This window comes from Nocardia kruczakiae NBRC 101016 (assembly GCF_001612965.1).
Classification (GTDB): domain Bacteria; phylum Actinomycetota; class Actinomycetes; order Mycobacteriales; family Mycobacteriaceae; genus Nocardia; species Nocardia kruczakiae.
In genome coordinates this window covers 1-57,671 of sequence record NZ_BDBL01000046.1, presented here as the reverse complement: position 1 = coordinate 57,671, position 57,671 = coordinate 1, and the positions used below count along the sequence as shown (strand labels likewise).

Annotated in this window: 51 protein-coding genes and 1 riboswitch (1 of these 52 running past the window's edge); of the genes, 19 read left to right on the top strand and 32 right to left on the bottom strand. The window is 68.4% G+C overall.

The window, feature by feature from the left end; genetic code table 11:
- The 7 genes from NK1_RS27665 to ftsY form a co-directional block, all read right to left on the bottom strand.
- A protein-coding gene (locus tag NK1_RS27665) for an amidohydrolase family protein (protein ID WP_063013417.1) crosses the window boundary here: on the bottom strand, positions 1-235 show its start. Its footprint begins 860 nt before the window's first position; only the first 235 of its 1,095 coding nucleotides appear in the window; it begins with the start codon at positions 233-235; its stop codon lies beyond the left edge, outside the window.
- A 165-nt stretch (positions 236-400) separates the two neighbouring features.
- Positions 401-1,984 (bottom strand): signal recognition particle protein, encoded by a 1,584-nt coding sequence (gene ffh, locus NK1_RS27660; protein WP_063013376.1) that lies wholly within the window; start codon positions 1,982-1,984, stop codon positions 401-403.
- 132 nt (positions 1,985-2,116) lie between these two features.
- Positions 2,117-2,428 carry a hypothetical protein gene (locus NK1_RS27655; protein ID WP_063013374.1) on the bottom strand — a complete coding sequence of 104 codons (312 nt, stop codon included), beginning with the start codon at positions 2,426-2,428 and terminating at the stop codon, positions 2,117-2,119.
- Between the two features lie 204 nt (positions 2,429-2,632).
- Complete coding sequence (locus NK1_RS27650) at positions 2,633-5,149, bottom strand: [protein-PII] uridylyltransferase (protein WP_084461638.1); 2,517 nt, start codon at positions 5,147-5,149, stop codon at positions 2,633-2,635.
- A 3-nt stretch (positions 5,150-5,152) separates the two neighbouring features.
- Positions 5,153-5,491, bottom strand: coding sequence for a P-II family nitrogen regulator (locus NK1_RS27645; RefSeq protein WP_030513058.1), 339 nt, complete (start codon positions 5,489-5,491; stop codon positions 5,153-5,155).
- A 4-nt stretch (positions 5,492-5,495) separates the two neighbouring features.
- Positions 5,496-6,905 carry an ammonium transporter gene (locus NK1_RS27640; RefSeq protein ID WP_157104469.1) on the bottom strand — a complete coding sequence of 470 codons (1,410 nt, stop codon included), beginning with the start codon at positions 6,903-6,905 and terminating at the stop codon, positions 5,496-5,498.
- A gap of 206 nt (positions 6,906-7,111) precedes the next feature.
- The gene (gene ftsY / locus NK1_RS27635; RefSeq protein WP_063013412.1) at positions 7,112-8,683 is read right to left on the bottom strand and encodes a signal recognition particle-docking protein FtsY; all 1,572 of its coding nucleotides are present in this window, start codon (positions 8,681-8,683) and stop codon (positions 7,112-7,114) included.
- Between the two features lie 226 nt (positions 8,684-8,909).
- On the opposite strand from ftsY, the gene NK1_RS27630 reads away from it, so the two are divergent.
- Complete coding sequence (locus tag NK1_RS27630; protein WP_030513055.1) at positions 8,910-9,299, top strand: DUF2237 family protein; 390 nt, start codon at positions 8,910-8,912, stop codon at positions 9,297-9,299.
- Positions 9,300-9,383: 84 nt separating this feature from the next.
- On the opposite strand, the gene NK1_RS27625 is transcribed toward NK1_RS27630, so the two are convergent.
- Complete coding sequence (locus NK1_RS27625; RefSeq protein WP_063013370.1) at positions 9,384-9,644, bottom strand: Rossmann-fold NAD(P)-binding domain-containing protein; 261 nt, start codon at positions 9,642-9,644, stop codon at positions 9,384-9,386.
- Positions 9,645-9,845: 201 nt separating this feature from the next.
- Between NK1_RS27625 and NK1_RS36090 the strand changes: the two genes are divergently transcribed.
- Entirely contained in the window at positions 9,846-9,971 is a 126-nt protein-coding gene (locus NK1_RS36090) for a hypothetical protein (RefSeq protein WP_281189188.1), read from the top strand.
- 48 nt (positions 9,972-10,019) lie between these two features.
- Here the strand turns inward: NK1_RS36090 and NK1_RS27620 are convergent, their stop codons facing one another.
- Positions 10,020-10,856: a TetR/AcrR family transcriptional regulator gene (locus NK1_RS27620; protein ID WP_245660867.1), complete on the bottom strand. Its 837-nt coding sequence runs from the start codon at positions 10,854-10,856 to the stop codon at positions 10,020-10,022.
- 63 nt (positions 10,857-10,919) lie between these two features.
- On the opposite strand from NK1_RS27620, the gene NK1_RS27615 reads away from it, so the two are divergent.
- Positions 10,920-11,822: an NmrA family NAD(P)-binding protein gene (locus NK1_RS27615; RefSeq protein WP_084461636.1), complete on the top strand. Its 903-nt coding sequence runs from the start codon at positions 10,920-10,922 to the stop codon at positions 11,820-11,822.
- Here the strand turns inward: NK1_RS27615 and smc are convergent.
- Together smc and NK1_RS27605 are read right to left on the bottom strand one after the other, a co-directional pair.
- Positions 11,819-15,427, bottom strand: a complete 3,609-nt coding sequence (gene smc / locus NK1_RS27610) for a chromosome segregation protein SMC (RefSeq protein WP_063013366.1) — start codon at positions 15,425-15,427, stop codon at positions 11,819-11,821. The genes NK1_RS27615 and smc overlap by 4 nt on opposite strands.
- Before the next feature lie 88 nt (positions 15,428-15,515).
- Positions 15,516-15,938, bottom strand: a complete 423-nt coding sequence (locus tag NK1_RS27605) for a hypothetical protein (RefSeq protein ID WP_157104468.1) — start codon at positions 15,936-15,938, stop codon at positions 15,516-15,518.
- Positions 15,939-16,148: 210 nt separating this feature from the next.
- Between NK1_RS27605 and NK1_RS27600 the strand changes: the two genes are divergently transcribed.
- Positions 16,149-17,381 carry an acyl-CoA dehydrogenase family protein gene (locus tag NK1_RS27600; protein ID WP_063013363.1) on the top strand — a complete coding sequence of 411 codons (1,233 nt, stop codon included), beginning with the start codon at positions 16,149-16,151 and terminating at the stop codon, positions 17,379-17,381.
- Positions 17,382-17,384: 3 nt separating this feature from the next.
- Positions 17,385-18,509, top strand: a complete 1,125-nt coding sequence (locus NK1_RS27595) for an acyl-CoA dehydrogenase family protein (protein ID WP_063013361.1) — start codon at positions 17,385-17,387, stop codon at positions 18,507-18,509.
- 177 nt (positions 18,510-18,686) lie between these two features.
- Here the strand turns inward: NK1_RS27595 and thpD are convergent, their stop codons facing one another.
- The 6 genes from thpD to NK1_RS27565 all read right to left on the bottom strand — a co-directional run bounded on the left by thpD (position 18,687) and on the right by NK1_RS27565 (position 23,619).
- Entirely contained in the window at positions 18,687-19,568 is an 882-nt protein-coding gene (gene thpD, locus NK1_RS27590; RefSeq protein ID WP_063013359.1) for an ectoine hydroxylase, read from the bottom strand.
- Between the two features lie 27 nt (positions 19,569-19,595).
- A complete protein-coding gene (locus tag NK1_RS27585) occupies positions 19,596-19,988 on the bottom strand; it encodes an ectoine synthase (RefSeq protein ID WP_030513045.1) in 393 nt (130 codons plus the stop codon).
- 2 nt (positions 19,989-19,990) lie between these two features.
- Positions 19,991-21,253, bottom strand: a complete 1,263-nt coding sequence (gene ectB, locus NK1_RS27580) for a diaminobutyrate--2-oxoglutarate transaminase (RefSeq protein WP_063013357.1) — start codon at positions 21,251-21,253, stop codon at positions 19,991-19,993.
- 12 nt (positions 21,254-21,265) lie between these two features.
- Positions 21,266-21,688 (bottom strand): diaminobutyrate acetyltransferase, encoded by a 423-nt coding sequence (gene ectA / locus NK1_RS27575; RefSeq protein ID WP_231509009.1) that lies wholly within the window; start codon positions 21,686-21,688, stop codon positions 21,266-21,268.
- Between the two features lie 196 nt (positions 21,689-21,884).
- The gene (locus NK1_RS27570) at positions 21,885-22,868 is read right to left on the bottom strand and encodes a HAMP domain-containing sensor histidine kinase (protein ID WP_063013355.1); all 984 of its coding nucleotides are present in this window, start codon (positions 22,866-22,868) and stop codon (positions 21,885-21,887) included.
- Between the two features lie 40 nt (positions 22,869-22,908).
- Positions 22,909-23,619 (bottom strand): response regulator transcription factor, encoded by a 711-nt coding sequence (locus tag NK1_RS27565; protein WP_036503729.1) that lies wholly within the window; start codon positions 23,617-23,619, stop codon positions 22,909-22,911.
- Between the two features lie 353 nt (positions 23,620-23,972).
- Between NK1_RS27565 and NK1_RS27560 the strand changes: the two genes are divergently transcribed.
- Complete coding sequence (locus NK1_RS27560) at positions 23,973-25,205, top strand: L,D-transpeptidase (protein WP_063013353.1); 1,233 nt, start codon at positions 23,973-23,975, stop codon at positions 25,203-25,205.
- A gap of 50 nt (positions 25,206-25,255) precedes the next feature.
- Here NK1_RS27560 and NK1_RS27555 read toward each other — a convergent pair whose 3' ends face one another.
- Genes NK1_RS27555 through kdpF form a run of 4 tightly spaced genes read right to left on the bottom strand, consistent with a single transcriptional unit; the run spans position 25,256 to position 30,093 of the window.
- Complete coding sequence (locus NK1_RS27555) at positions 25,256-26,164, bottom strand: potassium-transporting ATPase subunit C (RefSeq protein WP_063013408.1); 909 nt, start codon at positions 26,162-26,164, stop codon at positions 25,256-25,258.
- A 16-nt stretch (positions 26,165-26,180) separates the two neighbouring features.
- A complete protein-coding gene (kdpB, locus tag NK1_RS27550) occupies positions 26,181-28,334 on the bottom strand; it encodes a potassium-transporting ATPase subunit KdpB (RefSeq protein WP_063013351.1) in 2,154 nt (717 codons plus the stop codon).
- A gap of 1 nt (position 28,335) precedes the next feature.
- Positions 28,336-30,006: a potassium-transporting ATPase subunit KdpA gene (gene kdpA / locus NK1_RS27545; RefSeq protein ID WP_063013349.1), complete on the bottom strand. Its 1,671-nt coding sequence runs from the start codon at positions 30,004-30,006 to the stop codon at positions 28,336-28,338.
- Positions 30,007-30,093, bottom strand: coding sequence for a K(+)-transporting ATPase subunit F (gene kdpF / locus NK1_RS35865; protein ID WP_223273250.1), 87 nt, complete (start codon positions 30,091-30,093; stop codon positions 30,007-30,009). It abuts the gene before it with no gap.
- A 368-nt stretch (positions 30,094-30,461) separates the two neighbouring features.
- Here kdpF and NK1_RS34770 point away from each other — a divergent pair, with 368 nt between their 5' ends.
- From NK1_RS34770 to NK1_RS27505, 8 genes are all read left to right on the top strand, one after another.
- On the top strand, positions 30,462-30,608 hold the full coding sequence (locus NK1_RS34770; protein ID WP_157104467.1) for a hypothetical protein: 147 nt from the start codon (positions 30,462-30,464) through the stop codon (positions 30,606-30,608).
- Complete coding sequence (locus NK1_RS27535; RefSeq protein WP_063013344.1) at positions 30,605-33,127, top strand: DUF4118 domain-containing protein; 2,523 nt, start codon at positions 30,605-30,607, stop codon at positions 33,125-33,127. The genes NK1_RS34770 and NK1_RS27535 overlap by 4 nt, the downstream gene beginning before the upstream one ends.
- Positions 33,124-33,831, top strand: a complete 708-nt coding sequence (locus NK1_RS27530) for a response regulator (protein ID WP_063013343.1) — start codon at positions 33,124-33,126, stop codon at positions 33,829-33,831. The genes NK1_RS27535 and NK1_RS27530 overlap by 4 nt, the downstream gene beginning before the upstream one ends.
- Positions 33,832-33,947: 116 nt before the next feature.
- Positions 33,948-34,460 (top strand): OsmC family protein, encoded by a 513-nt coding sequence (locus NK1_RS27525; protein WP_084461632.1) that lies wholly within the window; start codon positions 33,948-33,950, stop codon positions 34,458-34,460.
- Positions 34,457-34,738 (top strand): acylphosphatase, encoded by a 282-nt coding sequence (locus NK1_RS27520; RefSeq protein WP_036503737.1) that lies wholly within the window; start codon positions 34,457-34,459, stop codon positions 34,736-34,738. The genes NK1_RS27525 and NK1_RS27520 overlap by 4 nt, the downstream gene beginning before the upstream one ends.
- A 24-nt stretch (positions 34,739-34,762) precedes the next feature.
- Complete coding sequence (locus NK1_RS35860) at positions 34,763-35,749, top strand: hypothetical protein (RefSeq protein WP_245660865.1); 987 nt, start codon at positions 34,763-34,765, stop codon at positions 35,747-35,749.
- Positions 35,750-36,916 carry a glutathionylspermidine synthase family protein gene (locus tag NK1_RS27510; RefSeq protein ID WP_039779855.1) on the top strand — a complete coding sequence of 389 codons (1,167 nt, stop codon included), beginning with the start codon at positions 35,750-35,752 and terminating at the stop codon, positions 36,914-36,916.
- A 36-nt stretch (positions 36,917-36,952) separates the two neighbouring features.
- Positions 36,953-37,405, top strand: a complete 453-nt coding sequence (locus NK1_RS27505; RefSeq protein ID WP_063013341.1) for a DUF350 domain-containing protein — start codon at positions 36,953-36,955, stop codon at positions 37,403-37,405.
- 24 nt (positions 37,406-37,429) lie between these two features.
- Here the strand turns inward: NK1_RS27505 and NK1_RS27500 are convergent, their stop codons facing one another.
- From NK1_RS27500 to NK1_RS27470, 7 genes are all read right to left on the bottom strand, one after another.
- A complete protein-coding gene (locus NK1_RS27500; protein ID WP_281189187.1) occupies positions 37,430-38,455 on the bottom strand; it encodes a PHP domain-containing protein in 1,026 nt (341 codons plus the stop codon).
- On the bottom strand, positions 38,455-39,036 hold the full coding sequence (locus NK1_RS27495; RefSeq protein WP_063013399.1) for a dihydrofolate reductase family protein: 582 nt from the start codon (positions 39,034-39,036) through the stop codon (positions 38,455-38,457). The genes NK1_RS27500 and NK1_RS27495 overlap by 1 nt, the downstream gene beginning before the upstream one ends.
- 63 nt (positions 39,037-39,099) lie before the next feature.
- Positions 39,100-39,957 (bottom strand): bifunctional DNA-formamidopyrimidine glycosylase/DNA-(apurinic or apyrimidinic site) lyase, encoded by an 858-nt coding sequence (gene mutM, locus NK1_RS27490; protein ID WP_063013339.1) that lies wholly within the window; start codon positions 39,955-39,957, stop codon positions 39,100-39,102.
- Positions 39,957-40,712 (bottom strand): ribonuclease III, encoded by a 756-nt coding sequence (gene rnc / locus NK1_RS27485; RefSeq protein ID WP_063013337.1) that lies wholly within the window; start codon positions 40,710-40,712, stop codon positions 39,957-39,959. Before rnc ends, mutM begins: the two co-directional genes overlap by 1 nt.
- A gap of 23 nt (positions 40,713-40,735) precedes the next feature.
- Positions 40,736-40,918 carry a 50S ribosomal protein L32 gene (gene rpmF / locus NK1_RS27480; protein ID WP_030513024.1) on the bottom strand — a complete coding sequence of 61 codons (183 nt, stop codon included), beginning with the start codon at positions 40,916-40,918 and terminating at the stop codon, positions 40,736-40,738.
- Between the two features lie 2 nt (positions 40,919-40,920).
- Positions 40,921-41,580, bottom strand: coding sequence for a YceD family protein (locus NK1_RS27475; protein WP_063013335.1), 660 nt, complete (start codon positions 41,578-41,580; stop codon positions 40,921-40,923).
- A 96-nt stretch (positions 41,581-41,676) separates the two neighbouring features.
- Entirely contained in the window at positions 41,677-42,423 is a 747-nt protein-coding gene (locus NK1_RS27470) for a DivIVA domain-containing protein (protein ID WP_063013333.1), read from the bottom strand.
- Between the two features lie 257 nt (positions 42,424-42,680).
- Between NK1_RS27470 and NK1_RS27465 the strand changes: the two genes are divergently transcribed.
- The 3 genes from NK1_RS27465 to coaD all read left to right on the top strand — a co-directional run bounded on the left by NK1_RS27465 (position 42,681) and on the right by coaD (position 45,008).
- The gene (locus NK1_RS27465; RefSeq protein WP_245660863.1) at positions 42,681-43,190 is read left to right on the top strand and encodes a GtrA family protein; all 510 of its coding nucleotides are present in this window, start codon (positions 42,681-42,683) and stop codon (positions 43,188-43,190) included.
- Between the two features lie 276 nt (positions 43,191-43,466).
- Positions 43,467-44,477, top strand: coding sequence for a hypothetical protein (locus NK1_RS27460; protein WP_245660861.1), 1,011 nt, complete (start codon positions 43,467-43,469; stop codon positions 44,475-44,477).
- Between the two features lie 45 nt (positions 44,478-44,522).
- Positions 44,523-45,008: a pantetheine-phosphate adenylyltransferase gene (gene coaD, locus NK1_RS27455; protein ID WP_036503754.1), complete on the top strand. Its 486-nt coding sequence runs from the start codon at positions 44,523-44,525 to the stop codon at positions 45,006-45,008.
- Between the two features lie 81 nt (positions 45,009-45,089).
- Here coaD and rsmD read toward each other — a convergent pair whose 3' ends face one another.
- A complete protein-coding gene (rsmD, locus tag NK1_RS27450; protein ID WP_063013329.1) occupies positions 45,090-45,647 on the bottom strand; it encodes a 16S rRNA (guanine(966)-N(2))-methyltransferase RsmD in 558 nt (185 codons plus the stop codon).
- Positions 45,648-45,779: 132 nt separating this feature from the next.
- Positions 45,780-49,184 carry a pyruvate carboxylase gene (locus NK1_RS27445; RefSeq protein WP_063013327.1) on the bottom strand — a complete coding sequence of 1,135 codons (3,405 nt, stop codon included), beginning with the start codon at positions 49,182-49,184 and terminating at the stop codon, positions 45,780-45,782.
- A 213-nt stretch (positions 49,185-49,397) separates the two neighbouring features.
- Positions 49,398-49,617: riboswitch (cobalamin riboswitch) on the top strand.
- Positions 49,618-49,752: 135 nt separating this feature from the next.
- On the opposite strand from NK1_RS27445, the gene metE reads away from it, so the two are divergent.
- On the top strand, positions 49,753-52,023 hold the full coding sequence (metE, locus tag NK1_RS27440; RefSeq protein ID WP_245660859.1) for a 5-methyltetrahydropteroyltriglutamate--homocysteine S-methyltransferase: 2,271 nt from the start codon (positions 49,753-49,755) through the stop codon (positions 52,021-52,023).
- Positions 52,024-52,318: 295 nt separating this feature from the next.
- Positions 52,319-53,731, top strand: a complete 1,413-nt coding sequence (locus NK1_RS27435) for a short-chain fatty acyl-CoA regulator family protein (RefSeq protein WP_063013390.1) — start codon at positions 52,319-52,321, stop codon at positions 53,729-53,731.
- Here the strand turns inward: NK1_RS27435 and recG are convergent, their stop codons facing one another.
- Positions 53,732-56,017, bottom strand: a complete 2,286-nt coding sequence (recG, locus tag NK1_RS27430; protein WP_063013325.1) for an ATP-dependent DNA helicase RecG — start codon at positions 56,015-56,017, stop codon at positions 53,732-53,734.
- Positions 56,018-57,671: DAK2 domain-containing protein (locus NK1_RS27425; RefSeq protein ID WP_063013323.1), on the bottom strand; the 1,654-nt coding region annotated here is incomplete at its 5' end.

Below are 57,671 nucleotides of genomic sequence, written 5' to 3'. Positions count from 1 at the left end.
GTAGCGCCCCGGCATCGCGTTCCACCTCGGCCTGGGCGATCGCGCCCTCGCGATCCTCGTGCCCACCGCCGTAGCGAATGCCGACGTGGCAGTGGGCGTCGACGAGGCCGGGCACGAGCCAGCCTGTGTCACATAGGGTTTCGGCATCGGGCACCGGCTCGTACGAGATCACCCCGTCGCGAACCCACAGGTCCCGCACCTCGTCATCGGGAAGAACCACCCCGCGCAGATGCATCCGCATACCGCCTCCTGACCATGTCGCCCGCTCCGGCCTCACCGCCGCTCCCCAAACTACCGCTGCGATCGCGACGGAGTGCGTGCGAGATGCGTGGTCGACGAGTCCCCGGACAACGATGCGGACGGCACCACCAGGCGCCGTCCGCATCGCTCGCTACACAACTCAGTTCTTGGGGAACTTCAGTTTGCTCAGGTCGAATCCCTCCAGACCCGGCGGCAATTCGTCCAGCCCCGCGGGCATATTCGACAGATCCGGCATCCCCGCGGCGGGCATCCCCGGCATTCCGCCCGGCAGACCCGGCATCCCCGGGAATCCTCCGCGCATCCCCTTCGGCGGCGTCGGTCCGCGTCCGCCCTTCTTGCCCTTCTTCCCCTTCTTGCCCTTGGCGTTGCGGCGCGCGCCCGGCAGACCCATCTGCCGGCCCATCGCGGCCATCATCTTGCGGGCTTCGAAGAAGCGGTCGACCAGCTGGTTCACATCGGTGACGGTGACGCCGGAGCCGTTGGCGATGCGCAGGCGGCGGGAGGCGTTGATGATCTTCGGATTGGCCCGCTCGGCGGGCGTCATACCGCGGATGATGGCCTGCACCCGGTCGAGTTGTTTGTCGTCGACCTGGGCCAGCACATCCTTCATCTGGCCGGCGCCCGGCAGCATGCCGAGCAGGTTGCCGATCGGGCCCATCTTGCGGATGGCCAGCATCTGGTCGAGGAAGTCCTCGAGGGTGAGTTCGCCGGAGCCGATCTTGCGGGCGGCCTCCTCGGCCTGCTGCTGGTCGTAGACCTGTTCGGCCTGTTCGATCAGGGTCAACAGATCGCCCATGCCGAGGATGCGGCTCGACATGCGGTCGGGGTGGAAGACGTCGAAGTCCTCGAGCTTCTCACCGGTGGAGGCGAACAGGATCGGGACGCCGGTGACCTCGCGGACCGACAGCGCGGCGCCACCGCGGGCGTCGCCGTCGAGTTTGGTCAGCACGACACCGGTGAAGCCGACGCCGTCGCGGAAGGCCTCGGCGGTGCTGACGGCGTCCTGGCCGATCATGGCGTCGAGGACGAACAGCGTCTCGTCCGGGCGCACCGCGTCGCGGATGCCGGCGGCCTGGCGCATCAACTCCTCGTCGATACCGAGGCGGCCCGCGGTGTCGACGATGACGATGTCGTAGTGCTTCTGCTTGGCTTCCTCGATGCCTGCCTCGGCGACGCGGATCGGGTCGGCGGCCGTGACGCCGAGGGCGTTGTCGCCGCCGCCGATCGACGTCCCCGGATGCGGGGCGAACACCGGGACCCCGGCCCGTTCGCCGACCACCTGCAACTGGGTGACGGCGCCCGGCCGCTGCAGGTCACAGGCCACCAGCAAGGGGGTATGCCCCTGGCCCTTCAGCCATTTCGCGAGCTTGCCCGCGAGCGTGGTCTTACCGGCACCTTGCAGACCTGCGAGCATGACGACCGTGGGCGGGTTCTTCGCGAACTGCAGGCGCCGGGTCTCGCCACCGAGGATGCCGATCAATTCCTCGTTGACGATCTTCACGACCTGCTGCGCGGGGTTCAGCGCGGCCGATACCTCCGCGCCCTTGGCGCGTTCCTTGACGCGGGCGATGAACTGCCGCACGACCGGCAGCGCCACGTCGGCCTCGAGCAGGGCCAGCCGGATCTCGCGCGCGGTCGCGTCGATATCGGCCGGTGACAGACGCCCCTTGCCACGCAGATCCTTCAGGGCACCGGTCAACCGGTCGGAAAGGGATTCGAACACCGATCGCGCTCCTGGTCTCGTCGAGGGACGTCACTCGGGTTACCAGGGTACGGGCAACTCCGCGATCGGTGGATTCGCCCTAGTCCAAGGCCTGCCGCCGACCCGGCGGCAGGACCGTCACCGGGACTGCGGTCAGGACAGCGCGCTGTGCCGCGGCCGCGGGGCCCGGCTGAAGTCGTGCTGTTCGTAGGCCACCAGATAGACCGCCTCGCGGCCGGTCAGCCCCAGTGGCAGTGCCATGGCGTCCAGGGACGCCCAGTCGGAGTCACCCGGCGTGCCGTCGACGAGCGCACCGGCCAGCTTCATGGCCGCTACCGCCTGCCCGCCGGTCAACGTCCGGCCCGGAAGCCAGGAGACCACCCAGTGGTCGCCGCCGACACAGCGGGCGATGTGGTGGGTCGAATCGCTGGTGATCATGGATGAGGACACGACTTCGTTTGCCATCGACCTGCTCCCCTCAACGCACCCAACTCGCCGGACAGGTACAGCAACAGCTCGAACAGCTAGCGATCACGATCAACTTCACGATCTACCCAGATCGTAGAGTGGCAGACATCACATCCAGCAGAGGTTGCCGCAACGATCTGGTTACCTCATTACGGACCAAACGACCAGGTTGGCCCGATAACCGGCGGGAGGTTGGTAAACCTAACCGGCGCCGGCGCCGGTGTCCGTTTCGCTCGGTTTCTTCGGCTCCTGATGCGGGACGACCCCCAGCAGCGCCGCCTCGATGGCACGGCGCCGCTGCGGAGTGTCGTCCTCACCCAGACCGAGGCCGAACGAGTCGACCACCACCGAGCCCATCGTGTCCGCTTTCGCCCACCGCACATCCGCACCCTGGGCGGCCAGCGCCGCGGCCAACCGGCTGAGCAGGCCGATGCGATCCTCGGCGCGCAGTTCGAGCACCACCTCGCCGGGCCGGTCGACCTCGGTCCAGATCACCTTCGGCTGAGCCTGCGCGTACCGGCTGGTCCGAGCCGCCGCCTCGCGCTCCTTGTCCGCCAGCACGGAGGCCAGCTTCAGATCGCCGTTGATCGCGCGGATCAGCTCCTGGCGCAGCAGGCCGGCGTCGGGCGGATTGCCGAAAGTCGGTGTCACCACGAAGGTGTCGATCGCGGTGTCTCCGGAAGCCGTCAAGGTCGCGGAGAGCACCCGCAGGGAATGCAGGGCGAGCACCCCGGCCGCCTCCGAGAGCAGACCCGGAGTATCGGGAGCCACGACCGTGACGACGTGGATGTAGCGCCCGTCGCCGGGCGCCAATTCCACATGCACGCCACCGGCCGCGACCTTGTCCATGACGGCCGCGTCGACCACCGTCGGCGCGGGCGAAACCCGTTGCGGTGCGGGCTCTCCCGCCATCGCGGCGTGGCCGCGGCGCACCAGCTCCCCGATCAGGGACGCCTTCCACTCCCCCCACACACCCGGACCGGTCGCCAGTGAATCGGCCTCGGCGAGGGTGTGCAGCAGCTCCAGCAGCTGCCGGTCACCGCCCAAGGCGTCGACCACACGGGCGGCGGTCGCCGGATCGTCGAGATCGCGCCGGGTCGCCGTTTCGGGCAGCAACAGGTGATGCCGCACGATCGTCGCCAGGCTGCGTACATCGTCGGGCCACAGACCCAGCCGATGACCGATCCGGTCGGCCAGTTCGGCACCCACCACGCTGTGATCCTCGGTGCGGCCCTTGCCGATATCGTGCAGCAACGCTCCGAGCAGCAGCAGATCCGGCCGGGCGACGCGCGTGCTCAGCGCACCGGCGTAGGCGACGGTCTCGACCAGGTGGCGGTCGACGGTCCAGGTGTGCACGGCATCGCGGGGCGGCAGGTCGCGCACCGCTCCCCATTCCGGAAAGAGCCTGCCCCACAAGCCCGTTCGATCCAGGGCCTCCACCGCGTCGATGGTATTGCGGCCGGCGCCGAGCAGTACCAGCAGATCGTTGAGCGCCTCGCGCGGCCACGGCTCGCGCAGTTCGGGAGCGTCTTCGGACAGGCGGTTGAGGGTGGTCGCCGACATCGGCAGACCGGTGCGCGCCGAGGCGGCGGCGACCCGCAGGATCAGCCCGGGATCGCGCTGCGGTCGTGCGTCGCGGGCCAGCACCACCTCGCCGGCGTGTTCGACCACGCCCTCGTCGAGCGGCCGGCGAATGGGCAGGCGCCGTAGCCGGGCCAGACCGCGGCGCGGCAGCGCGTTGCCGGCGGTGCGCAGGCCGACGTCGACCGAGTAGACGACCGTGCGGGCCGCATCGCTGAGCGTGCGCGCCAGATCGAATCGATCGCCGATGCGCAACGCGGCGCCGATCTCGTCCGCGTCCTGGGCGCGCAACTGATCGCGGGAACGCCCGGCCACCCGATGCAGTTCGGTCCGCACGTCGAGCAGCCGGCGGTGGGCGGCCTCGAGACCGCCGCCGGGAACGTCGGGGCCCAGGCCGGGCATGGCGTCGGTCAGCTGGGCGACGGCCAGCGCGTCGAGCAGCTGGATATCGCGCAGCCCACCGCGACCGCTCTTGAGGTCGGGTTCGGCCCGATGCGCGATCTCGCCGTTGCGCTTCCACCGCGCCTGCGCCTGTTCCACCAATTCCCCGAAGCGGGAACGGATTCCGGTACGCCATTCGCGGCGCACGCCACCGATGAGCAGATTGCTCAGCTCCGCGTCGCCGACGATGTGGCGGGCATCGAGCATGCCGAGCGCGGCGGTGAGGTCGTCGGCGGCCACCCGCAGCGCCTGCGGCACGGTCCGCACGCTGTGATCCAGTTTGATGTGGGCGTCCCACAGCGGATACCAGAGCCGGTCGGCCACCTCGGCGACCCGCGCGGGATCGACGTCGTCGTGCAGCAACACCAGATCCAGATCGGAATACGGCAACATCTCGCGCCGGCCCAGTCCCCCGACCGCCACCACGGCCAGCCCGCTGTCGGCGGTGATGCCCAGCTCCGCGCCCTTGGTGGTCAACCACAGCTCGTGCAGGTCGACCAGCGCCTGCCGCAGCGCCTCGGCGCTCAGCCGCGGGCGCCGGGTATCACCACCGTCGAGCAGTTGATCTCGGGCGGCCACCAGTTCCTTGGCGCCCTGGGACAATTCGTCTGCACTCATACCCGCAACCACCACCCGTTCATGCGGGCAGCCCCGTCCCCGGCCGGTGCCAGGAGCGGGGCTGCCCGAATCCTTCATCTCCTATAGTGCGTCGGCACCGCGTTCACCGGTTCGGACCCGGATCACCGATTCGACCGGGGTCACCCAGACCTTGCCGTCACCGATCTTGCCGGTGCGCGCGGCCTCGACGATCACCTCGACGACCTTTTCGACCGAGGCGTCGTCCACGACGACCTCGACCCGTACCTTCGGCACGAAATCGACCGAGTACTCCGCGCCGCGGTAAACCTCGGTGTGCCCCTTCTGGCGGCCGTACCCCTGGACTTCGCTGACCGTCATTCCCAGCACACCGGCCTGCTCGAGCCCGGACTTGACGTCCTCGAGTGTGAACGGTTTGACGATTGCAGTGATCAGTTTCATTGCGTCATGCCTCCTTGACGGCGGTACGTGCCGTGCCACCCACAGCAGCGAAATCGTATGACGTCTCCGCGTGCTCCGACTCGTCCATACCCTTGAACTCGTCTTCCTCGGAAGCACGAATGCCGATCGTGTACTTGATGATCAGACCCAGAATCAGCGAGACGACGAAGGAGAACGCCAGCACGGTGAAGGCACCGACGGCCTGCTTGCCGAGCTGATCGAAACCGCCGCCGTAGAACAATCCCTTCGCACCGCCGGCGCCCGCACCCGATTCCGGGGTGAGGAACAGACCGATCAGCAGCGTACCGACCACACCGCCGACCAGGTGTACGCCGACCACGTCGAGCGAGTCGTCGAAACCGAGCTTGAACTTCAGGCCGACCGCCAGCGCGCACAGCACACCGGCCACCGCGCCGATCACCAGCGCGCCCAGCACGTTCACCGACGAGCAGGACGGCGTGATCGCGACCAGGCCCGCGACGATGCCCGAGGCGGCGCCGAGGCTGGTGGGCTTGCCGTCGCGGAACTTCTCCACGACCAGCCAGCCGATCATCGCGGCGCAGGTGGCGAAGGTGGTGGTCAGGAAGGTGGAACCGGCCAGGCCGTTGGAGCTCACCGCGGAACCGGCGTTGAAGCCGAACCAGCCGAACCACAGCAGACCGGCGCCGAGCATGACGAAGGGCAGGTTGTGCGGGCGCATCGGCGTCTTCGGCCAGCCCTTGCGCTTGCCGAGCACCAGGCACAGCGCCAGGCCCGCGGCACCGGCGTTGATATGCACCGCGGTACCACCGGCGAAGTCGATGGCCTGCAGCTTGTTGGCGATCCAGCCGCCGTGGTGGACGATGTTGCCCGCGGCGTCCTTGACGTCGAAGTCGAACACCCAGTGCGCGACCGGGAAGTAGACGATGGTCGACCACGCGATCGCGAAGACCACCCATGCGCGGAACTTCATGCGGTCGGCGACCGCACCCGAGATCAGAGCCACGGTGATGATGGCGAACATCAGCTGGAACGCCACGAACACCGTCATCGGGATGGTGCCGGCCAGCGGGATGTTCACCTGATCCACCGCCGACGCGCCGGTCGACGGGTCGGCCGGGCTGGCCTTGACGGCATTGGCGCCGATCAGGCCCTTGAGCCCGAAGAACTGGGCGGGGTTGCCGATCAGGCCGAGTTTGTTGTCACCGAATGCCTCGGAAAAGCCGTAGAGCGCCCACAGCACGCCGACGATGCCCATCGCGCTGATGCTCATCATGATCATGTTGAGCACGTTCTTCGAGCGGACCATACCGCCGTAGAAGAACGCCAGCCCCGGGGTCATCAACAAAACGAGCGCGGAGCTCGCCAGCATCCACGCGGTGTCGCCGGTGTCGGGCACACCGAGCAAGGGATACGCCACCTTGTTCCTCCTCATCTCGGGCCCGGCCGAAACTGCGGCAAACGAGCCTGCACAGAAGGGTCGCGATCTGGTGTTTCATCCGTGCCGCCGCGATGTTTCGCATGCGTGAACGGATCCGCTCGCCGTGTTGCTACCAGGTTTCAGCGCGCACACAGCGCATGTCGGCGCACTGTGAGGATCGTGTCGAAATGAGGAGGAACTGCCGTTTTCGCTGCTCGCCGCTATCCGAGGAGGGCGTCGACGAAGGCGGACGGTTCGAAGGGGGCCAAATCGTCGGCGCCCTCGCCGAGGCCGACCAGTTTCACCGGCACGCCGAGCTCGTGCTGCACCTGGAAGACGATGCCGCCCTTGGCGGTGCCGTCGAGTTTGGTGAGTACCACGCCGGTGATGTCGACGACCTCCGCGAAGACCCGGGCCTGGGTGAGGCCGTTCTGCCCGACGGTCGCGTCGAGCACCAGCAGGACCTCGTCGACGGCGGCCTTCTTCTCCACCACGCGCTTGACCTTGCCCAGCTCGTCCATCAGGCCCGTCTTGGTGTGCAGGCGACCGGCGGTGTCGACCAGGACCGCGTCGACACCCTCTTCGATGCCGGTGCTGACCGCGTCGAAGGCCACCGATGCCGGATCGGCGCCCTCGCGGCCGCGGACCGTATCGGCGCCGACCCGCTCACCCCAGGTCTGCAGCTGGTCGGCGGCGGCGGCGCGGAAGGTGTCGGCGGCGCCGAGCAGCACGCGCCGGCCGTCGGCGACCAGGACGCGCGCCAATTTGCCGGTCGTAGTGGTCTTACCGGTGCCGTTCACGCCGACGACCAGCAGGATCGACGGATGGTCGGCATGCGGCAGCGCCCGGATCGCACGATCCAGGTCCGGGCGCAGGGCCTCGATCAGCACATCCCGCAGCACCTGCCGCGCCTGTTCGGCGGTGCGCACGCTGCGCGCGGCCAGTTCCTCGCGCAGCCGCTCGACCACGGTCGTCGTGACCGAGGTGCCGAGGTCGGCCATGACCAGGGTGTCTTCGATCTCTTCCCACGAGTCCTCGTCGAGGTCACCGCCGCCGAGCAGGCCGAGCAGGCTCTTGCCGACCGCGTTCTGCGACCGCGAGAGCCGCCCGCGCAGGCGGGTCAGGCGACCGGCGGTGGGTTCGATCTCCTCCACCGCGGTGGGCTGGGGCGCCGGTGCGGTGGGGGTGGGCGCTGTCGGAGTCGGTGCCGTCGGAGTAGGCGCGGTCGGGGCGCTCGGCGCCGCGGTCGGAGCCGAATCAACCGGCGCGGATTCGGGTGTCTCGACGGGGGCGGGCGTGACCGCGGTGGCGCCGTCGGTCGAGGGCGGCGCGGCGGGAGCTTCGGCCGGGGCTTCCGGCGCGGCCACACCGTCGCCGGGGGTTTCCGTCGTTTCCGGTTCGACGGTGGGCGCGGTCGCGGTCGCCCCGTCCGCCGGGCGGTCGGCGAGGGTTTCCGGTTCCGGCAACCGCACGTCGGTGATGGTCCGGCGCACCGAGTCGCGCGGGATCGCGGCATCGTCGCCGACATGCGGCTGACCCTCGTCGTCGGTGCGTTCGATCGGGACCGGTTCGGGGCGCGGTGGGGTCAGCGTGCCGGAGCCCGCACCGCCCTGACTGAAGTTGAAGCCACCGGCTGCGGTGTACCCGCCCGATCGGTCGGTCAGCTGCTTGTCCGGTTCCTCCGCCGGGGTGATGCTCACTCGGCGGCGCTTGTACAGGACGAATCCGGCAACGAACGCCACCAGTAGTACAGCGACGATCGCGGCGATCAGAATCCAGGCTTGCGCAGTCACGGTTCCCATCCTGTCAGAACCCGCGAACGCGCCTGCGTGGCGGCAGGCGGGTGTCGCGCCCGCGACGGTACGGGCGATTCGTCACTATCCGCGCAACTGTCCGAGTACGTCCGACACGCCGACGACGTCGGACGATAAGCCGTCCGGCCACGCATCACCGGCAACCGTCCCGATACCAACCGCCCAAGGCGCGGCGAATCCGACACAGAGACAATAGGATCGGCTCGTGACCGATCGAAATGTGCTTGGGGGACCGCTGGAGGAGTGTGGCACCGATCCTCTCACCGGCTTCTACCGGGACGGCTGCTGCAGCACCGGCCCCGAGGATCTGGGTAGCCACACCGTCTGCACTGTTGTGACCCAGGAGTTCCTGGAGCATCAGAAATCGATCGGCAACGATCTGCTGACCCCACGCCCGGAGAACAATTTCCCCGGCCTGCAACCCGGCGACCGCTGGTGTGTGGTCGCGGTGCGGTGGCTGCACGCCCACGAGGACGGAGTGGCCGCGCCGGTCGTCCTGGCCGCGACCCACGAGAACGCACTCGAGGTCGTGCCGATGGAAACCCTGCGCAAATACGCCGTCGACGTGCCCGACGACGTGAGCGACCTGTTGTAGTCGCGGACCGAATCGGCGATCGTGCCGCCGCAGGCTCGAGCTTCCGGCGAACCAGACTCCTCACGAACGGTCTGCGGGCGAGCGTCACGCGGCGGCGAACAGGCGAACCGCGGTATTGCGCAGCCCGATAGCCGGACGCGTCCCGGGCACCATCAACGCCGAGGCGAATCGAACCCCTCGATGCGAGGCGCCGATCCGATCGCGATGCCGCCGCTCGTAGCGTCCCAACGCCGTAGCCGGGTCGTGCGGCGCCCGCGCGAGTTCCTCGGCCAGGGTGTGTGCGCCCGCGATGGCCAGGCTCGATCCGTCGCCGAACAGCGACAGGCATGAGGCGGCATCTCCCACGACAGCGACCCGGCCCCGCGACCAGCGCGCACCGATGTCGGTCTCACCGAGGTCGGTCTCCTGATGACCGTGCAGGTCTACGCCCAGCCCGGGGAGTCCTATCCGGCGGCGGTGGACCGAGTGCTCACCATCGTGTTCGACGGGCTACGGCCGGTATCGCGCTGATCGCCGCGCAAACACATTCACGAGCGCAAGGAATGGGTGGCGATCGCGAAGGTCGACGACCGTCTCGCCGGTGACGACCCGATCGTCGACCTGCCGGCCGGCACCGTCACCCTGTCGCCGGCCCGGCGCACTGCACGCGAGATTCCGGATACCGATACGTAGCGGCCGGTCCACCTTCGATCACCGGCCGAATCCTCGTGGCGCCGTGGGTCACTCGGTGATGACCGGCTTCCTTCCCGCCGCACTCGCGGCACGGCGCAGCCGGTGGGCCTTCTGCCGGCACGCGGACGAGCAGTACCGGGCGGGCCGTCCGGTCTCCGCATGCGCTACGTCCGCCCCGCAGATCGGGCAACTGCCGCCGTCACGATTCCCGTCGGCCACCGTCGTTTCGTTACGGCCATGGGAAAAGTTCGCCGGTTTCGTTACGGCCGGGTCGGCGCGCATCGCCGCCAGCAGCATGGCGGCGGGGCGGGACAGTTCGTCGCGGGCATTCGAAACACGCTGCATGGCAACGCAACCGGTGAAGATCGCCAGCACATCGGCCAGGCTCAGGTCGGCACGTACCCCGCCCGCGCGCCGCGCCGCTTCCAGCAGCTGCCCGAGGGCGAGGTGAAATCGCTCGCCCGCATCCCGGAGCAGCATCCGCGGCCAGCCGTCGTCGGCGTCGAGCAGATCGCACATCGCCTTGTTCCCGGGCGTGCGCGTGACGACCTCCGCGCAGAATCCCAGGAAGGCCGCGGCGGGGTCCGGATCGTCGCGCAGCATCAACGCCCGCGCGGTGAGCTGGTCCATCCGTTGCTGCAGCACGGCCTCGAGCAGGTCCGTCTTGGTCGGGAAATGGCGATGCACGGTGCCGGCCCCCACACCGGCGCGGCGGGCGATCTCGGCCAGCGACACCGACGTTCCGGATTCGGCGAAGGCCCGCTGGGCGGCGGCGAGCACACGAGCCCGGTTGCGGCGCGCGTCGATTCGGGTGCCCGGCGCTGCGGGTGCCGGTGCGCGCACGCCGTAACGAAACCCCGCGTCGGCGGATAGCGGAGACGACAACGCTGCTCCTATCGTGCGAATACGGGTCGACCGACCCGATTCTATCGAAAGGGCTCCTCCGAAATGACCGTTCAGAACAACCTCGTTCTCGTCACCGGCGCGACCGGCCAGCAGGGCGGTGCCACGGCCCGCGCGCTGCTCGCCCACAAGTTCCCGGTCCGCATCCTGGTCCGTGATCCCGCCGCCGAGGCGGCACGCGAACTCGCCGCCCTCGGCGCGGAAGTGGCCGTCGGCGACTTCGACGCCCCGTCCACCCTGACCGCGGCGGTAGCCGGAACACGAGGCGTCTTCCTCGTGCCACCCGCGGCCTTCGGGCCCGACGGCTGGGATGTCGATCTGGAGGCGGCCCGCGGCGCCGCCGTGATCGACGCTGCCCGCAACGCCGGAACCGACCACATCGTCTTCACCGGCGTGGCCTCGTTCGACAACGAAATCCCTTGGGGCAGCGCCGGAAAGCGGCAGATCGAGCAGGCGCTGGCCGACAGCGGCATGCGCTACACCGTGCTGCGCCCGGTCCGGTTCATGGAGAACTATCTGGCGCAGGGGCTGCCGCTCGACGGCTTCGTCGCTGGGGTGAACGTCCACCTGTTTCCGGCCGATCGCCCGGCGCAGATGATCGCGGTGGACGATATCGCCGCGGTGGCCGCGCTGGCCTTCGCCGATCCCGAACGGTTCTCCGGGCAGACGCTCGAACTCGCCGGCGATGCCGTGACCCCCGCCGCCGCGGTGGAGCTGATCTCCCGCGCGACCGGATATCCGGTGCGGTACCGCGAGATCACCGAGGCGGAGGCCGACGAACTGGGTGCACAGATCGGCAACACGTGGCGTCTGAGCCATCAAGGCCACGGCTGGCACGCCGATATCGAGCAGATTCGCCGGATCCACCCGGGCCTGCAGAGCCTGGAAACCTGGCTGGCCACCACCGGCGCCGCGGTTCTGAAGTCCCGGTTCGCGGCGGGCAACTAGGTCGTCGCGCCCACCAGATTCTCCCCGCGCAGTCGCTGCGAGATGACCTGGGTGATGCCGTCGCCGCGCATGCTGACGCCGTACAGCGCGTCGGCGATCTCCATGGTCGGCTTCTGGTGGGTGATGACGATCAGCTGCGACTTCTCCCGCAACTGCTCGAAAAGCCCGATCAGTCGGCGCAGGTTGGTGTCGTCCAGGGCCGCCTCGACCTCGTCCATCACGTAGAACGGGGAGGGACGGGCCCGGAAGATCGACACCAGAAACGCCACGGCGGCAAGGGATTTCTCGCCACCGGACAGCAGCGACAGCCGCTTCACCTTCTTACCCGGCGGCCGCGCCTCCACCTCGATACCGGTGGTGAGCATATCGCTGGGGTCGGTCAGCAGCAGCCGTCCCTCGCCGCCGGGGAACAGGCGGCCGAACACCTGCACGAATTCGCGTTCCACGTCCTCGTAGGCCTCGGTGAACACCTGCAGAATGCGGGCGTCGACCTCGGCCACCACATCGAGGAGATCCTGGCGGGCCTTCTTGACGTCCTCGAGTTGGGTGGACAGGAAGGTGTAGCGCTCCTCCAGGGCCGCGAATTCCTCCAACGCCAGGGGATTGACCTTGCCGAGGGTGGCGAGATCCTTCTCCGCGCGTTTGACGCGGCGCTCCTGGGTGGCGCGGTCGTAGGGCATTTCCTGCGGTGGGCTCACTTGGTCGCCGCGCTCGCGGGCCTGCTCATACTCCTGCATCTCCAGCGCGGTCGGCGGCATCGGCACGTGCGGACCGTATTCGGCCACGAGTTCGTCGAGCGCGATGCCGAACTGCTCGGCGATGGTGGTTTCCAATTGCTCGATGCGCAGCGCGGATTGGGCCCGCGCGACCTCGTCGCGATGCACGGCGTCGGTCAGCTGGGTGAGTTGCGTGCTCAGCGCGCGCACCCGCTCCTTGATCTGATCCACCTGGCCGGCGCATTCGGTACGCCGGCGGACCAGTTCGTCGCGCCGCGCGGCCGCCTCCCCCACCACGGTTTCCAGTTCGGCGGCGATCCGCTCGGCCGATTCGGCGACCACCGCCGCCAGCTCGGCGGCACGACGGCGGGCGGCCTGGGCCCGTTCGGCGCGGGCGCGGGTCTCGCGTTCGGCGCGCGCCGCGCGGCGCAGCGAATCCGCTTTGCCCCGGACCGATTCCGCGCGCTCCTCGGCGGTGCGCACCGACAGCCGGGCCTCCACCTCCATGGCGCGGGCCTCGGCCAGCGCCGCGGCGGCCTCTTCGCGCTCCTGTCCAGCGGTGTCGGTGCCCGCGTCGGCATCGGAATCCAGATCGGACTGCTCGGATTCGGCATGACGCAGCCGGCTCTCGAGTTCGGCCAGGGCCGTCAGGTTCTCGTCGCGCGCGGATTCGGCCTCGGCGCGCTGGGCCAGCAGCCGCTCGTATTCGGAGTGCGCGCTGCGCGCTGTCGCACCGAGGCGGCCTAGCCGGTCGTAGATCGCGACCAGCGCCTGATCGGATTCGTGCAATGCCAGCAACGCCTGGTCGACGGCCTGTTTGCGATCGTTCTGCTCGGCGAGCGCACCCGACAGCGCGGCCTCGACCTCCTCGGCCTGCCGCTGCCACGACACCAGTTCGGCGGCGGCGGCATCGATATCGGCCTGCACCTCGATCTGGCTCGGCGCCCGGTCCGAACCGCCGAGCACCCAGCCCGAACCGCTCAGATCGCCGTCGCGGGTCACCACCCGCAGTTCCGGTCGGCTGGAAAGGATTTCGGCCGACTGCGCCAGATCGTCGACGACCACGGTGCCGGCGGTCAGCGCCGCGACCGCACCGCGCAGCGGGTCCGGACAATCGATCACCTCCACGAGCGGGCGCACTCCCGCGGGCAGGTCACCGATCTCGCCGCGGGGCTGCGCGGCACCGCCGTAGACGACGGCTGCGCGGCCACCGTCGGCGTCCTTGAGCGCCCGCACCGCCGCCTGCGCGGTGGGGTGCGCATCCGCGGCGATGGCGTCGGCCAATGGCCCGAGCGCGGCGGCCACGGCGGCCTCGAATCCGCTGTGTACCCGCACCATTCCCGAGAGCCGGCCCTGTAATCCGTCGGCGCGGTTGTCCAGCAGCCAGGCGCCGCCGTCCTTACGGGCCAATCCCATGGTCAGCGCTTCGATGCGGGCGGTCAGCGAGGCGACCTTCTTCCCGGCCTCGCGGTCGCCTTCACGCAGTTCGGTCACCCGCGCATCGGCCAGTTCCAGCGCCTGGGCGGCGTGTTCGTAGGCGGCGTCGAGGCCTTCCTCACCGGCGTCGAGTTCGCTCAATTCGGTTTGCACGGACTCGAATTCGGCCTCGGCGGCATCACCGCGCTGCCGGGCGGCGGCCAGCGCCTCCGACAGCCGGGCGATATCGCCGTCGGCCGATTGGGCGCGGTGGCGCAGGGTATCGACCTGCCCGGCCAGGCGGGCCAGGCCCTCGCGCCGATCGGCGATGGCCCGCACCGCGGCCAGGTGGGCCTGTTCGGCGGCCTTGGCGGCCTGTTCTCGGTCGAGCAGTTGATCGCGGGCGGCCTCCAGGGTCGCCGTAGCCACCTCGACCGCCTCGAGCAGTTCGGCCTCCTCGGCCTGCACCCGGTCCGCCTCGGCCTCGAGTTGTTCGGGGTCGCGGCCGGTGCCGGTGGGCTGTTCGATGGTGAGGTTGCGGGCGCGGTCACGGGCGATCCGGATGGTCGCGTTGACCCGTTCCACCAGTGCCGACAGCTGGAACCAGGTCTGTGCGGCCGCCTCGGCGCCGGGCGTGAGCCTGGAGAGCTGGAATTCCTGCTGCGCCAGTGCGGCATTGGCGGCATCCAATTCGGCCTGCACGTTGATCTGCTGTTCGCGGGCGAAGGCTTCCTTGCTCTGCTGGCTTTCCAGTTCACGCCGGCGCGCCACCAGATCGTCGGCGGCCAATCGCAGCCGGGCATCGCGCAGTTCGGATTGGACGGTGGCCGCGCGCCGCGCCACCTCGGCCTGGCGGCCCAGCGGTTTGAGCTGGCGGCGCAGTTCGGTGGTGAGATCGGTCAGACGAGCCAGATTGGCCTGCATCGCATCGAGTTTGCGCACCGCCTTCTCTTTGCGCTTGCGGTGCTTGAGCACGCCCGCGGCCTCTTCGATGAAGGCGCGGCGGTCCTCGGGTCGCGATTCCAGAATCGCCGAGAGCTGGCCCTGGCCGACGATGACGTGCATTTCCCGGCCGATACCGGAGTCGGACAGCAGTTCCTGGACATCCATCAGCCGGCAGGAGTTGCCGTTGATCTCGTACTCACCGGCGCCGTCGCGGAACATCCGGCGGGTGATCGAGACCTCGGCGTAGTCGATGGGCAGCGCGCCGTCGGAATTGTCGATGGTCAGCGTGACTTCGGCGCGGCCCAGCGGCGCGCGTCCGGCGGTACCGGCGAAGATGACGTCCTGCATCTTCCCGCCCCGCAGCGCCTTGGCGCCCTGCTCCCCCATCACCCAGGTCAGTGCGTCGACGACGTTCGATTTGCCGGACCCGTTCGGCCCCACCACACAGGTGATGCCGGGCTCGAGCCGCAGCGTCGTCGCGGACGCGAAGGATTTGAATCCCTTCAGCGTCAGACTCTTGAGGTGCACAGTCGGTCAGGCTACCCGGTCGGGGGGCGTTGCCGGTCGGATGCCGGGCGAACGTGTTCGCCCGGCATCCGCCGAATCGGGCCCGGAATCAGGCGGCGGTGACGGTCAGCGTGAAGTCGCTGGGCGAGCCGTCGGCGGAGCTGACGTAGATCTGGTAGTCGAGGCCGTCGGCCACGATCTCGGCGTGCGGGACGTCGGACGCGACCGGACCTCCGATCAGCGGTGCCACGGTCACGCGGGCCTGGCCGTTGTTCGAGGTGATGTCGAAGATCAGCTTCTGCCCCCCGACCGATCCGATGGAGTAATTGGCGATCTTGTTCGCCACCACGGATCCCTGGCCGGTGACGGAGTTCTGGCCGGGCGCGATCGCCAGTCTCGTGACACCACCGCTGTCGATCGACGGCAGCGGCATCGGAGCTGCCGAGGCGACGCCGCCGGCGACCGCGAATGTGGCGGCGGCGAGCAACGCGACCAGCACGGCCGGTACCGCCCGGACGAACACACGAAGCACTCGAGATGCGTACATGAGGGTCCATCTTTCCTCACACAAGGCTCCGAAACGCAAGTCCCCGCGCGTGTTTCGGACACACACGGGCTTGGCCCAGCCTGCGGCGGATCGTCTCGGCACACCGCTCGCTACCTCAATAAGTTAACGACCATTTGCGCTCGACCCGGAGTAAATGAGAAGGTAGAGGCCCGTTTATCGCACAAGGAGTTCTTCGTGAATCTGGACTGGTCGCCCACCGATCTGGCGTTTCGCGACGAGGTGCGGCGCTTCCTGGACGAGAATTTGACCCCGGAACTACGTCGCGCCGGTCAGCTCGCCACCAGCGTGTACCCGGATCACGAGGCCAGCATGCAGTGGCAGCACATCCTGCACGCCCGTGGCTGGGCGGCGCCGGCCTGGCCGGTCGCCCACGGCGGCTGTGACTGGAGCATGACGCAGCACTACATCTTCGATCGTGAATCCACCCTCGCCGGCGCGCCCGCACTCTCGCCGATGGGCATCCGGATGGTCGCGCACGCGATCATCGCCTTCGGCACCCCGGAGCAGAAGGACTACTTCCTGCCGCGCATCCTCACCGGCGAGGTGTTCTTCTGCCAGGGCTATTCCGAACCCGAGGCGGGCTCCGATCTGGCCTCGCTGACCATGGCCGCGGTCTCCGACGGCGACGATCTGGTGTGCACCGGTTCCAAGATCTGGACCACCCACGCCACCGAGGCCAACTGGATCTTCGCCCTGGTCCGCACCTCGAAACTGGAACGCAAACAGCAGGGCATCACCTTCGTGCTGATCCCGATGGACACCCCCGGCATCGAGATCCGCCCGCTGGTCATGACCTCCGGTGAGCAGGTGCAGAACCAGGTGTTCTTCGACGGTGTCCGGGTGTCGAAGACCAACATCATCGGCCGCATCGACGAGGGCTGGACGGTCGCCAAACATCTGCTGAACTTCGAGCGCGGCGGCTCGGCCTACGGCCCGGCGCTGCAGGTGCTGGCCGAATCGCTGGCCCAGCACGCGGCCGGACAGCCCGGTTTCGCGGGCGCCAGCCTGCTCGACGAACCCGCCTTCGCGGCGAAACTGGCCGACGCCCGGATCCGGGCCGACGTCCTCGAGATCCTGGAATACCGCACCATGTCGGCCATTTCGCGCGGGAAGGATCCGGGTCCGGCCGCGTCCACGATCAAGATTCTGGGCACCGAATTGAGCCAGCGGCTCACCGAATTGGCCTTCGAGGCCGCCGGTCCGCGCGGGCGCGCCTATCAGCCGCACGCCGCCATGCCGGGTGGTCCGGTCGCCGACTTCGTCGCGCCCGCCGACGGATATCTCAGCGGCGAACCGTGGCAGGCCGTCGCGCCGCTGCGGTACTTCAACGACCGCGCGGGCTCGATCTACGCGGGCAGCAACGAGATTCAGCGCAACATCATCGCCAAGGCAACCCTGGGACTGTGAGAGATGGACTTCGAATTCACTGCCGAACAGCAACTGCTCCGTGACACGGTCACCGAATTTCTCGCCGCCCGTTACGATCTGGAGAAAAGCCGGGCCGCGGCGCGGGTCGGCGCCGGCCATCAGCCGGAGATCTGGCGCGGCTTCGCCGAGGAGGTCGGCATTCTGGGGGCGAGCCTGCCCGAGAGTGTCGGCGGATTCGACGGCGGCGCGATCGAGACCATGATCATCGCCGAGGCGCTCGGCGGCGCCCTGGTCGTCGAACCCTATGTCGACACCGCCGTCCTGGGCGGCGGACTGCTGCGCCGCGCCGGCGGCGCGCGGGCCGAGGAACTGTTGCGCGGCATCGTCGACGGCTCGGTGATCACCGCCTTCGCCGCCCTGGAAGCCGACTCCGGCTACGACCTCGCACGCGTGGCGACGACCGCCCGCCGCGACGGCGCCGACTGGGTCCTCGACGGCACCAAGGCGGTGGTGACCACCGCACCGCTGGCCACCCATCTGCTGGTGACCGCCCGCACCCCCGACGCGGCCGGTCTGTCACTGTTCGTGGTGCCGGCCGACGCGGCCGGTCTCACGCAGCACCCCTACCGCACGATCGACGAACGCCGCGCGGCCGATCTGGTCCTCGACGGCGTCCGGGTCCCCGCCGACGCACTGCTCGGTACCGAGGGTGCGGCCGACGAGTCGGTCGAACGAGCCATCGACGAGGCGATCGCCGCCATCTGCGCCGAGGCCGTGGGCGGAATGCGGCGGGTACTGGCCGACACCGTCGAATACAGCAAGCAGCGCCGCCAGTTCGGCGTGCCGATCGCCAGTTTCCAGGTACTGCAGCACCGCATGGTCGATATGCACCTGGAGCTCGAACAGGCGGTGGCCGCCACCTACCTGGTGACGCTGAAACTCGACGCCGAACCGAAGGTCCGCGCCCGGGCCGCCGCGGCGGCCAAGGCCACCGTCGCCCGCGCCGCCGGCTTCATCGGCCAGCACGCGGTGCAACTGCACGGCGCGATGGGCATGACCGAGGAACTCGCGATCGGGCATTTCTTCAAGCGGCTCACCGCGATTCGCACCGAATACGGTTCCGCGGACCAGCACATCGCCCGCTACGCCGCGCTGACGCGGGGCTGAGCGGCGCGCGATCGCCGGGGCGCGGTCCCATACCGCCGACGCCCCGGACATGTTTTCGGCCGGAATCCGAATCGGATTCCGGCCGAAAACGCGCCGGGGATGCCGGGCTCGCCCCGCCACCGTCGGGAGCGAACCCGCGCGATCATCGGTCCCGACGTGATCGGGTCACCCCCCCGCTCAGCGGAGGGGGGTGAAATCGCGCGAGGCGATATAGGTCGGCCTCTGATGCTGGGCCGAATACGGTTCTTCGAGAGTGTTCTCCACGCTGTTGAACACCAGGAAGACGTTCGAGCGCGCGAACGGCGTGATGTTGTTCGACGAGCCGTGCATGATGTTGGAATCGAACAGCAGCGCCGAACCGCGTGCGCCGGTGAACTGCGCGATGCCGTACTTGTCGGCCAGCTGGGCCAGATCCTCCTGCGCGGGCACGCCGATCCGCTGCTCTCGCAACGATTCCCGGTAGTGCTCGTCGGGAGTCTCGCCCTGGCACGGCATGAACTGCCGGTGCGAGCCCGGCAACAACATCAGGCTGCCGTTGAACGGATAGTTGTCGGTCAGCGCGATCGACAGGCTCACCGCACGCGGTGAGGGCATCCCGTCCTCGGCGTGCCAGGTCTCGAAATCCGAATGCCAATAGAACCCGGCACCCTCGAAACCGGGCATGTAGTTCACCCGGCTCTGATGGATGTAGACGTCGGAACCGAGAATCTGGCGGGCCATCCCGACGATCCGCTCGTCCCGCACCAGCTCCGCCACCACGGCGCTGATCTTGTGCACCTCGAAGATCGAACGAACGCTGTTCGACTTCTTCTCGATGATCACCCGCTCGTCGGCACGCAACACCGGATCGGCGGCCAGCCGATCGATGTCGGTGGCGATATCGGCCACCTCCATCGGGGTCAGCAACTCGTCGATGATCGCGTACCCATCGGCATCGAAATTCTGCAGCTCCGGTGAGGTGACCGTGCCCCACACCGTGGGGTCGGTGCGCTCCACCGGCGGTACCGCTACGGCGGTTCTGGTCCGGTAGCGGTCGATTCGACTCTCCGCCAACGTCATCGCGGCGTCGTCCTCCTAACTACATCACTACTCGCCTACGGCCACCAGCGGATAGACGCCGTTCTCGTCGTGAACTTCCTTGCCCGTGACCGGAGGGTTGAACACACACAGCATCCGCATCAGGGTGCGGGTCTCGACCCGATGCCGCTCGTGCCCGTTGAGCAGGTACATCGTTCCCGGCGCCAGGTCGTAGGTGACGTCGTTGGTCAGGTCCGTGAGCGTGCCCTCGCCCTCCACCAGCCACACCGCTTCGACGTGGTTCTGATAGTGGAACTCGTGCACGGTGTTCGGCTGAATCGTCGTCTCGTGGAAGGAGAAACCCACCCCGTCGCCGCCGAGGATGATCCGCTTGCTGCGCCAGTCCTCGGCCGCGACGTCGCGGTCGGTTCCGGTGATCTCGGCAGTGGTACGCACGATCATGGTCAGTTGCCTCCTCGGGCCATGTCGACCGCCCGGTCCAGGATGGCCAGGCCGTGGTCGAGTTCGTCGTCGGTAATGGTCAGCGGCGGCAGCAGCTTGACCACCTGGTCTTCGGCGCCGGAGGTCTCCACCAGCAGGCCCTCCTCGAAGGCGATGCTGCTGACCTTGCCCGCCTCCGAGGCGTCGTCGAACACCAGTCCCTGCACCAGCCCGCGTCCGCGGGTCGAGACACCCTCGAAGTTCTCCGAGAGGGCCTCGAACGACTTTCGGATCTTCTCGCCCTTGGCGGCGGTGGACACCTCCAGCCGGTCATCGGTCCAGTAGTGCTCGAGCGCCACGCGGGCGGTCACGAACGCCGGGTTGTTCCCGCGGAAGGTGCCGTTGTGCTCACCGGGCGCCCACTGGTCCAGCTCGCGCTTCATCAGCACCAGCGCCAGCGGCATGCCGTAACCGCCGATCGACTTCGACAGGGTGACGATGTCGGGGGTGATGCCGGCGATCTCGAAGGAGAAGAACGGGCCGGTCCGGCCGCAGCCCATCTGCACGTCGTCGACGATGAGCAGAATTCCGCGCGCGGCACACAGCTCCGACAGGTGCCGCAGCCACTGCGCCCGAGCGACGTTCACGCCGCCCTCGCCCTGCACGGTTTCCACGATCACCGCCGCGGGCTTGTCCACACCGGAGGAATTGTCATCGAGGACCCGCTCCATCCACGCCAGATCGTCGGTGCCGTCCAGATACCCGTCGTAGGGCATCGGATTCACGTGGTTCAACGGTACTCCGGCGCCCGCGCGCTTGGTCGCGTTTCCGGTCACCGACAGCGCGCCGAGGGTCATGCCGTGAAATGCGTTGGTGAAATTCAGAATCGACGTGCGGCCGGTCACCTTGCGGGCCAGTTTCAGCGCCGATTCCACCGCGTTCGCACCGGTGGGACCGGGGAACTGCACCTTGTAATCGAGGCCGCGCGGATCCAGCAGAACGTTGTTGATCGTCTCCAGCAATTCACGCTTCGCGACGGTCGACATGTCGAGTCCGTGGGTAATTCCGTCACGGGCGATGTAATCGATCAATGCTTCTTTGAGAAGGGGGTTGTTGTGCCCGTAGTTGAGCGCTCCCGCGCCCGCGAAGAAATCGAGGTAATCACGTCCGCTACCGTCGCGCAGCCAGGCGCCGGAGGCGGTGTCGAAGAGCGTGGGCCACGAACGGCAATATCCACGGACATTCGATTCGAGCGATTCGAAAACGGTCATCTCAGCGGTGGTCATCGATGATCCTTCCTATCGTTTTGCGTCACCCTGCAGTGGCGCGATCCGGTACAGGTCCTCCGATTCGTGCCCGTCCGGAAAATCTTCTGGCTCGAACAACGTTTCTCGCGTCATTTCCGCGTCACGGCGCCGGGCCAGTGACGCGAACATTGCCAGCGAGGCTTCGTTGTCCGGCGAAACGGTTGTCTCCAACTTCGAAACACCTTGGTCGGCGACGTCTTCGACGAGCCGATCCAGCATTGCAACGCCCACTCCGCGGCCGCGGAAGGCGTGATCGACGGCTACCTGCCAGATGAACAGCGTGTCCGGCGATTCCGGGCGCAGATATCCGGTGACGAATCCTGCTATCTCCGAGTCGATTTCGGCCACGACGGTGGTCGAGGCGAAGTCACGGCTCCACAGCAGATACGCGTAACTCGAATTGGCGTCGAGCACTTGGGAATCCACTGCGATTCGCCACATCCGCGCTCCGTCGTCCACCCGCGGCCGACGAATCAGCGTCTGGGAGGAAACGTGCCGACGGCCGTTCGGCTCGTCGGTTGCCGGAGAACTGAACGACATACTCCGCGTTCGGGTCTGCATCACCTCTTCAGAATTGCCCGCGAACGTTGAGGTCTATCGTGCGACTACTTTACGGTTGTGTTACAGAAGTATGATCGGTGAATTTCGTCACGGTGGGCAACCACACCATGAATCGAGCACCTCCGCCGGGACGGTCGTCACATTTCACGCGGCCCCCGTGGGCGGCAACGGTTTCGGCCACCAATGCCAATCCGATGCCGGTGCCCGAACGTTTCCCGCGGCGCACCGTCACGAATCTTTCGAAGATGCGTTGGCGATCCTGTGGCGCCACTCCCGGACCGGCGTCGTCGACCGTGATCACCATTTCGTCCCCGGCACGTGCGACCCCCACCGCGATCACTCCACCGCCGTGCCGCTGCGCATTCTCGAGCAAATTCACCAGCGCTCGCTCGAGTTCGAGCTTTCGCCCGGTCACGATTCCGTCGTCGGCGACGGTCAGCAGTTCCGGTGAATAACGCATTTCCGCGAGGGTGTGGGTGAGCAGTTCGCGCACCGACAACGGTTCGGCGTCGGCGCCGTGCATCCGCGCCTCGGCCCGGGCCAGCGCCAGCAGATCATCGAGCAACCTGCGCAGATGGTCGAGTTCGGCGCGCACCAGTTCCAGCGCCCGCCGCGACCGCTCCGGAAGTTGATCCTCATAGCGCGACATCACCCCGACACTGGTGGTGAGGGTGGTCAGCGGCGTGCGCAGTTCGTGACTCACATCACCCACCAGCCGGCGTTCGCGGTCGATGCGGTTCTGCAGCGAGTCGACCATGGTGTTGAACGCGTCCACGGTCGGGGCCAGATCGGGATCGTCGGTATCGGGCAGCCGGGTGCCGAGCTCACCGGAGGCGATCTTGGCCGCGGTGCCCGTGACCTGGCGCAACGGTTCCAGCAAACGATGCGACAACCAGATTCCGAAGATCGCGCCGATCACGGTGCCGCCGAGTGCGCAGGCCAGCGCGGTGCGCCAGCCGCCACCGTCGAGCTTCGCGATCAGCACCGCCAGCAGTGCCGAGACCAGCCCCGTAACGGTGAACGCGACGATCACTCGACCGCGCAGAACCTGGCGGCGGGGCAGGCGCGGAAATCTAGCGCTGCACATCGAGGCGGTAGCCGAGCCCGCGCACGGTTACCACGATCGCCGGCTCCGACGGGTCGCGCTCGATCTTGGTCCGCAGCCGCCGGACGTGCACGTCCACGATCCGCTCGTCACCGAAGAACCCACGGTCCCAGACCCTTTCGAGCAGGACGCTGCGCGACAGCACCCGACCGGGGGTCTCGGCCAATTCGCACAGCAGCCGGAATTCGGTGAGGGTGAGGTGCAACTCCTCGTCGCCCCGATGGACGGTACCGCCGTCGGCCGAAAGCACCAGCGGCGCTTCGGGATAGGCGTCGAGCACGATCTCCTGCGGGGCCGGCGGCTCCACGGTCTGCTGGGCCCGGCGGCGCAGGGCCCGCATCCGGGCGGTGATCTCCTTGATCTCGAACGGCTTGGTGACGAAGTCGTCGGCGCCGGCCTCCAGCGCGGCCACCACGTCGTGGGTGTCGTCCCGCGCGCTGACCACGATGATCGGCACGTCGTGATCGCGACGAATCTCACGTATACAGGTGAATCCGTCCATCTCCCCCAGCATCAGATCCACGATCATCACATCCGGTGCGCCGTTGTCACGCAGATGTTCGAGCGCATCCTCGGCCTCCTCGGCCTCGGCGACGTCGTAGCCCTCGTCCTCCATGGCCAGTCGCAGCGCACTGCGAACCCGGTCGTCATCCTCTACGATCATCAAATTTGCACTCATCGTCACACCTCGTCCAGCTGCGCGTCATCAGAGCGTGGTTCCCCGACCCGTCCGTTCGTCAGCAGTGCGAGCGGCCGCGCAGCCTTGGTCTCGCACCGTTCTCTCATAACCACACATCCCTAACAGACATCGGTGGCGGACCACACGACGCCGGGCGTCGGCCGATCGGTTCCTGAGCGCCCGCTGGGCACACAACAGTAACTGGAGTACCCGAGACCACGATGCGTAAACACGGGGCAACACCACCGAGGTGCAAGCACCTGGAAAAGCCCCGTAAACTACGTACCGAGACAGTAAGGCGATTGGTGCGCTGCGAGGGCTTGCTCAGGCGCACGTCGAACGCAGGAGACACCATGTCCACTCGCCGCTGCCGATTCAGTGTTGCGCTCGGGGTTATCGCCCTGGTGACGACGCTGATGGCCGCGTGCTCGTCATCCCCGGAGCCGGCGTCGAATCCGACGCGCGGCACCCCGGGGCCCGCCGCGCCGGCCATTGCGATGGTCCCGGCCACGGGTAGTGCCGACGTCGATCCGCTCGGCACGATCGAGGTGAGCGCAACCGACGGCATCCTCACGGATGTGACGTTGACCAATGAAGAAGGCAAACAGGTCGACGGCACGCTCAATCCGGAGCGAACCGCGTGGAAGCCGAAGGTTCCGCTCGGCTACGGCCACCACTACACCATGACCGCGCAGGGCATCACCGTCACCGGACCCAGCGGTCCGATGACCTCGTCGTTCACCACGCTCACTCCCAGCAACCAGGTCAAGGCGTACCTGACCACCACCGGCGGGCAGCCGCTGGCCGAGGGCGGAACCTACGGCGTGGGCACCGTGATCGTCGCCCACTTCGACGAGGCGGTCGGCGATCGCGCGGCGGCCGAGAAGCGTCTGTCGGTGACGACGGAACCGCAGGTCCAGGGTTCGTGGTACTGGCTCGACGACAAGAACGCGCACTGGCGGCCGCAGCAGTACTGGCAACCCGGCACCAAGGTCACCGTCGCGGCGAACATCTTCGGCGCGCAGCTGGGCCCCGGCCTGTTCGGCCAGGAGGACTCGAAGACCAGCTTCACGATCGGCGACTCGCACGTCTCCATCGCCGACGACAACACCCACGAAGTGCAGGTGTTCGAGAACGGCAAACTGATCCGCACCATGCCCACCTCGATGGGCCGCGGCGGCAGCGAGCAGGTCGGCGGTAAGACGATCTACTTCAACACCCCCGCGGGCATCTACACCGTGATGGGCAAGGGCAATCCGGTGATCATGGACTCCTCGAGCTACGGCCTGCCGGTGAACTCGCGCCTGGGTTACAAGGAGGCGATCGGCTGGGCCACGCAGATCAGTGGCGACGGGATCTACCTGCACCAGCTCGACTCCACAGTCTGGGCGCAGGGCAATACCGACACCTCGCACGGTTGTCTGAACCTGAACCTCGAGAACGCTCGCTGGTTCTACAACTTCGCTGTTCCGGGTGATGTGGTCGAGGTCCGCAACACCAGCGGCCCGCCGCTGCCGTCCTGGAACAACGGCGACTGGATCGTGCCGTGGGATCAGTGGGTGGCCGGCAGCGCGCTGCACTCCTGATCGCCACCGGCACCGATCGCCACGGCACGTCGTCTCCACGGCGCCGAGGTTCAGCGCCGCATCGGGTAGCGCTGGTCCAGCTCGAGATTCACACCGAGGACGTCGACCCGGGGTTCTCCCAGGAAGCCCAGGTCGCGCCCGGCGGTGTGTGCTGCCACCACGGCGGCGACCTGCCCGGCCGTGATACCTCGCGCGGCCGCCACCCGCGCGCTCTGGATCTGCGCGTACCGCGGTGAGATATGCGGATCCAGTCCGGAACCGGATGCGGTGACCGCGTCGGAGGGCACCGGGGTGTCGGCCGGCGCGTCACCGCGGACGGGAACGATCAGCCCGGCCGAATAGTCCGTCCCGGGCTGGGCGCAGTCCACCCGGACCCCGCGGTAGGCGTCCTGGAACGGCACCGCCGGGCACGCCTCGTTCAGGCTGACGACCTTCGTGGGCGCGGGGACCTGCCCGTGGCCGTCGCGGGGGCCGAAGACCGCCAGCACCGCGCCGACCCCGCCGGGCGTGCAGAAGGGTCGCGCCCCGGAGACGCCCTCGCGCTCGCCGACCTGTTTGCTGCGCGTGCAGACCGTGGTCAGCAAACCGGTCGTCGACTGCGACGGATCGGCCGCCAGGGTGTCGACGACGTCCTCGGGGCCTTTGTTGCCGAAGCTTGTGTTGGCCGGGTCGTAACCGTCGGGGCGGCTGCCGTCGGCGGGCGCGGAATTCGACGGCCGGGTCTGGAAGTACTGCGGCAGCGCCGCGCCCTTGCCGTCGGTGAACGCCTGGCCGATCAGGCTGCTGCCCACCAGCTTTCCGTCGCGGTGGATCAGCGAGCCCTCGGCCCGGTCGTGCAGTCCCGGCAGCTGGGCGAGCGCGAAAACCGCCAGCGGGTAGGCGATTCCGGTGATCACCGTCAGCACGAGCAGTGCCCGCACCGCGGCCAGATGCTGGCGGAACCAGGTGGTGTATCGCATCGAGAACGAAGGCATATCAGGACATCCCAGGCAGGAATCGGACGACAAGGTCGATGAGTTTGATGCCGATGAAAGGAGCGACGATGCCGCCCGCTCCGTAGATGGCAAGGTTGCGGCTCAACAGTTTCGAGGCACTCGACGGGCGATAGCCGACACCGCGCAGCGCCAGCGGGATCAGCGCCACGATGACGATCGCGTTGAAGATCACCGCGGACAGGATCGCCGACTGCGGACTGTGCAACCGCATCACGTTGAGCACGTCCAAGCCGGGGAACAACGCCACGAACAGCGCCGGAATGATCGCGAAGTACTTGGCTACGTCGTTGGCAATCGAGAAGGTCGTGAGCGCGCCCCGGGTGATCAGCAACTGTTTGCCGATCTCGACGATCTCGATCAACTTGGTCGGATCCGAATCCAGATCGACCATGTTGCCGGCCTCCTTGGCCGCCGACGTTCCGGTGTTCATGGCGACGCCGACGTCGGCCTGTGCCAGCGCCGGCGCGTCGTTGGTGCCGTCGCCGGTCATGGCGACCAGGCGCCCGCCGGCCTGTTCGCTCTTGATCAGCGCCAGCTTGTCCTCGGGGGTGGCCTCGGCCAGGAAGTCGTCGACCCCGGCCTCGTTCGCGATCGCCGAGGCGGTCAGCGGATTGTCACCCGTGATCATGACCGTGCGAATTCCCATGCGGCGCATCTCGTCGAAGCGTTCCCGCATGCCCTGTTTCACCACATCCTTCAGATGGACCACCCCCAGCAGGCGGGCCTGCCCGTCGAGCAGTTCGCCGACCGCCAGCGGTGTACCACCGGAGGCAGAGATACCGTCCACGGTCCGCCCGACCTCCTCCGGCACCGAACCACCGTGGGCCCGTACCCATTCGGTGAGCGCACTCGCCGCGCCCTTACGCAACCGATGCCCGTCGCGCAGGTCCACACCCGACATCCGGGTCTGGGCACTGAACTCCACCCAGGTCGCGCCCGCCAGTTCACCCGGAGTGCGCTCGCGTTTGCCGTACGCGGATTTCGCGAACACCACGATCGAACGGCCCTCGGGCGTTTCGTCGGCGAGGCTGGAAAGCTGTGCGGCGTCGGCCATCTCGTCCTCGGTGACACCCGGCATGGCGACGAAGCCGGTGGCCTGCCGGTTGCCGAGGGTGATCGTGCCGGTCTTGTCGAGCAGCAGCGTGTTCACATCGCCGGCGGCCTCCACCGCGCGACCCGACATCGCCAGCACATTGCGCTGGACGAGCCGGTCCATTCCCGCGATGCCGATCGCCGACAACAGTGCGCCGATCGTGGTCGGGATGAGGCAGACCAGCAGCGACACCATGACGATGCCGGTGACCCCGTGCGCATCGAGCGCCGCGCTGTCGCCGACTCCCGGAGTGTTCACCTTGGCGAAGATCGCGGGCGGCTGCAATGTCACGACCGCGAACACGAAGATGATCGTCAACGCGGCCAGCAGGATGTTCAGCGCGATCTCGTTGGGTGTCTTCTGCCGGCTGGCGCCCTCCACCAGGGCGATCATCTTGTCGATGAAACTGCCGCCCGGCTCCTGGGTGATCTCGACGACGATGCGGTCCGAGAGCACGGTGGTGCCGCCGGTGACCGCGGACCGGTCGCCGCCGGATTCGCGGATCACCGGCGCGGATTCACCGGTGATCGCCGATTCGTCGACCGAGGCGATGCCCTCCACGACGTCGCCGTCGCCCGGAACCACCTGCCCGGCCTCGACCACCACGAAGTCGCCGCGCCGCAGTCCGGGTGCGGCAACGGTTTCCTCGAGCGGCGCTTCGGCGCCCGGATGCCAGTTCACCAATCGCCGGGCGACGGTGTCGGTCTTGGCTTTTCGCAACGTATCGGCCTGCGCCTTGCCGCGGCCCTCGGCGACGGCCTCGGCCAGATTGGCGAAGATCACCGTCAGCCACAGCCAGATCACGATCGCCCACGCGAAGACCGTGGGATGGGCGACGGCGAGGACCGTGGACCAGAGCGCGCCGAGCTCCACGATCAACATCACCGGATTGCGCCACAGTGTGCGCGGATCCAGTTTGCGCAGGGCCTCGGGCAGCGACCGGGCCAGTATCGCCGGATCGAACATGCTACGGCTGCCGCGGCGCGGGGACGCTTCGGCAGCGCGCGGGACGCCCGCGGAATTGGTTGTCGGAGCGGTCATTTCAGTGAATTCCTTCGGCGAGCGGCCCGAGCGCCAGCATGGGCAGGAAGGTGAGGGCGACCAGGATCAGCGTCACGCCGGCGACCATGCCGACGAACTGAGGCCGGTGCGTCGGCAATGTGCCGATCGATTCCGGCGTATGCCCTTGGCGCGCCAGCGATCCGGCCAGCGCGAGCACGAGAACGATCGGAACGAACCGGCCGAACACCATCGCCAGCCCGAGGGCGGTGTTCCACCACACGGTGTTTCCGCCGAGCCCGGCGAAGGCCGAGCCGTTGTTGTTGGCGGCCGAGGAGAAGGCGTACAGCACCTCCGACAGGCCGTGCGGCCCCGTATTCGCCATCGCCGCGCGCTCGCCCGGCAACGCCATCGCCAGCGCGGTGCCGACCAGCACGATCAGCGGACTGACCAGGAAATACGATGCGGCGAACTTGATTTCGCGCGGGGTGATCTTCTTGCCGAGATATTCGGGTGTGCGCCCGACCATCAGCCCGGCGACGAAAACGGTGATCACGGCCAGGATCAGCATGCCGTACAGGCCCGATCCGACACCGCCGGGCGCGACCTCGCCCAGCTGCATGTTCACCATCGTCATCATGCCGCCGAAGCTGGTGTAGGAATCGTGGGCGGAGTCGACGGCGCCGGTGGAGGTCAGCGTGCTCGACGCCGCGAACGTCGCGGAATCCGCGACGCCGAACCGTGTTTCGACACCCTCGAGCGCGGCGCCGGCTGCCGTCGGCACGGTGCCGTGGTGGCGCAGCTGCAGGAAGTTGGTCAGTGTCACGCTGATCAGCGCGAGTACGGTCATCACCGACGCGATCGCATACCCCTGCTTCGTGCTGCCCACCAGGCGGCCGAAGGTTCGCGGCAGCGAGAAGGCGATCAGCAGGATCAGGAAGATCTCGACCCAGTTGGTCCAGGCCGTCGGATTCTCGAACGGGTGCGCGGAGTTCACATTGAAGAAGCCGCCGCCGTTGGTGCCCAGCAATTTGATGCTCTCCTGCGAGGCGACCGGGCCGCCCGGAATCGTCTGTGGCGCACCGGTGATCGTCTGCGCGACCTGATCGTGCAGGTGGAAGTTCTGGATCGCGCCGCCGGCGATCAGCACGATCGCGAACACGCACGCGATCGGCAGCAGGATCCGCAGCGTGCCGCGCACCAGGTCGACCCAGAAGTTGCCGAGGTCACCGGTGTGGCGGCGGGCGAACCCGCGCACCAGCGCGACCGCGACCGCCATCCCGACCGCGGCCGAGACGAAGTTCTGCACGGCCAGGCCCGCCATCTGGACCAGATGTCCCTGGGTCGACTCCCCGGCGTAGTTCTGCCAGTTGGTGTTGGTGACGAAGCTGATCGCGGTATTCCACGCCAGCGCCGCGGTCATCTCGGTTCCGGGCTCGTGCAGATGCAGTGGCAGGTGGCCCTGGATCAGCTGCAGGAAGAACAGCGCCAGCACGCTCATCGCGGAGAAGGCCAGCACGCTGCGGGTGTAGACGCCCCAGGTCTGCTCCACCCCGGGCTGGACCCCGATGGCGCGATAGACGATGCGTTCGGCCCGTGAGTGTTTCGTGCCGGCGTACACCCGGTACATATAGTCGCCGAGCGGGATGTGGACCGCCGCGAGCGCGATGATCAGGGTCGCCACGAAGACGACCCCGGCAGTGGTCGTGCTCACCTAGAACCTTTCCGGGAACAGCAGCGCCGCGACCATGTAGACGGCGACGCCGAGGGCCAGGATCAGACCGACGATGTTCGCGATCACAGCCGTTCCACCCCCCGTTGGAGCAGGCCGAGCAGGGCGAAGATCGCCACGGTCACGACGGTGAACACCGCGACGGACATAGTGCAAACCTCTCTGTCGACGGCATCCGGAAGCGAATGCGCCGCAGTGAGTCAAGCGCGCGACACGACCGATTTCGACGGCGTTGACGGCTTCTTAGCGGTCGCGGCGACGGCATTGACGGGGTGCTTACAGGCCGCCGCGGGCCCGCTGCCGCGGCGTCAAGGTCGGCCGCGACCCCGTCAAGGTGTCGTAAAGATCGGCGATCGGGCCCGCTCGGCGGTGCACAGTGTGTTGTCCGGTCCGGTCGACCGGCACAGCGGCAATCACCGGGTCGTGAGGAGAAGACAGTGCCGGATTTCGCGGTCGCGGCGATGGTGATCATCGCCTTCGTCAGCTGCGCGCTGGGTCTGCGCGTGGCCGGGGCGCGCACCACCCGGGTCGTCCGGGTTTCGCGCCGTCCACGTCGTCCGAATCGCGCGATGATGGACCTGTGAAGCGCGGACGACTACGCATCTATCTCGGGGCCGCGCCCGGCGTGGGGAAGACCTACGCGATGCTCGGCGAGGCGCACCGGCGAATAGGCCGTGACCGCGACGTGGTCGCCGCGGTGGTGGAGACCCACGGCCGCGGCAAGACCGCGGAACTGCTCGAGGGCATCGAGCGGATACCGCCGGCGATGCGCACCTACCGCGGCACGACCCTGCCCGAACTGGATGTCGACGCGGTGCTGCGGCGGGCGCCGGCCGTGGCCCTGGTGGACGAACTCGCACATACGAACGTGCCGGGATCGAAGAACGAGAAGCGCTGGCAGGACGTCCACGAACTACTCGACGCCGGTATCGACGTCATCTCCACGGTCAACGTTCAGCACCTGGACAGCCTCAACGACGTCGTCGAACAGATCACCGGGGTGGTGCAACGCGAAACCGTGCCGGATTGGGTGGTGCGCGGCGCCGATCAGGTCGAACTGGTCGACATCACGCCGGAGGCGTTGCGGCGCAGGCTTTCTCACGGCAACGTCTACACCGCCGACAAGGTCGACGCGGCGCTGCGCAACTACTTCCGGCCCGGCAATCTCACCGCGTTGCGCGAACTGGCCCTGTTGTGGCTGGCCGATCAGGTCGACGCCGCGCTGGCCAGATACCGGGCCGACCACAAGATCACCGCGACCTGGGAGGCGCGCGAACGTGTGGTCGTCGCGGTGACGGGTGGCGCGGAATCGGAGACGATCGTGCGGCGCGCGAGCCGCATCGCCACCAAATCCAGTGCCGAGCTGCTCGTCGTGCACGTCGTGCGGGGGGACGGACTCGCCGGAGTGTCGGCGCAACGGCTGCATCGACTGCGGGAGCTGGCCGCCGGGCTCGGTTCCAGCCTGCACACGGTGACCGGCGAGAACGTCCCCAATGCCCTGCTGGATTTCGCCCGGCAAGTCAACGCCACCCAGCTGGTGGTGGGCACCTCCCGGCGCTCGCGCTGGGCGCGCATCCTCGACCAGGGCATCGGCGCCACCGTGGTGCAGCGCTCGGGCAGTATCGACGTCCACATGGTCACCCACGAGGAGGCGCAACGGGGGCTGCGCTGGTCGGCCCTGCTACGGCGGCAGCGGTCGACGGTGTCATGGCTGGCCGCCCTGGCGGTACCCACCCTGATCACCCTGGTCTGCTATCTGTGGCTGGATTCGCGCCTGGATCTGGCCGGTGAGAGCGCGATGTATTTCATCGGCGTGATCGCGGTGGCGCTGCTCGGCGGTGTCGCACCGGCCGCGTTGTCGGCGGTGCTGGGCGGGCTGCTGCTGAACTGGTTCTTCACCACCCCGCGCCACAGTCTCACCATCGCCGAACCCAACAATTTCCTCACCATCGTCGTGATGGCGGGGGTCGCGGTGGCGGTGGCGGTGCTGGTCGACATCTCCGCCAATCGCACCCGTGAAGCACGCACCGCCTCCCGCGAGGCCGAGTTGCTGACCCTGTTCGCCGGGGCGATCCTGCACGGCGCCGACCTGCCCGATCTGCTCGAGCGCGCCCGCGAGATCTACCGGCAGCGGGCGGTGAGTTTCGTCAGCGATGCCGAGGTGATCGCCTGCGTCGGTCACGATCCGGCGCGCACACCCGGAACCGCCGATACCGCGATCGGCGCCGGCGACGAGGAACACTGGCTGCTGCTCAGCGGGCGCGCGCTGACACCCGGTGACCGGCGGGTGCTCGCGGCGGTGGCCGGGCAGGCGGCCGGGCTCGTGCGCCAGCGCGAACTCGCCGACCAGGCTCAGGCCGCCGCGGGCGTGATGGCGACCGACCGGCTGCGCCGCGCGCTGCTGTCGGCGGTCAGCCACGATTTGCGCACGCCGCTGGCCGCGGCGAAGGCGGCGGTGTCGAGTCTGCGCAGTGAGGACGTGCAGTTCTCCCCCGCCGATACCGCCGAATTGCTGGAAACCATCGAAGAATCCACCGATCAGCTCACCGCGCTCGTCGGCAATCTGCTCGACTCCTCGCGGCTCGCGGCCGGAGCGGTGGAGCCCAACCTCAAACAGGTGTACCTGGAGGAGGTGGTCAACCGCGCGGTCGTCGGTGTCGGGATGGGGACCCGCGGTGTCCGCCAGGCGGCGATGGACCGGGTCAAGGTCGAGGTCGGCGAGGTCTCGGTCTACGCCGACAGCGGCCTGCTGGAACGGGTGCTGGCCAATCTGATCGACAACGCGCTGCGCTACTCGGCGCCGGCCGCGACGGCGGTCCCCGGCACACCGGTGCGGGTTGGCGCCGAACGCGACGGCGACCGGGTATCCATCACAGTGGTCGATTACGGTCCGGGCGTTGCGACCGGACTCGAGGACCAGATGTTCGAACCGTTCCAACGATTGGGCGACCGCGACAATTCGACCGGCGTGGGCCTGGGCCTGTCGGTGGTCCGCGGATTCGTCGAGGCGATGGGCGGCACCGTCCACGCCGAGCCGACGCCGGGAGGGGGTCTGACCATGGTGATCGAGCTGCCGGCCGGCGAAACACAGGAGGTGTCGTGACATCGGCCGAACGACCGCCGGCCGCCGTCCGGGTGCTGGTGGTCGACGACGAACCGCAGATCCTGCGCGCGCTGCGGATCAACTTGTCGGTGCGCGGCTACGAGGTGATCACCGCGGCCACGGGCGCGGCGGCCCTGCGGGCGGCGGCGGAGAAGCATCCCGACGTGGTCGTACTGGATCTGGGCCTGCCCGATATCGACGGAGTCGAGGTGCTGGCCGGCATCCGCGGCTGGAGTTCGATGCCGGTCATCGTGCTCTCGGCCCGCACCGATTCCTCGGACAAGGTGGAGGCTCTCGACACCGGAGCCGACGACTACGTCACCAAGCCGTTCGGCATGGACGAGTTGCTGGCCCGCCTGCGGGCGGCGGTGCGGCGGTCCGCCTCGGCGGCCGAGGAGTCCGCGCCGATTGTCGAAACCTCCTCCTTCACCGTCGATCTCGCGGCGAAGAAGGTCGTCCGCGGCGGCCGCGACGTGCACCTCACCCCGACCGAATGGGGTGTGCTGGAGATGCTGGTGCGCAATCAGGGCAAGCTGGTCGGGCGGCGCGAACTGCTGCGCGAGGTGTGGGGGCCGACGTACGCGACCGAAACCCACTATCTGCGGGTATATCTGGCGCAGCTGCGGCGCAAGCTCGAAGACGATCCGTCCCAGCCGAAACATCTGCTGACCGAGGCCGGCATGGGGTACCGCTTCCAGGCCTGACCCGACCGCGCCCGAGCCGGACCAAACCGGTGATATCGGACACAACCATCCTCTCACGTCGTGGTGAAAGCCGGTGTGCGATGCGCCCGCTCCGGGCCCGATGGCAGGATCGACGTATGTCCGAACAGACCGCCAACTCCGCCGCACCCACCGCCTCGGCGCAGCCCGCGACCGTCGCGGCCGCACCGCAGACCAAGGCACCGAAGCCGGTGACCGAATTGTGGGTGGAACGGACCGGCACCCGCCGCTACACCGGGCGCAGTTCGCGCGGGGCCGAGGTGCTCATCGGCTCCGACGGCGTCGAGGGTGTCTTCACCCCCGGTGAGCTGCTGAAGATCGCGCTGGCCGCCTGCACCGGCATGAGTTCGGACTTCCCGCTGTCCAACCGGCTGGGCGAGAACTACGACACCACGATCCGCGTCTCCGGCGACGCCGACCGCGAGAACGAGGTGTATCCGGAGCTGAAGGAGGTCGTCGAGCTGGACCTGTCCGAACTCGACGAGGCCGGTCGCCAGCGATTGCTGGTCACCGTGCAGCGCGCCATCGACAAGGTGTGCACCGTGGGACGGACGCTGAAGGCGGGCACCACGGTGAACCTGACGTTCCAGATCGACAAGATCGAGTCGTGAGCTCCGACCCCGTCCGGCTCAGCGCCTGGGTGCACGGCTACGTGCAGGGCGTCGGGTTCCGCTGGTGGACGCGCGCGCGGGCGCTGGAACTCGGTGTGGTGGGCCACGCCCGCAACACCCGGGACGGGCGCGTGCACGTGGTGGCCGAGGGTCCGCGACCGGCATGCGAGCGTTTGCTGGCATTGTTGCGGTCGGGTGACACTCCTGGTCGAGTCGATCTGGTTGTGGAAAACTGGGGCGCCGCCCTCGGCGGAATCACAGGCTTCGAGGAACGGTAGCGGCGGGGATACAGGAGTCGATCGTTGGCAACACATGAGCCGGGCGGGCCCGGGGATCGGGATTCGCACGACCCCCGCGATACCCCGCCCGCGGGGGACGACAGCACCGGCGGCCCGGAGTCCGGAAAGCCGAAGGGAATCGGCGCCTCGGATCCGACGGTGCGTTTCGGCGCGCAGCCCGAAGGCGAGCGCGAAACCGGCGCATCCGAGGCGGAACCGACGAGACGCCTGGGCGAACCGGACCCCACCCTCCCGAATCCGCGGACCGCGCCGACTCTCCCCGGCACGCCCATCCTGCCCGGCTTCCCCGACCCGGCCTCGACGATTCCCGGCCTGGCCACGCCCGGTGCGCCGAATCCGCTGTCGGACAACGCTTTCAGCGCCGACGCCGGTGGGCCGGCCGATCCCGAGGGTGAAAATTCCGGCGACGCAGGCGAATCCGGCAAAACCCGTCGCATGCGCGGCAGCATGCAGCGGCAGGAGGCCGGCGTCACCCAGCCCCGGCCGCCGACGGTGGCCGAGGCGCGAGCGCGCGACAAGGCCCGCAAACGCGCCGAAGAGGCCGAACGGGCCGCGGCCGAGGCCGCGGAAACCAAGCGGCGCAACCGCAAACGGCTGCTCATCGGCGGCGTGGCGGTCGCCGGCATCGCCGCGGTGGTCGGCACCGGCTATCTCGCATACCAGGCCGCACACCGGCCGGCGAATGTGACCGCCTACTGCATCACCGACGACAACGGGCAGCAGCAGGTCGTCCCCGACGACGACTGCGTGCGCGCCCAGTCCTACGCGAGTACCGGCGGCTATTACGGCGGTGGCGGGCTCGGGCCCGGCATCTTCCTCTACAACGGCCACCAGTACCGCTACTACTACGGCGGCAACAACACCGTCGGGCGCGCGCCCGTCGGCGGCAGCACGGTCGCGCCGAAGAAGGCCACCGTCAGCACCAAGAGCGGGACCGTCGTACGAGGCGGTCTCGGCAGTAAATCCGGTTCCACCAGTGGAGGCTCCTAGATGCGTCGGATGCGCAACCGGCAACGTACCGGCTGGCAGAAGATCATCGCCGATCAAGGGCTGGTATTCGGCTCGCCCGGCCGCGACGCGAACGGACAGTCGCGCCCGTACTGGGACGAATCGGTGCACTACGAGTTCGATCTCGACGAAATCCTCGCGCTCGAGGCCCAGGTCGAGGTGCTGCATTCGATGTGCCTGCACGCGGTCGAGCAGATCGTGCTCACCGAGCGCTTCGCCGATTTCGGCCTGCCCGAATGGAGCTGGGAGCCGATCAAGAAGTCGTGGCAGCGCAGCGACCCGTACGTCTACGGACGTTTCGATCTGCGCTACGACGGCCGCGGACCGGCGAAACTGCTGGAGTATAACGCCGATACGCCGACCTCGCTGCTGGAAGCGGCCATCGTGCAGTGGCACTGGCTCACCGACGTCTACCCCGACGACGACCAGTGGAATTCGCTGCACGAACGTCTCGTCGAGCGCTGGGGCGAGTTGCTCGACCAGCTGCCCACCAACCAGCTGCACTTCACCTGGTCCTCGGCCGACGCTTCCGGCGAGGACAACGTGACCACCGCGTATATGCAGGAGACCGCCGCCGAGGCCGGATTCGACACCATCGCGCTGCCGATCGAGGAGATCGGCTTCGACACCGAACTGGAGCGTTTCGTCGATCTGGCCGAGGCGCCGATCGGTTCGATCTTCAAGCTGTACCCGTGGGAATGGGCCCTCGACGACGATTTCGGCAAGCGGGTGGTGAACTCCGTCCCCGAGACCGCCTGGGTCGAACCCCTGTGGAAGACACTGCTTTCCAACAAGGCGCTGCTGGCGGTGCTGTGGGAGATGTATCCCGGGCATCCGAATCTGCTGCCGGCCTACCTCGACGATCCGCACGAGCTCACCGAGTACATCCGCAAACCGAAGCTGGGCCGTGAGGGCGCCAATATGACCATCGTCGGCGCCGGGATGGAAACCTCTACCGGCGGCGTGTACGGCGAGGAGGGGTTCGTCTACCAACTCCTCGATCCGCTCCCGGATTTCGACGGCCTGCGCCCGGTGCTCGGCGCCTGGATCGTCGGCGACACCTCGGCCGGTCTCGGCATCCGCGAATCACCCGGCCTGATCACCGACGACGGCGCCACCTTCGTTCCGCATCGCATTCCGACCAAGTAGCATTCAGCGACTCGATCAACATCACCGGAGGAACCTGTGTCGTCCACCCTCGCGCTCGAATCAGGGTATTGGAGCTCCGTCGGCCACGGCGTCGGCGCGATCGCGCTGTACGCGGTGCTGGGTCTGGCCCTGATGCTGATCGGCTTCCAGGCCATCGACAGCTCCACGCCCGGACCGCTGCGCAAGATGGTCGCCGCCGGTAATCCGAACGCGGTCGTCATCGCGTCCGCCGGCATGGTGAGTATGGCGTTGATCGTGGTGCTGGCGATCTATTCCTCCGGCGGCCGGCTCGTCGAGGGCCTCATCGCGACCGGGATCTACGGGCTGGTGGGCATCATCGCGCAGGTGGTCTCCATCCGGCTGCTGGAATGGCTGGTCGGCCTGCATATCGGCGATCTGCTGAAATCGGCCACGTACCAGGTTCAGTCGCTGCTGGTGGCCGCCGCGCATCTGGCGATCGGCATGGTCGTCGCGTTCGCGATCCTCTGAGCGGGCCCGGTCGGCCGCGCGGTGTCACCGCCCGGTGAACGCCAGGAGTTCGCTCAGCGGAAGGCTGTTGATGATGCGGTCGGCCGGGACCCCGTTCGCCGCGGCACGTTCGCAGCCGTAGCCCTGCCAATCCAGCTGGCCCGGGGCGTGCGCGTCGGTATCGATGCTGAAATGGCAGCCCATCTCCACGGCCAGGCGCAGCAACCGGCTCGGCGGATCGAGACGTTCGGGGCGGCTGTTGATTTCCACGGCCGTCCCGTAGCGGCGGCAGGCCTCGAAGACGAGTTCGGCGTCGAACGACGATTCCGGCCGGATGCCACGATTACCGGCGACCAACCGTCCCGTGCAGTGGCCGAGCACGTCGACGTTCGGATTCGCCACCGCGTACACCATGCGTTCGGTCATGGTGTCGGAGTCGGCACGCAGGTTCGAATGCACGCTGGCCACAACGACATCCAGGCGAGCGAGCAGATCGGCCTCCTGGTCGAGGGTGCCGTCGTCGAGGATGTCGACCTCGATGCCGGTGAGGATCCGAAACGGCGCCAGCCGCTCGTTGAGTTCGGCGACCACGTCCAACTGGCGGCGCAGCCGCTCCGCGGACAGGCCGTTGGCGACCTTCAACCGCGGCGAATGATCGGTCAGCGCACAGTATTCGTGGCCCAGCGCCTGCGCGGTGCGCATCATCTCCTCGATCGGGCTGCCACCGTCGGACCAGTCGGAGTGGGTGTGCAGATCGCCCCGCAGCAGTGCCCGAACCTCGGCGCCCGCGGGTGCGATCGGCTGTGCGGCGGAACGCAATTCGGCCAGCCGCTGCGGTACGGCGCCGGACACGGCCTGCTCGATCACCGCGGCGGTCTTGGGTCCGATACCCGAAAGTTCCTGCCAGGCACCGGATTCGCGGTACCGATCGAAATCGGCGTCCGACAGCTCGGCCACGACATCGGCCGCGCGCCGGTAGGCCTTGACCCGATGGGTCTGGGCGCGATCGCGTTCCATCCAGAACGCGATCTCGCGCAGCGCGGCCACCGGATCCGGAACGTGATCGGCCACTAGCGGATCCGGCTGTACTTGACGAACGCCACCCCGTCCTCGAACACACGGCCCGTGAGGACCCGGAACAGTGCCGGCTCCGGCAGCCGCGGTCCCGCGCCGAACAGCGGGCGGCCGTGTCCCAGCACGATCGGATACAGCTTCAGGAAGATCTGGTCGATCTCCGGCAGCAGCGCCTGGGCCAGTTCGCCGCCGCCGCACAACCAGATGCCCGACCCCGGCTCCTGTTTGAGTCCGCGCACGCGTCCCAGCGGGTCGGAGGAGATCAGCTCGACGTCCCGGGCCGGATCCCCGGGCAGGGTGGTCGACACGACGAACTGCCGCAGATGTGAATACGGGCTCGACGTGCCGGTCCGCACGCCGAAATCGTGGGTTTTGCGGCCCATCAGCACGGTGTCGAAGCTTTCGCCCGGACTGTCGATCCCGAGCGATTCCCGGATCTTGGTCGGCAGCGTCTCCGGATACTGGGCGGTGATGGCCGGGCCGTGGTCACCGCCGACCGGGAAGAAATCGACCGATCCGTCCGGGGTGGCGATATACCCGTCGATGGTCGAGGCCACGAAGTAGGTGAGCTTGCGCATCCGTTCTCCCTTCATGCGAAGTGGCGTCATCGGACACACCGCAAATCTAGCGCGTGCTCGCCACTATCGCCGGGGCTTCGGCTGGCATCGCGGACAGGAGTAGGAGGAGCGGTTCATGAACTTCTCGCGGCGGATCGGGGCGCCGCAGCGACGGCACGGCTCGTCCTCGCGACCGTAGGCGGCCAGCGACCGCTCGAAGTATCCGGAATTGCCGTTGACGTTGACATACAGCGCGTCGAAGGAGGTGCCGCCCGCGTCGAGGGCCGCGCCCATCACCACCTGCACCTCGCTCAGCAGCCGCCGCAGCGCGGGCCGGGTGAGCGCCGCGGCCGGGCGTTCGCCGTGGATGCGGGCCCGCCACAATGCCTCGTCGGCGTAGATGTTGCCGATGCCCGAGACCACCGTCTGATCCAGCAGCACGCGCTTGATCTCGGAGGATTTGGTCCGCATGCGCGCGACCACGGCCTCGGTGTCGAAACGGGGATCGAGTGGATCGCGCGCGATGTGGGCGACCGATTCCGGCAGCTCCTCACCGTCGAGCGTGACGAGCCGGTTCAGTGCCCAGCCACCGAAGGTGCGCTGATCGATGAAGCGCAGCTGTGTGCCGTTGTCGAGTCCGGCGACGATATGCGCATGCTTCTCCAGCGGCGCCTGCGCGGACTGCACCAGCATCTGCCCGCTCATACCGAGGTGGACGACGAGTGCGGCATCGGGATCGTCGAAGGTCAGCCAGAGGAATTTGCCGCGGCGGCGGGCCGCTTCGATCCGCAGGCCCGCCATCCGGGCGGCGAGATCGTCGCCGCCGAGTTCGTGGCGGCGCACCGACCGCGGATGTTTGACCAGGACCGATTCCACGACGTGACCGACGACGTGTTCGTCGAGTCCACGCCGTACCACCTCGACCTCGGGCAGTTCGGGCATCAGTCCCCGGCTTCGGCGGAACCGTCCGCGGTGAGCGCCTGCCAGGCGGCGCCGGCGGCCTTCTGCTCGGCTTCCTTCTTCGACCGGCCGACGCCCTGCCCGTAGGCCGTGCCGCCGATCACCGCGGTGGCGGTGAATTCCTTGTCGTGGTCGGGACCGGTCGAGGTGATCTCGTAGCTGGGCACGCCGATACCGCGTTCCGCGGTGAGCTCCTGCAGGCTGGTCTTCCAGTCCAGGCCGGCACCCATCCGGGGACCGCGTTCGAGCAGTTCGGCGAACAGCCGCAGCACGACTCCGCGCGCCACCTCGATGCCGTGTTGCAGATGGACCGCGCCCAGCAGCGATTCCATCCCGTCGGCGAGGATGCTCGCCTTGTCCCGGCCGCCGGTGAGCTCCTCGCCCTTACCAAGCAGCAGATGACGGCCGAGGCCGCCCTCACCCAGGCCGCGCGCGACCTCGGCCAGGGCGTGCATATTCACCACACTGGCACGCAGTTTGGCGAGCTCACCCTCGGATTTCTCCGGATGCTCGAGGTACAGGCGCTCGGTGATGCTCAGGCCGAGCACCGAGTCGCCCAGGAACTCCAGGCGTTCGTTGGTCGGCAGACCACCGTTCTCGTAGGCGTACGAACGGTGGGTGAGCGCCAGCCGGAGCAGATCCGGACGCAGCTCCACGCCGAGCGCTTCCAGAAGGCTGGCGTGGTCAGCGGCATCGCCCGCTGCGGGTGCGGCCGCTTCGTCCTTACCGGCGGTCACTTCGCGGCTACCCGATCGGCGGATCAGATGGCCGAGGTGACCTGGCGGCCCTTGTAGGTGCCGCAGTTGGGGCACGCGATGTGCGGGAGGGTCTTCTGACCGCACGCCCGGTTCGGGCAGGTGATCAGGGTCGGCGCGGTGGCCTTCCACTGGCTGCGCCGCGAGTGGGTGTTGGCACGAGACATCCGGCGCTTCGGAACGGCCACGACTACTTCTCCTCTGTCGTCGAACTTGCCGAACCATGGTGGTCGGCAAGAGATCGGTCTACGTCTGATGGGGCGTCGGAGACGCCGGTGCCGGGGGTTTCGCTCGCGAATTTCGCAAGCCCCGCCCAGCGAGGGTCCAGTATCTCATGCGTGTGATCCGGACCCGCAATCGCCATCCGGACACCGCATTCCGGGCACAGCCCGGCGCAATCGGGTTCGCACAGCGGTTGCAGCGGCAATTCCAGGCCGACGGCGTCGGTGACCACCGGCTCGATGTCGATCATGTCGTCGACGATCCGGTAGATCTCGTCTTCCTCGGTGGTCTGCTCGGTCGCGCTGTTCGGATAGGCGAACAGTTCGGTGATCTCGAGTTCCAGATCGTCGGTGAACGACTCCAGGCAGCGCGAGCACTCCCCCTCGATCGGCGCCGACACCGAACCGGTGACCAGCACGCCCTCCGAGACCGCCTGCAGGGTCAGATCGAGATCGACCTCGGCACCGGCCGGGATCGCGATCAGGTCCAAGCCGATCTTCTCGGCGGCGGTGACGACCCGATGAACCTGCCGGATCGAGCCCGGGGCACGCCCCAGGCTGCGGGTGTCCAGCACGAAATCCGCGTCGGTCTGACGACGACGCGAACCGGGACCGGACTGGGCGGACATCGGGCACTCACTCACGTTTCGAGGGGGTTTGGGCAACCACTCCACAGTACGCGAACTGCGCCGATCCCCCCAAATCCCGGAACGAGCGCGAGCGGATCAGCGCCGGAAGTCGGCGGCGTAGTCCGGAATGCCGGTCCCCGAACGCAATTGCTGACGACCGCGGCCGACCGTCCGCAGGGTCGAGTGCAGAGTCTCCTCGAAATCGGCGAGCTGGGAATCGACGTAGTGGTCGCATTCCTCGCGCAGCCGGTCCGCCTCGGTCTGCGCGGCGTCGATCAACCGCGCGGATTCGCCGTGCGCGGCACGCACCACCTCGGTCTGCGACACCAGGCGTTCCTGTTCGGCCTGCCCCTCGGCCACCGATCGGTCGTAGGAGGCCTGACCCGCCGCGATCATCCGCTCCGATTCGGTGCGGGCGCGGCCGGTGAGCGCCTCGTATTCGGCCTTGCCGTCGGTCACGATGCGGTCGGCTTCGGCCTGCGCGGTCGCGACCAGATGATCGGCGTGCGCGCGGGCCTCGGCGACCATCCGGTCGGCGTGCGCCTTGGCGTCGGCCAGCAGCCGGTCGGCCTCCTCGCGGGCGCCGGCCACGGTCTGTTCGGCCTGGTCGTTGGCGCCGGTCACCGTCGCCTCGGCGGAATTGCGGGCGTCGGAGACGATCTTGTCGCGGTGGTCGAGCACGTCCTGGGCGTCGTCGAGTTCGCCGGGCAGCGCCTCACGCACATCGTCGAGCAGTTCCAGCACCTCACCGCGGGGCACGATGCAATTGCGGGTCGGCGGGATACCCCGCGCCTCTTCGACGATCGCGACCAGTTCGTCGAGTGCCTCGAATACGCGATACATCCTGCTGACCCCACTCTCGTGCCGAACTACTGCTCTCGGCCCCAGTGTGCCCGCATCCCGCGTGTCTGCCCAGATCACCATCGGTGTGTCGGGCGGTGTTTCCTATCCCACACAAATCAAGTGGAGGAAATCTCTCCGCTTGGTGCTATCTTTTCTACCGAGCGGTAGACCAGCCGGAACCCGTCGCCAACGGCGTCCGGCACTGTGCGATCGGAACGACAATGGTTGTCCTTTATCCGGCACCTCCGGGTATGTGGGTGAACCCACAGCCCGATCCGGGTGTATCCATCGTGCACAGCGAACTGCTGGCCGAGACGCCGGAACCGCAGCAGTCCCCGCCTCGCCTCCGCCGCCTCGCCTCGCGCTTCGCCAACTATCTGCGCGGCGACCACTGGCTGCCGCAACTCGTCCGCTTCGCATTGGTCGGCGGTTTCAGCAATATCGGCTACTTCCTGCTGTTTCTGGCCTGCTACAGCGGCGGGCCGCAGCTCGCCAACCTGACCGGATCCATCGTCAGCACGGCACTCGCCAACGAACTGCACCGCCGCCTCACCTTCCACGCCGCCGACCGGGTCGGCTGGCTCGCCGCCCAACTCGAGGGCGGTGGACTGGCGCTGGCCGGACTCGCCATCACCTCGGGGGCGCTGGCGGTCCTCGATATCGCGGCACCCGGGCTCGACGACGTCACCGAGGCGATCGCCGTCATCGGCATCACCGCCGGAGTCGGTGCGCTGCGCTTCCTCACCCTGCGGCTCTGGGTCTTCTGATCGCCCGTCGTGCTCATGCACGGGGTGCGGCTGCAACCTGGTCATTTGAGCAAGGAACCGAGCCTCTATACCCCACGTCCTAACTCAGCAAACGTCGTTGCGAGTTCTCATCGTGGGAGGTTCGGCAATGCACCACCGTTCGGGGAATCACTGCCCGGCAAGATCCACTCTCTGGCGCGCAGGTCTGCGCTCGGCCGCGTCCCCGCGCCCTCGGGTACCGATCCCGTGTCCGCTCCTGCCCCGCCCGCGCCGCACCCGCCCGCACCAGGACCCGCAATGACCCACGACAGCGGGTGTGCCGAAATCCTGTGCGGCCCAGGGTGGCCGGGCCGTGCGGGTGGGCTGCATCGGCGGCGTGACGTGGTGTCGGTCGGGGTCAGCGACGACGAGATCCGGCGACGGTGTGCGATCGGACGCTGGCGGCGGGTGCGGCGCGGGGCGTACGCGGAGGCCTCGGCACTCGCCGAACTGGACGCCGTGGCGCGGCACCGGCTGGCGGTGGCGGCGCTGCTGCCGGAGATGGCGGCCGACGCCGTGGTGAGCCATCAATCGGCGGCCGTGCTGCTGGGTGCGCCGATGTCCCCGGCGCTGCTGGACCGGGTGCACGTGACGCGCAATCGACGCCACGGCGGGCGCATCAAGCCGAATGTGACGGTGCACTGCGCACCGGTCCCCGTCGTCGCCGAACGGGACGGGCTGCTGGTCACCGGTCCGGCCCGCACCGTCGTCGATCTGGCGCGCACGCTTCCGTTCGAATCCGCGGTCGTCGTCGGCGACGCCCTCGCCCGCGAATTCGGCATCAGCGCAGCGGCATTGGCGCGCGAACTGGCCCGCGCTCGTGGCCGGCGCGGTGTCGACGCTGCCCGGCACGTGATCGGTTTCCTCGATCCGCGCAGCGCCGGAGTCGACCACTCCCGGGTCCGGGTGCTGCTGCGGCAGCTCGGATTCCCGCCGGCGGCCGCGGGCGGAGTGATCCATGCCGACGACGGGAGGGTGCTGGGGACGGCGGATCTGTATCTGGGCCGGACCGGAGTGGTGCTCGAGGTCGACGGACACCGGACGAGAAGAGCCCGGATACACGGCTGCCCGTCCCTCCCAGCACCGGATGTGGTGTTGCGCCGCTACGGATTTCGGTCGATCCGTACCAGCTGGCGCGAGTTGAGCACCGGAGTCGCCGCGGAGCGCGTGCACGCCGCGCTGAGCCGGGCGCGCGAGCAACGGCCCCGCGGTGACATCCGCCCCGCTCCCCTTCCGCCCGCGACGCCGCTGCGGTTGCGTGCGCTGTGACGACCACGATCGGCTCGGCCCGCCCCGACCTGTTAGCGTCGCTGCATGGCTGGAGCACTGTGCCCCGGGTCCTTCGATCCGGTGACCAACGGGCATATCGACGTCATCTCGCGCGCGGCCGCGCAGTTCGACGAGGTGGTCGTGACCGTGATGATCAACAAGAGCAAGCAGGGCATGTTCAGCGTCGACGAGCGGATCGAGATGTTGCGCGAGGCGACCGCCGATCTGCCGAACGTGCGGATCGAATCCTGGTACGGGCTGCTGGTCGATTTCGCTCGCGAACAGGGCATCACCGCCATGGTCAAGGGTCTGCGCGATGCCACCGATCTCGGGTACGAGATGCAGATGGCGCAGATGAACAAGCACCTCTCGGGCGTGGACACCTACTTCCTGGCCACCAACCCGGCGCTGAGCTTCCTGTCCAGTTCCCTGGTCAAGGAGGTCGCGACCTTCGGCGGCGACGTCACCGGCATGTTGCCGCCGGAGGTTCACAAACGCCTGCTGGCTCGCATCGCCGAACGCCGCGGCTGAGTTGTCGCCGCGGCGGCGGAAGCCACCGCCGCGGCAGGCTTTCCCGACGGCACGACCGCCGAGCGAGCATCCGGCCGGAGATTACCCGTGGTATTCCGCCAGGTCGACGCGGGTTTCGCCGTATCGGCGCGACTTCAACACTGAATAACCTGCGGGCCAAGCGGTTTCGGGCGATCGCGCCGACCGCTCGACGACGATCAGCGCATCCTCGTACAGCCACCCGTTGGCCGCCAGTGCCCGCAGGTCGGCCTCGACAGCGGCATCGTCCACGGCGTAGGGCGGGTCGGACAGCACCAGGTCGTACGGCTCTGCCGGTGCTGTCGCCAGCACGGAAGCGACTGTGCCCATGCGTAATTCGGCGCCGGGCACATCGAGATCCGCGATATTTCCGCGAATCACCGCAGCCGCTTTGCGATCCGATTCGACCAGCAGCGCACGGGTCGCCCCGCGCGACAGCGCCTCCAGACCGAGGGCCCCGGAACCGGCATAGAGGTCGAGCACCCGGATGCCGTCGAAATCCAGGCGCGCGGAAAGCGCGTTGAACAGCGCTTCCCGCACCCGGTCCGAGGTGGGCCTGGTGCCCGCGGGCGGAACCCGCAGCCGCCGACCACCAGCCGTGCCCGCGACGATCCGGGTCACCGCAATCCCTCCGCCACGGCACGCCCAGGGCGCGGGGTCGACCGGTCCACCGGCATACGGTCCGCGCGAGCCGGTCCGTGACCGATCACGGCCGCCTCTCGCTACGCGCCCGAACCTGGCTGACCGGCAACCTCATTCGGCCGCGGTCTCGTTCATGCGCAGTTCCACCAGCAGATCGCCACCTTCCACCTGCTGCACCGTGCCGATGGCCACGCGGGCGACGACACCGGCGCGGGGTGCGGTGATGGCGGCTTCCATCTTCATGGCCTCGATCGTGCCGACCGTGTCACCGGCGGCGACCGTGTCACCTTCGCCGACGGTCAGCGTGACGACACCGGCGAAGGGGGCGGCGATGTGGCCGGCGTTGTTCTTGTCGGCCTTCTCCGCCACCGGGACCTCGCTGGCGATCGAGCGGTCGCGCACCTGTACCGGACGCAGCTGCCCGTTGAGGATGCACATGACCGTGCGCATACCCCGCTCGTCCGGTTCGGAGATCGCCTCCAGACCGATCAGCAGGGTGACGCCCTTCTCCAGTTCGACGCGGTGTTCCTCGCCGTGGCGCAGACCGTAGAAGAACTGATTCGCCGACAGGCCGGTGGTATCGCCGTATTTCTCCCGGTGCGCCAGGAATTCCGCAGTCGGAGCGGGAAACAGCAACCGGTTCAACGTCTCTCGCCGCTGCTGCGACGAACCGTCCAGCGCCGCGGCGTCTTCCGCGGTCAACGGCACTTCCGGCTTCGCCGGGCCGCGGCCCTCGAGAGCGCGGCTGCGGAAGGGTTCGGGCCAGCCACCGGCCGGGGTGCCGAGTTCGCCGCGCAGGAAACCGATGACCGAGTCCGGGATGTCGTAGCGCGCCGGGTCGGTGGCGAAATCCTCCACGTCCACACCGGATCCGACCAGGGACAGGGCGAGATCACCGACGACCTTCGAGGACGGGGTGACCTTGACCAGGCGGCCCAGCAGCCGGTCGGCGGCCGCGTATTTCGCCTCGACCTCCTCGAACCGGTCGCCCAGCCCGAGTGCGATGGCCTGCTGCCGCAGATTCGACAGCTGCCCGCCCGGAATCTCGTGGTGGTACACCCGGCCCGTCGGCCCCGGCAATCCGGATTCGAAGGGCGCGTACACCTTGCGCAACGCCTCCCAGTACGGCTCGAGATCGCAGACGGCGTCGAGGTTCAGCCCGGTGTCGTAGGGCGAATGCGCGGCCGCGGCGACGATCGCCGACAGTGCGGGCTGGCTGGTGGTGCCGGCCATCGGGGCGCTCGCCCCGTCCACGGCGTCGGCGCCGGCCTGCCAGGCCGCCAGATAGGTGGCCAACTGACCACCCGGAGTGTCGTGGGTGTGTACGTGCACCGGCAGATCGAAGTTGCTGCGCAGCGCCGTCACCAGCGTGTGCGCGGCCGGCGCCCGCAGCAGTCCGGCCATGTCCTTGATCGCCAGCACGTGCGCGCCGGCCTCCACGATCTGCTCGGCGAGCTTCAGGTAGTAGTCGAGGGTGTAGAGGTTCTCGTTCGGATTCGACAGATCGCCGGTATAGGACATCGCGACCTCGGCCAGCGCGGTCCCGGTCTCGCGCACCGCATCGATCGCCGGCCGCATCTGATCCACATTGTTGAGTGCGTCGAAGATCCGGAAGATGTCGATGCCGGTATCGGTGGCCTCCCGCACGAACGCCCGCGTCACCTGCTCCGGATACGGCGTGTAGCCGACGGTGTTGCGCCCGCGCAGCAGCATCTGCAGGCAGATGTTCGGAATCGCCTCCCGCAGCGCGGCCAGCCGCTCCCACGGATCCTCGTACAGGAACCGCAGCGCCACATCGTAGGTCGCGCCACCCCAGCACTCGACCGACAGCAGTTCCGGCGTCATGCGGGCCACGTGTCCGGCCACCGTCAGCAGTCCACGCGTCCGGACCCGGGTCGCGAGCAGCGACTGATGGGCGTCGCGGAACGTGGTGTCGGTGACGCCGACGGCGTCGCGCTCGCGCAGCCAGCGCGCGAAACCCTCGGGACCCAGCTCGAGCAGTCGCTGACGGGTACCGTCCGGCGGCGGCGCACTCAGATCGATCGCCGGCAGCTTGTCGTGCGGATATACCGCCGTCGGCCGGTCACCGTGGGGCTTGTTCACCGTCACGTCGGCCAGATAGCGCAGGATGCGGGTGCCGCGGTCGGCCGACCCGCGCTGGGTCAGCAGCTCCGGGCGCTCATCGATGAACGAGGTGGTGATCCGCCCGGCCCGGAAGTCCGGATCGTCGAGCACCGCCTGCAGGAACGGGATGTTCGTGGCCACGCCGCGGATGCGGAACTCCGCCACCGCGCGCCGGGCCCGCGCCACCGCCGCACCGAAGTCGCGGCCGCGGCAGGTCAGCTTCACCAGCATGGAGTCGAAGTGCGCGCCGACCTCGGCGCCCAGGTTCGCACCGCCGTCGAGGCGGATACCACCGCCGCCGGGCGAGCGGTAGGCGGTGATGCGTCCGGTGTCGGGACGGAAACCGTTGGCCGGATCCTCGGTCGTGATCCGGCACTGCAGCGCGGCACCGTGAATCGACACGCTGTCCTGGCTCAGTCCCAGATCCGCCAGCGACTCGCCGGCCGCGATGCGCAGCTGCGACTGCACGAGGTCGACGTCGGTGATCTCCTCGGTCACCGTGTGCTCGACCTGGATGCGCGGGTTCATCTCGATGAACACATGCCGGCCGCGCTCGTCGAGCAGGAACTCCACGGTGCCGGCGCACGAGTACCCGATCTGCCGCGCGAAGGCCACCGCGTCCGCGCAAATGCGCATCCGCAGTGCGGGATCCAGATTCGGCGCGGGCGCGAGCTCGATCACCTTCTGGTGCCGCCGCTGCAGCGAACAGTCGCGCTCGAACAGATGCATGACGTTGCCGTGCTGATCGGCCAGGATCTGCACCTCGATATGACGCGGGTTGATCACCGCCTGCTCGAGGAACACCGTCGCGTCCCCGAACGCCGACTCTGCCTCGCGCATGGCCGCCTCGATCGCCTCGCGCAGCTGCACCCGGTCCGCCACCCGGCGCATACCCCGGCCACCACCACCGGCGACCGCCTTCACGAACACGGGGAACTCCATCTGCTCCGCGGCGCGCAGCAGCTCCTCGACATCGGCCGAGGGCGCGCTGGAGTTCAGCACCGGAAGCCCGGCGGCCTTCGCCGCAGCGATGGCGCGCGCCTTGTTACCGGTCAGTTCGAGCACCTCGGCCGAGGGACCGATGAAGGTGATGCCCTCCTCCGCGCACGCCGCGGCGAGGTCCGGATTCTCCGACAGGAAGCCGTAGCCGGGGTAGACCGCGTCGGCGCCGGCGGACTTGGCGGCGCTGATGATCTCCGGAATCGAGAGGTAGGCGCGCACGGGATGCCCGGGGACACCGATTTGATACGACTCGTCGGCCTTGAGGCGATGCACCGAGTTGCGATCTTCGTAGGGGAAAACCGCCACGGTGCCGATGCCGAGTTCGTAGGCGGCACGGAAGGCACGGATGGCGATTTCCCCGCGGTTGGCGACCAGCACTTTGGAGAACATTCGATAAAGGTACCTGCCCGGTGAGCGGGGCCGGACAGTGAATACGGCTTCGCAGCCATCCTCACAAACCGGATCGGCGAGTCTGCGAAGTTGTGTTCTTCCAGCGGAAACATATGCGGCCGGGCGGGCGGTGTTTCCCCTGCCGCTCGCGGTGGATTACGCTCGGGAACGCAGCTGGTTCGCTGCCGTCGACGAGTTGGAGCCCCGAGCGTCGCGCGCAGCGTCGAAACCGGTCCTCGCGGGCCGGCGAGAGGGAACCCGGTGGGAATCCGGGACTGTCCCGCAGCGGTGAACAGGAACGACCGCCGTCATGAGCACTGGATCCTTTCCGGGAAGCGACGGCCAGTAGGCGACATCCGGGGCCCCATCTCCGGACCGGTCCGCACGACCGATGCCTGTGAGTCCGAAGACCTGCCGGTTGTGCCGGATACGCCGTATCCGGCGGCCACCGCCTCGTGGATCGGGCGGGCGGACCCGTGGCACACCGGAACCCCCGGTGCGGCAGTGTTTTTCGGGGCTTCGTCCGCCGTGCGGCGGTGACCTGTGGCTTCCACTTCTGGAGAACACCGTGACTGTCACAACGCATACTCGTTTCACCGCAACGGTTCTGGGCCTGCCACGCATCGGGCCGCGGCGCGAACTCAAACGCGCCGTCGAAAAGTATTGGGCCGGACGGATCGACGCCGCCGAATTGCAGGCCGTCGCCCGGCAGCTGCGCGCCCAGGGCTGGACCGCGGCGCGCGACGCCGGCCTCGACGCGGTACCGGTGGGCACCTTCTCGTTCTACGACCAGATGCTCGATACCGCGGTCATGTTGGGCGCGCTGCCAGCACGAGTCGCCGGCATCGACGATCCGCTGGACCGCTATTTCGCCGCCGCGCGCGGCGCCGAGGGCATCGAACCGCTGGAGATGACGAAATGGTTCGACACCAACTACCACTATCTGGTGCCGGAAATCGGCCCGGACACCTGGTTCGCGCTCGATCCGTCGGCACTGCTCGGCGAGCTGCGCGAGGCGCGTGAGCTGGGCATCGCCGCCCGGCCGGTGGTGATCGGCCCGCTGACCTTCCTGGCCCTGTCCAAGGGTGTCGACGGCGTCGCGCCGAGGGATCGGCTGGCCGAGCTGATCCCGCTGTACCGGGACCTGCTGGCCCGGCTGGCCGACGCGGGCGCCGCCTGGGTCCAGATCGACGAACCCGCCCTGGTGCGCGACCTCTCCGAGGCGGAACTCGGCGCCGTCCGCACCACCTACGCCGCGTTGAGCGACGGGGACCGGCGGCCGAACATCCTGGTGGCCACCTACTTCGGCTCCCCGGGTCCGGCGCTGGGCGCGCTGGCCGCCACGCCGGTCGAGGGTGTGGCACTCGACTTCCGTTCCGGCACAACCGTTTCCGAGGTCGCCGCGGCGCCCGCCCTGGCGGACAAACTGGTGGTGGCCGGCGTGGTGGACGGCCGCAACATCTGGCGCACGGACCTGGAAGCGGCGCTGAGTGAGCTGGCTACCCTGCTGGGTTCGGTCGGCGCGCTGGCGGTGTCGACCTCGAGTTCACTGCTGCATGTTCCGTATTCGCTGGACGCGGAGCCCGGCCTGGATCCGGTGCTGCGGGCGTGGCTGGCTTTCGGCGCCGAGAAGATCGACGAGGTGCGGGTCCTGGCGCGCGCGGTCGGTGCGGGTACCGACGCGGTGGCCGCGGAGCTCGCCGCATCCCGCGCCGCGATCGAGAGCCGCCGCTCCGATCCGCGTCTGCACAACGAGGCGGTGCGGGCCCGTCTCGCCGGTCTCGGTGAGGATCAGGCGCGGCGGGCGCCGGCGCAGCGCCGCCGCGAGCTGCAGCGCGCGCAGCTGCGCCTGCCGCTGCTGCCCACGACCACGATCGGCTCCTATCCGCAGACCACCGCGATCCGCACCGCCCGCGCGGACCTGCGCGCCGGCACGATCGACGACGCGCAGTATCGCGAGCGGATGCGCGCCGAGATCGCGGATGTGATTGCGCTACAGGAGAATCTAGGGCTCGACGTGCTCGTGCACGGCGAACCCGAGCGCAACGACATGGTTCAGTACTTCGCCGAACAGCTCGACGGATTCGCCGCCACCGACAACGGCTGGGTGCAGTCCTACGGCACCCGCTGCGTGCGCCCGCCGATCCTCTACGGCGACGTCGTGCGCACCGCGCCGATGACGGTCGAGTGGATCACCTACGCCCAGTCGCTGACCGGCAAGCCGGTCAAGGGGATGCTGACCGGCCCGGTCACGATTCTGGCCTGGTCGTTCGTGCGCGACGATCAGCCGCTCGCCGACACCGCGCGGCAGGTGGCGCTGGCCATTCGCGACGAGACGGTGGATCTGGAGGCCGCCGGCATCCGGATCGTGCAGGTCGACGAACCCGCGCTGCGGGAGCTGCTGCCGCTGCGCCGCGCTGATCAGCAGCAGTACCTGGACTGGGCCGTGGGCGCGTTCCGCCTGGCCACCGCCGGGGTTCGCGAGGACACCCAGATCCACACCCATCTGTGCTACTCCGAATTCGGCGAGATCATCGGCGCCATCGCGGCCCTGGATGCCGATGTCACGTCGGTGGAGGCGGCGCGCTCGCATATGGAGATCCTCGACGATCTCACCACCGCCGGATACGCGCTCGGCATCGGGCCCGGCGTCTACGACATCCACTCACCGCGGGTGCCGAGTGTGAGCGAGATCGAGAACTCGCTGCGCGAAGCGATGAAAGCCGTTCCGGCGGAGCGGTTGTGGGTGAATCCGGACTGCGGGCTCAAGACCCGCGGCCGCGCCGAGGTGGAGGCGTCGCTGCGCAATATGGTCGAGGCGGCCGCCCTGGTGCGCTGATGCCGCACGGTCGGCGACTCGCCCGGACGCGGGTCGCCGGCCGGACAGGCTGCCGGAAATGTGGGCTCCGGCGGGCGCCAGCAGCCTTTCCGGCAACCTTTTCCACCCGGTGGTTCACCACCTCCGAGCAGCACTTCCGCTATCGTGCACCCACCGGATCCGGCCGCATACTTCGCACGCTACGCATGACCGAAGTTGATCAAAACTCCTTGCAACAGCAGATTTTTGTACGCGCCGAGTAGCGAAATTGCAATGATTGCGAAGATGTGAAGGTAGCATCTGCGGCGTGCGCAAGATGTATGCGGGTGCCCGGTTACGGCGGTTGCGCGAAGAACGACGGATGACCCAGGCCGCCCTGGCCAAGTCGTTGGAGCTTTCGCCCAGCTATCTCAATCAGCTCGAACGTGACCAGCGACCCCTGACGATTCCCGTTCTCCTGAAACTCAATTCGACCTTCGATCTGGATGTGCAATTCTTCGCCGCCGACTCCGACGCACGTCTGGTGTCGGACCTGCACGAAGTGCTGGTGGAGGCGGCCGGCGGTACCGCCCCGCCGGCCGCGGAGGTCGAAGATCTCGCCACCCGGCTGCCGGAGGTCGCCAAGACGATCGTCGCGATGCATCGCCGTCTGCGCGCCACCACCGATCAGCTCGATCTGTTGTCGTCGAAGGTCGCCGCTCCCGCCGGGGCGCCCGGCGTCCCGATGCCCTACGAGGATGTGCGCGACTTCTTCTACGACCACCACAACCACATCCCCCAGCTGGATCTGGCCGCCGAACGACTGTTCGACGAATGCGGTCTGACCATCGGATCGATCGATCGCCAACTGGCCCGTGTGGCCGAGGAGCGAGCCGGGGTCACCGTTCTGGTCCGCGGCGACGGCGCCGATCCCGCCGTTCCGAAACGGCGCTACGACCCCGAGACCCGCACCCTCATCCTCGCGCGCCGGCTGCGCCCCGGTCAGCGGGCATTCCAGATCGCCACCACCCTCGCCTTCCTGCTGCACGGCGATCTGCTCGACGAGGTCCTCGACGCCACCCCATCGCTGGTCGGTGAATCGCGGGCCCTGGCCCGGGTCGGCCTGGCCAACTATTTCGCGGGCGCGGTGGTACTGCCGTACGGGAAGTTCCTGCGGTCGGCCGAGGAACTGTCCTACGACATCGACCTGCTCTCGCTGCGTTTCGAGGTCGGCTTCGAGACGGTCTGCCACCGGCTGAGCACCCTGCAGCGGCAGGGACAGCGCGGAGTGCCGTTCTTCTTCGTCCGCACCGACCGCGCGGGCAATATCTCGAAACGTCAGTCCGCCACCGCATTTCACTTCTCCCGGGTGGGTGGCAGCTGCCCGCTGTGGGTGGTGCACGAGGCGTTCTCACATCCCGGGCGGATCCTCACGCAGGTCGCGGCCATGCCGGACGGCCGCCGCTATCTGTGGATCGCGCGCACGACCTATCCCAGTCCGCACGGATTCGGCACCGCCACCAAGGAATTCGCGGTCGGTCTGGGCTGCGATATCGAATACGCCGATCGGCTGGTGTATTCGCAAGGCCTGCAACTCGACGAGCCGGCCGCCGCGGTGCCCATCGGCGCCGGCTGCAAGGTGTGCGAGCGGCCCGCCTGCCCGCAGCGCGCGTTCCCGCAGATCGGCCGCCCGCTGGCGGTCACCGAGAATTCCAGCGTCGATTTGCCGTATCCGCCCGCGATCCGCTGATCAGGACTTCGCCAGATATTCCAGCCGCTCGGAGTCGACGGCGGCATGCATCATATTCGCCAATCCCGGATGGTCGGTCAGCCCCGGATCGGCGTCGACGACCTCCCGTGCGAGCACTTGGGCGGTGGTGATGACGTCGAGATCGTCGAGCAAGGAGAGCAGTTTCAGGCTGCGCGCGGTACCCGACTGCGCCGAACCCAGCACATCGCCCTCCCGGCGCTGCCGCAGATCGAGCACCGACAGTTCGAAACCGTCCAGCGTGCCGGCCACCGCCTCCAGCCGTGCCATGGCCGTACCCATCGGCGAGGTTTCGGTGATGAGCAGGCACAGTCCGGGATGCTTGCCGCGGCCCACCCGGCCGCGCAGCTGATGCAGCTGGCTGACGCCGAACCGGTCGGCATCCACGATGACCATGACGGTCGCGTTGGGCACGTCGACGCCGACCTCGACGACCGTGGTGCAGACCAGCACATCGATATCGCCGTCGTTGAACGAGCGCATGACGCGATCCTTGTCGTCGGTCGGCAGTCGGCCGTGCAACAGGCCGAGACGCAGCTCCGCGAGCGGACCTGTGCGCAGCGTCTCGAAGACGTCGAGGGCGGCGTGGGTGGTCGGCGCCTCGCCCGTGTCGTCGGCGGCCTGCTTGCGCCCTTTCGTTTTGGTGCCCTTCTTCGGTGCGCCGTCGTCCTCCTCGTCGCCGATGCGCGAGCACACCACGTAGGCCTGCCGGCCCGCCGACACTTCCTCCCGGATCCGCTCCCAGGCACGCTCGACCCATGCCGGTTTCATCCGAGCCGGCACCACCCGGGTGGTGATGGGTGAGCGGCCGCGGGGCAGTTCGGTCAGGGTGGAGGTTTCCAGATCGCCGAGGGTGGTCATCGCGATGGTGCGTGGAATCGGCGTCGCGGTCATCACCAGCAGATGCGGGGTGATGCCCGCTTTCGCCTTGGCGCGCAACGCGTCTCGCTGCTCCACCCCGAAGCGGTGCTGTTCGTCGACGATCACCATGCCCAGATCGAAGAATTCGACCGCGTCCTGGATCAGCGCGTGCGTGCCGATCACGATGCCGGCCGTCCCGGTCACCACGTCCAGCAGTGCCGCCTTCTTCGCACTCGCCGACATCGAACCGGTCAGCAGCACCACCTTGGTGGCATGGTCGGCGGCGCCCAGTTCGCCCGCCGCGCCGAGATCGCCGAGCATGGACCGCAGCGACCGATAGTGCTGGGCGGCAAGGACTTCCGTCGGCGCCAGCAGCGCACACTGCAGTCCGGAGTCGACCACCTGCAGCATCGCGTGCAGGGCGACGATGGTTTTACCGGAACCGACCTCACCCTGCAGCAGCCGGTGCATCGGGTGCGGACGCGACAAATCTCCGGAGATCTCGGCGATCACCTTGTTCTGGCCGGCGGTCAGCTCGAACGGCAGGCGCTGTTCGAATTCGGCGGCGATCCCGTCGGAGCGCGGCGCGCACGGCCGCGCGGTGCGCCCGGCGGCGTCGTGACGGCGCTGAGCCAGAACCAGCTGCAACGCCAGGGCCTCGTCGAAGCGCAGCCGCTGCCGGGCCTGGTCGATATCGGATTTGCGTTCGGGCAGGTGGATCAGCCGCAGCGCATCCGAGACGGGAAGCAGTTCGTGGTCTTCGCGGAGGTCCGGCGGCAGCGGATCGTCGATCGGGTCGAGCTGGTCGAGCACCTGCCGCACACACGCCAGGATGTCCCAGCTCTGCACCTTCGCCGTCGCCGGATACACCGGGATGTATTCCCGTTCGAAGAACGAGATGTCGACTCCCCCAGCGCCTTTCGCACTCTCCGCCAGACCGCGGAGGGCGCCGCCGCCGCGCACGGAGGTGAGGCTGTCCACCGATTCGGCGGTTTCGGGCAGGATCAGATACGACGGATGCGACAGATTCCAGCGGTCCGGGCGCCACCAGTGCACAGTGCCCGACATCATGGCCCGAACACCCTGTTTGACAAGGTAATTCACCTTGTCGCCGTTGAAGAAGGTGATCTCCACCGGTTTCGCGGAGCCGGTGTCGAGTTCCACCTTGAGCAGCTTGCCGCGACGCTGGCGCATCGGTCGCAATTCGGTCTTGCTCACCCGGCCCACCACCGTGATGTGGGCGCCCTCCTCGGGTGCCTCCTCGGTGAGCGGCTGGCCCTGGGTGGCATAACGCAGCGGATAGTGCCGCAACAGATCCTCGACGATATGCATATCGAAGGCGTCGGCCAGCGGTTCGGCCGCCTTCACCCCCAGCACGTGATCGAGCCGGTCGCTCAGTGTCGCCATCTACTCCACCCCGATCTGGACCAGATCCACGGCCTGACCGCCGTCGTAGGTGACGACCTCCACGCCGGGAAATTCCGTGGTGATGTGTGCGGTGAGCTCGTCCGCCAACCCGGCGGGCGCCTGCGCGCCGAGCAGCAGCGTCACCAGTTCCCCGCCCAGGCCGAGCATGCGATCGAGCAGCGTCCGGGCGGCTCGGCGCAGGTCCGGATCGATGACGACCACATCGTGGCCCACCAGGCCGAGTCCATCGCCCTGCTCGCACGTGCCGACGATGGTCAGCGCGCGTTCGGCGGCGACGCGGACCGCGCCCCACCGGGTACTGGCGGCAGACTGCGACATCGTCAGCGCGTCGTCGACGGCCAGGCTGCCGCTGTCGTGCAGGGCGAGCGCGGCCAGCCCCTGCACCATGGAGCCGCTGGGCAGCATCATCACCTCACGCCACCCGTCCCGGGCGGCCATGCCGATCGCCACCAGCTCCGGCGCCGGCAACGCCCCGTTGGGCAGCACCAGCACTTCCCGCTGCGGCATCGCGCGAATGGCGGCGAGCAGTCGATCGGCGGTCACCGCGCCGGTGAGCACGACCGCACCGGAGTCCTCGAACAACCGCACCGCCCCCGCGCCGGTGGCGATCGCGAGAATGCCTCGATCGGACTGTCCTTGCGCGGCAACGGAAGTGCCGAACAGACCCTCGATCCGGATGTTGCTCAGAGCGCCGGCGGCCAGACCCGCCTCCACTGCGGCGCCGGCGTCGGCGCAATGCACGTGCGCCGACCAGCTGCCCTCGCCGTCGCCCACCACGACCACCGAATCCCCCAGCGCGGCAAGGCCATCACGCAACCGGTCGATGCGCGCCGGATCGGTCTCGACGATGCGGTACATGACCTCGTACTGGGGAACCCTCGCCCGATCGCGCCGACCGGACTCCTTCCCGGCGCGCCGCACGGCCTCCGTGCCGGACGCGCGCTGCGGCGAAATCACCGGCAGCGCGGTATCTGTCGAAACCGACCGCGCACTGACGATGTGCGCGTAATCGGAGTTCCCCGGCGCTACAGCGCGACTCGTACCCGGGCCGTCGCCCGCTATCCCGTCCAACGGGGCATTCTCCGGCCGTTCCGACGACGAATTCGCATGCACCGCAGTAGCGTTCACCCGCACGTCCGGCGAATCCGCCGCCAGGGAACCGCGACGTACCGTGCCAGCGGCCGACCGCGCGGCATCCGACGCCGTCACCCGGTAGACCGGACGCGCGGGTGCGCTCCCGGTGCACACTTCCACCAGGGCGTCCAGCAGTACCAGCAGCCCGCGCGCCCCGGCATCGACCACACCGGCCGCGCGCAGCACGACCAGTTGTGACGGTGTCTCCCCCAGCGCCTTCACCGCCCCGTCGGCGGCGGCGACGGCCACCGCGGCGACCGTCTGTTCCGCACAGTCCTCCGCGCGGTCCGCGGCCGCTTCCAGCACGGTGAGCATGGTGCCCTCGACCGGTTCGCTCAGCGATTCCCGGACCAGGACCGCCGCCCGGCGCAACGCGGTGCGCAGTGTGGCCGCGGTGAGGTCGTCGCGATCGGCCGCTTCGGCCAGCCCGCGCAGCACCTGCGACAGGATGATCCCCGAATTCCCGCACGCCGCGGCGGTGGCGGCCCGGGCCATGGCA

Excerpts from the sequence above, each read along its gene's own strand:
- coaD (WP_036503754.1), top strand. The coding sequence starts at position 44,523 with ATGGCTGGAGCACTGTGCCCCGGGTCCTTCGATCCGGTGACCAACGGG.
- NK1_RS27510 (WP_039779855.1), top strand. The coding sequence starts at position 35,750 with ATGCGTCGGATGCGCAACCGGCAACGTACCGGCTGGCAGAAGATCATC.
- NK1_RS27615 (WP_084461636.1), top strand. The coding sequence starts at position 10,920 with ATGACCGTTCAGAACAACCTCGTTCTCGTCACCGGCGCGACCGGCCAG.
- kdpB (WP_063013351.1), bottom strand. The coding sequence starts at position 28,334 with ATGACCGCTCCGACAACCAATTCCGCGGGCGTCCCGCGCGCTGCCGAA.
- NK1_RS27495 (WP_063013399.1), bottom strand. The coding sequence starts at position 39,036 with ATGCGCAAGCTCACCTACTTCGTGGCCTCGACCATCGACGGGTATATC.
- ectB (WP_063013357.1), bottom strand. The coding sequence starts at position 21,253 with ATGACCACCGCTGAGATGACCGTTTTCGAATCGCTCGAATCGAATGTC.
- NK1_RS27445 (WP_063013327.1), bottom strand. The coding sequence starts at position 49,184 with ATGTTCTCCAAAGTGCTGGTCGCCAACCGCGGGGAAATCGCCATCCGT.
- NK1_RS27460 (WP_245660861.1), top strand. The coding sequence starts at position 43,467 with ATGACCCACGACAGCGGGTGTGCCGAAATCCTGTGCGGCCCAGGGTGG.
- NK1_RS27565 (WP_036503729.1), bottom strand. The coding sequence starts at position 23,619 with ATGAGTGCAAATTTGATGATCGTAGAGGATGACGACCGGGTTCGCAGT.
- NK1_RS27650 (WP_084461638.1), bottom strand. The coding sequence starts at position 5,149 with ATGAAGGATTCGGGCAGCCCCGCTCCTGGCACCGGCCGGGGACGGGGC.
- NK1_RS27525 (WP_084461632.1), top strand. The coding sequence starts at position 33,948 with ATGTCCGAACAGACCGCCAACTCCGCCGCACCCACCGCCTCGGCGCAG.
- NK1_RS27435 (WP_063013390.1), top strand. The coding sequence starts at position 52,319 with ATGTATGCGGGTGCCCGGTTACGGCGGTTGCGCGAAGAACGACGGATG.
- NK1_RS27555 (WP_063013408.1), bottom strand. The coding sequence starts at position 26,164 with ATGCGATACACCACCTGGTTCCGCCAGCATCTGGCCGCGGTGCGGGCA.
- NK1_RS27645 (WP_030513058.1), bottom strand. The coding sequence starts at position 5,491 with ATGAAACTGATCACTGCAATCGTCAAACCGTTCACACTCGAGGACGTC.
- NK1_RS27470 (WP_063013333.1), bottom strand. The coding sequence starts at position 42,423 with ATGTATCGCGTATTCGAGGCACTCGACGAACTGGTCGCGATCGTCGAA.
- NK1_RS27595 (WP_063013361.1), top strand. The coding sequence starts at position 17,385 with ATGGACTTCGAATTCACTGCCGAACAGCAACTGCTCCGTGACACGGTC.
- NK1_RS27655 (WP_063013374.1), bottom strand. The coding sequence starts at position 2,428 with ATGGCAAACGAAGTCGTGTCCTCATCCATGATCACCAGCGATTCGACC.
- NK1_RS27560 (WP_063013353.1), top strand. The coding sequence starts at position 23,973 with ATGTCCACTCGCCGCTGCCGATTCAGTGTTGCGCTCGGGGTTATCGCC.
- NK1_RS27475 (WP_063013335.1), bottom strand. The coding sequence starts at position 41,580 with ATGTCCGCCCAGTCCGGTCCCGGTTCGCGTCGTCGTCAGACCGACGCG.
- recG (WP_063013325.1), bottom strand. The coding sequence starts at position 56,017 with ATGGCGACACTGAGCGACCGGCTCGATCACGTGCTGGGGGTGAAGGCG.
- NK1_RS27640 (WP_157104469.1), bottom strand. The coding sequence starts at position 6,905 with ATGAGGAGGAACAAGGTGGCGTATCCCTTGCTCGGTGTGCCCGACACC.
- thpD (WP_063013359.1), bottom strand. The coding sequence starts at position 19,568 with ATGACGTTGGCGGAGAGTCGAATCGACCGCTACCGGACCAGAACCGCC.
- mutM (WP_063013339.1), bottom strand. The coding sequence starts at position 39,957 with ATGCCCGAACTGCCCGAGGTCGAGGTGGTACGGCGTGGACTCGACGAA.
- NK1_RS27585 (WP_030513045.1), bottom strand. The coding sequence starts at position 19,988 with ATGATCGTGCGTACCACTGCCGAGATCACCGGAACCGACCGCGACGTC.